The sequence below is a fragment of the Providencia sp. genome, from assembly GCF_040396775.1.
GTDB lineage: Bacteria > Pseudomonadota > Gammaproteobacteria > Enterobacterales > Enterobacteriaceae > Providencia.
Genome location: NZ_JBEBNT010000011.1, coordinates 52,961 through 110,631 on the forward strand (window position 1 = coordinate 52,961; position 57,671 = coordinate 110,631).

General features: G+C 40.5%; 65 protein-coding genes (1 of these 65 cut by a window edge). 27 read left to right on the forward strand and 38 right to left on the reverse strand.

The window, feature by feature from the left end; translation table 11 throughout:
- The first annotated feature begins 47 nt into the window (after positions 1–47).
- Positions 48–383, forward strand: coding sequence for a hypothetical protein (locus ABWP91_RS12800; RefSeq protein ID WP_349479850.1), 336 nt, complete (start codon positions 48–50; stop codon positions 381–383).
- A gap of 1,089 nt (positions 384–1,472) precedes the next feature.
- Here ABWP91_RS12800 and ABWP91_RS12805 read toward each other — a convergent pair.
- The 16 genes from ABWP91_RS12805 to ABWP91_RS12880 form a co-directional block, all read right to left on the reverse strand.
- On the reverse strand, positions 1,473–2,003 hold the full coding sequence (locus ABWP91_RS12805) for an antiterminator Q family protein (RefSeq protein WP_349479851.1): 531 nt from the start codon (positions 2,001–2,003) through the stop codon (positions 1,473–1,475).
- Entirely contained in the window at positions 1,991–2,305 is a 315-nt protein-coding gene (locus ABWP91_RS12810) for a Ref family recombination enhancement nuclease (RefSeq protein ID WP_196718783.1), read from the reverse strand. The genes ABWP91_RS12805 and ABWP91_RS12810 overlap by 13 nt, the downstream gene beginning before the upstream one ends.
- An 11-nt stretch (positions 2,306–2,316) precedes the next feature.
- Entirely contained in the window at positions 2,317–2,910 is a 594-nt protein-coding gene (locus ABWP91_RS12815; RefSeq protein ID WP_349479852.1) for a DUF1367 family protein, read from the reverse strand.
- Between the two features lie 70 nt (positions 2,911–2,980).
- Entirely contained in the window at positions 2,981–4,084 is a 1,104-nt protein-coding gene (locus tag ABWP91_RS12820; protein ID WP_349479853.1) for a helix-turn-helix domain-containing protein, read from the reverse strand.
- A complete protein-coding gene (locus ABWP91_RS12825) occupies positions 4,071–4,688 on the reverse strand; it encodes a hypothetical protein (RefSeq protein WP_353243584.1) in 618 nt (205 codons plus the stop codon). Before ABWP91_RS12825 ends, ABWP91_RS12820 begins: the two co-directional genes overlap by 14 nt.
- A 130-nt stretch (positions 4,689–4,818) precedes the next feature.
- On the reverse strand, positions 4,819–5,157 hold the full coding sequence (locus ABWP91_RS12830) for a hypothetical protein (RefSeq protein ID WP_349479855.1): 339 nt from the start codon (positions 5,155–5,157) through the stop codon (positions 4,819–4,821).
- A gap of 83 nt (positions 5,158–5,240) precedes the next feature.
- A complete protein-coding gene (locus tag ABWP91_RS12835; protein ID WP_349479856.1) occupies positions 5,241–6,122 on the reverse strand; it encodes a DNA cytosine methyltransferase in 882 nt (293 codons plus the stop codon).
- A 9-nt stretch (positions 6,123–6,131) separates the two neighbouring features.
- On the reverse strand, positions 6,132–6,587 hold the full coding sequence (locus ABWP91_RS12840; protein WP_349479857.1) for a hypothetical protein: 456 nt from the start codon (positions 6,585–6,587) through the stop codon (positions 6,132–6,134).
- Positions 6,580–6,876: a hypothetical protein gene (locus tag ABWP91_RS12845; protein WP_196718777.1), complete on the reverse strand. Its 297-nt coding sequence runs from the start codon at positions 6,874–6,876 to the stop codon at positions 6,580–6,582. The genes ABWP91_RS12840 and ABWP91_RS12845 overlap by 8 nt, the downstream gene beginning before the upstream one ends.
- Complete coding sequence (locus ABWP91_RS12850; protein ID WP_273803556.1) at positions 6,873–7,103, reverse strand: hypothetical protein; 231 nt, start codon at positions 7,101–7,103, stop codon at positions 6,873–6,875. The genes ABWP91_RS12845 and ABWP91_RS12850 overlap by 4 nt, the downstream gene beginning before the upstream one ends.
- 195 nt (positions 7,104–7,298) lie before the next feature.
- The gene (locus ABWP91_RS12855) at positions 7,299–8,669 is read right to left on the reverse strand and encodes a replicative DNA helicase (protein WP_349479858.1); all 1,371 of its coding nucleotides are present in this window, start codon (positions 8,667–8,669) and stop codon (positions 7,299–7,301) included.
- Entirely contained in the window at positions 8,666–9,256 is a 591-nt protein-coding gene (locus ABWP91_RS12860) for an ATP-binding protein (protein ID WP_349479859.1), read from the reverse strand. Before ABWP91_RS12860 ends, ABWP91_RS12855 begins: the two co-directional genes overlap by 4 nt.
- Positions 9,249–10,061, reverse strand: a complete 813-nt coding sequence (locus ABWP91_RS12865) for a helix-turn-helix domain-containing protein (protein WP_349479860.1) — start codon at positions 10,059–10,061, stop codon at positions 9,249–9,251. The genes ABWP91_RS12860 and ABWP91_RS12865 overlap by 8 nt, the downstream gene beginning before the upstream one ends.
- A 1-nt stretch (position 10,062) precedes the next feature.
- On the reverse strand, positions 10,063–10,287 hold the full coding sequence (locus tag ABWP91_RS12870) for a hypothetical protein (protein WP_163761996.1): 225 nt from the start codon (positions 10,285–10,287) through the stop codon (positions 10,063–10,065).
- 17 nt (positions 10,288–10,304) lie between these two features.
- On the reverse strand, positions 10,305–10,760 hold the full coding sequence (locus ABWP91_RS12875) for a toxin YdaT family protein (protein ID WP_070926244.1): 456 nt from the start codon (positions 10,758–10,760) through the stop codon (positions 10,305–10,307).
- Positions 10,761–10,827: 67 nt separating this feature from the next.
- On the reverse strand, positions 10,828–11,037 hold the full coding sequence (locus tag ABWP91_RS12880; protein ID WP_272683241.1) for a helix-turn-helix domain-containing protein: 210 nt from the start codon (positions 11,035–11,037) through the stop codon (positions 10,828–10,830).
- A 101-nt stretch (positions 11,038–11,138) separates the two neighbouring features.
- Here ABWP91_RS12880 and ABWP91_RS12885 point away from each other — a divergent pair, with 101 nt between their 5' ends.
- On the forward strand, positions 11,139–11,813 hold the full coding sequence (locus ABWP91_RS12885) for an XRE family transcriptional regulator (protein ID WP_349479861.1): 675 nt from the start codon (positions 11,139–11,141) through the stop codon (positions 11,811–11,813).
- 49 nt (positions 11,814–11,862) lie between these two features.
- Here ABWP91_RS12885 and ABWP91_RS12890 read toward each other — a convergent pair whose 3' ends face one another.
- Entirely contained in the window at positions 11,863–12,063 is a 201-nt protein-coding gene (locus tag ABWP91_RS12890; protein ID WP_349479862.1) for a hypothetical protein, read from the reverse strand.
- Between the two features lie 551 nt (positions 12,064–12,614).
- Between ABWP91_RS12890 and ABWP91_RS12895 the strand changes: the two genes are divergently transcribed.
- The 12 genes from ABWP91_RS12895 to ABWP91_RS12950 all read left to right on the forward strand — a co-directional run bounded on the left by ABWP91_RS12895 (position 12,615) and on the right by ABWP91_RS12950 (position 19,018).
- On the forward strand, positions 12,615–12,947 hold the full coding sequence (locus tag ABWP91_RS12895) for a hypothetical protein (protein ID WP_349479863.1): 333 nt from the start codon (positions 12,615–12,617) through the stop codon (positions 12,945–12,947).
- An 11-nt stretch (positions 12,948–12,958) separates the two neighbouring features.
- Entirely contained in the window at positions 12,959–13,207 is a 249-nt protein-coding gene (locus ABWP91_RS12900) for a hypothetical protein (protein WP_273803563.1), read from the forward strand.
- A 12-nt stretch (positions 13,208–13,219) separates the two neighbouring features.
- Positions 13,220–15,256 carry a phage-associated endonuclease gene (locus ABWP91_RS12905; protein ID WP_349479864.1) on the forward strand — a complete coding sequence of 679 codons (2,037 nt, stop codon included), beginning with the start codon at positions 13,220–13,222 and terminating at the stop codon, positions 15,254–15,256.
- Positions 15,256–15,756 carry a siphovirus Gp157 family protein gene (locus tag ABWP91_RS12910; RefSeq protein WP_349479865.1) on the forward strand — a complete coding sequence of 167 codons (501 nt, stop codon included), beginning with the start codon at positions 15,256–15,258 and terminating at the stop codon, positions 15,754–15,756. The genes ABWP91_RS12905 and ABWP91_RS12910 overlap by 1 nt, the downstream gene beginning before the upstream one ends.
- 45 nt (positions 15,757–15,801) lie before the next feature.
- Positions 15,802–15,981, forward strand: a complete 180-nt coding sequence (locus ABWP91_RS12915) for a hypothetical protein (protein WP_105881088.1) — start codon at positions 15,802–15,804, stop codon at positions 15,979–15,981.
- A gap of 25 nt (positions 15,982–16,006) precedes the next feature.
- Entirely contained in the window at positions 16,007–16,237 is a 231-nt protein-coding gene (locus ABWP91_RS12920) for a hypothetical protein (protein ID WP_195697287.1), read from the forward strand.
- Positions 16,234–16,827 (forward strand): HNH endonuclease signature motif containing protein, encoded by a 594-nt coding sequence (locus tag ABWP91_RS12925; RefSeq protein WP_349479866.1) that lies wholly within the window; start codon positions 16,234–16,236, stop codon positions 16,825–16,827. The genes ABWP91_RS12920 and ABWP91_RS12925 overlap by 4 nt, the downstream gene beginning before the upstream one ends.
- Positions 16,828–16,987: 160 nt before the next feature.
- Entirely contained in the window at positions 16,988–17,176 is a 189-nt protein-coding gene (locus ABWP91_RS12930) for a hypothetical protein (RefSeq protein ID WP_349479867.1), read from the forward strand.
- Positions 17,163–17,384, forward strand: a complete 222-nt coding sequence (locus tag ABWP91_RS12935) for a hypothetical protein (RefSeq protein ID WP_349479868.1) — start codon at positions 17,163–17,165, stop codon at positions 17,382–17,384. Before ABWP91_RS12930 ends, ABWP91_RS12935 begins: the two co-directional genes overlap by 14 nt.
- A 68-nt stretch (positions 17,385–17,452) precedes the next feature.
- Positions 17,453–17,659, forward strand: a complete 207-nt coding sequence (locus ABWP91_RS12940; RefSeq protein WP_349479869.1) for a hypothetical protein — start codon at positions 17,453–17,455, stop codon at positions 17,657–17,659.
- Positions 17,659–17,910, forward strand: a complete 252-nt coding sequence (locus ABWP91_RS12945) for an excisionase (protein ID WP_349479870.1) — start codon at positions 17,659–17,661, stop codon at positions 17,908–17,910. Before ABWP91_RS12940 ends, ABWP91_RS12945 begins: the two co-directional genes overlap by 1 nt.
- Entirely contained in the window at positions 17,885–19,018 is a 1,134-nt protein-coding gene (locus ABWP91_RS12950) for a phage integrase Arm DNA-binding domain-containing protein (protein ID WP_140178369.1), read from the forward strand. Before ABWP91_RS12945 ends, ABWP91_RS12950 begins: the two co-directional genes overlap by 26 nt.
- A 122-nt stretch (positions 19,019–19,140) precedes the next feature.
- On the opposite strand, the gene icd is transcribed toward ABWP91_RS12950, so the two are convergent.
- Positions 19,141–20,394, reverse strand: coding sequence for an NADP-dependent isocitrate dehydrogenase (gene icd, locus ABWP91_RS12955; RefSeq protein WP_225818816.1), 1,254 nt, complete (start codon positions 20,392–20,394; stop codon positions 19,141–19,143).
- Positions 20,395–20,916: 522 nt separating this feature from the next.
- Here icd and ABWP91_RS12960 point away from each other — a divergent pair.
- From ABWP91_RS12960 to ABWP91_RS13000, 9 genes are all read left to right on the forward strand, one after another.
- Positions 20,917–21,570 carry a hypothetical protein gene (locus tag ABWP91_RS12960; protein ID WP_353243585.1) on the forward strand — a complete coding sequence of 218 codons (654 nt, stop codon included), beginning with the start codon at positions 20,917–20,919 and terminating at the stop codon, positions 21,568–21,570.
- A gap of 131 nt (positions 21,571–21,701) precedes the next feature.
- Complete coding sequence (gene rluE, locus ABWP91_RS12965) at positions 21,702–22,358, forward strand: 23S rRNA pseudouridine(2457) synthase RluE (protein WP_353243586.1); 657 nt, start codon at positions 21,702–21,704, stop codon at positions 22,356–22,358.
- Entirely contained in the window at positions 22,351–22,800 is a 450-nt protein-coding gene (locus ABWP91_RS12970) for an NUDIX domain-containing protein (protein WP_353243587.1), read from the forward strand. Before rluE ends, ABWP91_RS12970 begins: the two co-directional genes overlap by 8 nt.
- A 136-nt stretch (positions 22,801–22,936) precedes the next feature.
- Positions 22,937–24,040, forward strand: coding sequence for a tRNA 2-thiouridine(34) synthase MnmA (mnmA, locus tag ABWP91_RS12975; protein ID WP_353243620.1), 1,104 nt, complete (start codon positions 22,937–22,939; stop codon positions 24,038–24,040).
- A 2-nt stretch (positions 24,041–24,042) separates the two neighbouring features.
- The gene (gene hflD / locus ABWP91_RS12980) at positions 24,043–24,669 is read left to right on the forward strand and encodes a high frequency lysogenization protein HflD (RefSeq protein ID WP_353243588.1); all 627 of its coding nucleotides are present in this window, start codon (positions 24,043–24,045) and stop codon (positions 24,667–24,669) included.
- Positions 24,670–24,686: 17 nt separating this feature from the next.
- Positions 24,687–26,057, forward strand: a complete 1,371-nt coding sequence (gene purB / locus ABWP91_RS12985) for an adenylosuccinate lyase (protein ID WP_353243589.1) — start codon at positions 24,687–24,689, stop codon at positions 26,055–26,057.
- Between the two features lie 238 nt (positions 26,058–26,295).
- Positions 26,296–26,970: a two-component system response regulator PhoP gene (gene phoP, locus ABWP91_RS12990; RefSeq protein WP_219247413.1), complete on the forward strand. Its 675-nt coding sequence runs from the start codon at positions 26,296–26,298 to the stop codon at positions 26,968–26,970.
- Position 26,971: 1 nt separating this feature from the next.
- Positions 26,972–28,429, forward strand: a complete 1,458-nt coding sequence (gene phoQ, locus ABWP91_RS12995) for a two-component system sensor histidine kinase PhoQ (RefSeq protein WP_353243590.1) — start codon at positions 26,972–26,974, stop codon at positions 28,427–28,429.
- 85 nt (positions 28,430–28,514) lie between these two features.
- Entirely contained in the window at positions 28,515–29,639 is a 1,125-nt protein-coding gene (locus ABWP91_RS13000; RefSeq protein WP_353243591.1) for a ribosomal protein uL16 3-hydroxylase, read from the forward strand.
- 125 nt (positions 29,640–29,764) lie between these two features.
- Here the strand turns inward: ABWP91_RS13000 and pepT are convergent, their stop codons facing one another.
- On the reverse strand, positions 29,765–30,997 hold the full coding sequence (gene pepT, locus ABWP91_RS13005; protein ID WP_353243592.1) for a peptidase T: 1,233 nt from the start codon (positions 30,995–30,997) through the stop codon (positions 29,765–29,767).
- A gap of 391 nt (positions 30,998–31,388) precedes the next feature.
- Here pepT and ABWP91_RS13010 point away from each other — a divergent pair, with 391 nt between their 5' ends.
- Positions 31,389–32,099, forward strand: a complete 711-nt coding sequence (locus tag ABWP91_RS13010) for an SDR family oxidoreductase (protein ID WP_353243593.1) — start codon at positions 31,389–31,391, stop codon at positions 32,097–32,099.
- Positions 32,100–32,153: 54 nt separating this feature from the next.
- Here ABWP91_RS13010 and cobB read toward each other — a convergent pair whose 3' ends face one another.
- Positions 32,154–32,987: a Sir2 family NAD+-dependent deacetylase gene (gene cobB, locus ABWP91_RS13015; protein ID WP_353243621.1), complete on the reverse strand. Its 834-nt coding sequence runs from the start codon at positions 32,985–32,987 to the stop codon at positions 32,154–32,156.
- A gap of 329 nt (positions 32,988–33,316) precedes the next feature.
- Here cobB and ABWP91_RS13020 point away from each other — a divergent pair, with 329 nt between their 5' ends.
- On the forward strand, positions 33,317–33,805 hold the full coding sequence (locus tag ABWP91_RS13020; RefSeq protein WP_353243594.1) for a TIGR00645 family protein: 489 nt from the start codon (positions 33,317–33,319) through the stop codon (positions 33,803–33,805).
- A 142-nt stretch (positions 33,806–33,947) separates the two neighbouring features.
- Positions 33,948–34,493 carry a class IV adenylate cyclase gene (locus ABWP91_RS13025; RefSeq protein ID WP_353243595.1) on the forward strand — a complete coding sequence of 182 codons (546 nt, stop codon included), beginning with the start codon at positions 33,948–33,950 and terminating at the stop codon, positions 34,491–34,493.
- A gap of 61 nt (positions 34,494–34,554) precedes the next feature.
- Here the strand turns inward: ABWP91_RS13025 and lolE are convergent, their stop codons facing one another.
- Genes lolE through lolC form a run of 3 tightly spaced genes read right to left on the reverse strand, consistent with a single transcriptional unit; the run spans position 34,555 to position 37,698 of the window.
- Positions 34,555–35,802 (reverse strand): lipoprotein-releasing ABC transporter permease subunit LolE, encoded by a 1,248-nt coding sequence (lolE, locus tag ABWP91_RS13030; protein WP_353243596.1) that lies wholly within the window; start codon positions 35,800–35,802, stop codon positions 34,555–34,557.
- Complete coding sequence (gene lolD / locus ABWP91_RS13035; protein ID WP_353243597.1) at positions 35,802–36,503, reverse strand: lipoprotein-releasing ABC transporter ATP-binding protein LolD; 702 nt, start codon at positions 36,501–36,503, stop codon at positions 35,802–35,804. The genes lolE and lolD overlap by 1 nt, the downstream gene beginning before the upstream one ends.
- Positions 36,496–37,698, reverse strand: a complete 1,203-nt coding sequence (lolC, locus tag ABWP91_RS13040) for a lipoprotein-releasing ABC transporter permease subunit LolC (protein ID WP_353243598.1) — start codon at positions 37,696–37,698, stop codon at positions 36,496–36,498. The genes lolD and lolC overlap by 8 nt, the downstream gene beginning before the upstream one ends.
- Positions 37,699–37,974: 276 nt before the next feature.
- Between lolC and mfd the strand changes: the two genes are divergently transcribed.
- On the forward strand, positions 37,975–41,418 hold the full coding sequence (mfd, locus tag ABWP91_RS13045; RefSeq protein WP_353243599.1) for a transcription-repair coupling factor: 3,444 nt from the start codon (positions 37,975–37,977) through the stop codon (positions 41,416–41,418).
- 71 nt (positions 41,419–41,489) lie between these two features.
- On the opposite strand, the gene umoD is transcribed toward mfd, so the two are convergent.
- The 15 genes from umoD to fabF all read right to left on the reverse strand — a co-directional run.
- Complete coding sequence (gene umoD / locus ABWP91_RS13050; protein WP_353243600.1) at positions 41,490–42,083, reverse strand: UmoD family flagellar biogenesis regulator; 594 nt, start codon at positions 42,081–42,083, stop codon at positions 41,490–41,492.
- Positions 42,084–42,625: 542 nt separating this feature from the next.
- Entirely contained in the window at positions 42,626–43,930 is a 1,305-nt protein-coding gene (locus tag ABWP91_RS13055) for an NAD(P)/FAD-dependent oxidoreductase (protein ID WP_353243601.1), read from the reverse strand.
- A 415-nt stretch (positions 43,931–44,345) separates the two neighbouring features.
- Positions 44,346–45,965: a bifunctional metallophosphatase/5'-nucleotidase gene (locus ABWP91_RS13060; RefSeq protein ID WP_353243602.1), complete on the reverse strand. Its 1,620-nt coding sequence runs from the start codon at positions 45,963–45,965 to the stop codon at positions 44,346–44,348.
- A gap of 39 nt (positions 45,966–46,004) precedes the next feature.
- Positions 46,005–47,357, reverse strand: coding sequence for an OprD family outer membrane porin (locus tag ABWP91_RS13065; protein WP_219247386.1), 1,353 nt, complete (start codon positions 47,355–47,357; stop codon positions 46,005–46,007).
- A 1,348-nt stretch (positions 47,358–48,705) separates the two neighbouring features.
- On the reverse strand, positions 48,706–49,728 hold the full coding sequence (gene nagZ / locus ABWP91_RS13070; RefSeq protein WP_353243603.1) for a beta-N-acetylhexosaminidase: 1,023 nt from the start codon (positions 49,726–49,728) through the stop codon (positions 48,706–48,708).
- Between the two features lie 52 nt (positions 49,729–49,780).
- Positions 49,781–50,644 carry a phosphotransferase gene (locus tag ABWP91_RS13075; RefSeq protein WP_353243622.1) on the reverse strand — a complete coding sequence of 288 codons (864 nt, stop codon included), beginning with the start codon at positions 50,642–50,644 and terminating at the stop codon, positions 49,781–49,783.
- A gap of 1 nt (position 50,645) precedes the next feature.
- On the reverse strand, positions 50,646–51,224 hold the full coding sequence (gene lpoB / locus ABWP91_RS13080; RefSeq protein WP_353243604.1) for a penicillin-binding protein activator LpoB: 579 nt from the start codon (positions 51,222–51,224) through the stop codon (positions 50,646–50,648).
- A gap of 2 nt (positions 51,225–51,226) precedes the next feature.
- Positions 51,227–51,640, reverse strand: a complete 414-nt coding sequence (locus ABWP91_RS13085) for a YcfL family putative periplasmic lipoprotein (RefSeq protein ID WP_353243605.1) — start codon at positions 51,638–51,640, stop codon at positions 51,227–51,229.
- Positions 51,640–51,990: a purine nucleoside phosphoramidase gene (gene hinT, locus ABWP91_RS13090; RefSeq protein WP_353243606.1), complete on the reverse strand. Its 351-nt coding sequence runs from the start codon at positions 51,988–51,990 to the stop codon at positions 51,640–51,642. The genes ABWP91_RS13085 and hinT overlap by 1 nt, the downstream gene beginning before the upstream one ends.
- Positions 51,991–52,037: 47 nt before the next feature.
- Positions 52,038–52,829: a metal-dependent hydrolase gene (locus ABWP91_RS13095; protein ID WP_353243607.1), complete on the reverse strand. Its 792-nt coding sequence runs from the start codon at positions 52,827–52,829 to the stop codon at positions 52,038–52,040.
- A 12-nt stretch (positions 52,830–52,841) separates the two neighbouring features.
- A complete protein-coding gene (holB, locus tag ABWP91_RS13100) occupies positions 52,842–53,834 on the reverse strand; it encodes a DNA polymerase III subunit delta' (protein WP_353243608.1) in 993 nt (330 codons plus the stop codon).
- 12 nt (positions 53,835–53,846) lie between these two features.
- Entirely contained in the window at positions 53,847–54,473 is a 627-nt protein-coding gene (gene tmk, locus ABWP91_RS13105; protein WP_353243609.1) for a dTMP kinase, read from the reverse strand.
- Between the two features lie 6 nt (positions 54,474–54,479).
- Positions 54,480–55,502 carry an endolytic transglycosylase MltG gene (gene mltG / locus ABWP91_RS13110; RefSeq protein WP_353243610.1) on the reverse strand — a complete coding sequence of 341 codons (1,023 nt, stop codon included), beginning with the start codon at positions 55,500–55,502 and terminating at the stop codon, positions 54,480–54,482.
- Positions 55,503–55,544: 42 nt separating this feature from the next.
- On the reverse strand, positions 55,545–56,375 hold the full coding sequence (gene pabC, locus ABWP91_RS13115; RefSeq protein WP_353243611.1) for an aminodeoxychorismate lyase: 831 nt from the start codon (positions 56,373–56,375) through the stop codon (positions 55,545–55,547).
- Positions 56,376–56,524: 149 nt separating this feature from the next.
- Positions 56,525–57,671: the 3' portion of a beta-ketoacyl-ACP synthase II gene (gene fabF, locus ABWP91_RS13120; RefSeq protein ID WP_353243612.1), read on the reverse strand. Its footprint extends 104 nt past the window's final position; the window shows 1,147 of its 1,251 coding nt (coding positions 105–1,251); its start codon lies off the right edge, out of view — the gene reads right to left on this strand; its stop codon occupies positions 56,525–56,527.

Below are 57,671 nucleotides of genomic sequence, written 5' to 3' on the forward strand. Positions count from 1 at the left end.
AGCAATCTAGCACCTACCTGTTAATTAGAAATATAAGGAGTCAGATTATGAAAGCGTTATTCCCTCTACTTCTATTAGTCCCTATCATTGCGATTGCACAACCAGGGTCATGGAAAAACTCAAATAATCCTCGCTGGCAAGATACGGCTAGTGAACGCCCATTTAATCAAAACAGAGCTAATATGCAGAATATGCGAAACATCAATCAAGGATCAGCAGCAAGAGGTCCTAGATTATTAGACTGTTCTAATACTACCAATGTAGCCTTGTGTGATAAACACAATGAAGCACTAAAAGTATGCGGCACAGAGAGAGGGCCAGCTCACGCAAAATGCATGCAAGATGAAATCTACGGTCAAGTAAATCAACAAACAACCAATTAAACATATGATAGATAATTATATTTAGTTTATTACAGCTGTTATATGTGCTGAATATTTTTCACCCATTTACCTTAAGTTAAATTGGTGATATAACAACTAACGTTGTAACAATATTTCCAGCATTGCTAACTCTATTTATTGGTTAATTTTCCCAGTGTATTTATGCCACCTTCTGCGGGTGGCTTTTTTTTCTTACTCTCATTTGATTATTAAATTACACTTTGAAGCAGTATGGACACTCTTTAATCTTTGGAAAAAAGTATATCTTCGCAACATAAGTCGCCGATAAACCACTATCAAACTTACCTAGAAATAGTATCTGTACCCCATCAGGTAGGTACTCACAATGGCTCCTGTGTACTCGATGATAACCATATTCATCTATTAAGGTATCTAGGTAATAGTCCATACCATCATTCCTTTTTGTTATATTTTCCCTTAGATAATACAATGGAATTCATTGACGTTTAAGTGGTCACGTTTCTTTTTATTCTTTTGATAAAAACCCGCCATTGCTGACGGGTTTGACTAGGGTTGATGGTCTTACAACTGATGTAGTTCGCAAATTAAATATAGTTCACCATTGAAATTGTGCAAGCTCAACTCTTCAGCTACTAATTACTTTACCCAATGTGGAATAGCGACAAATAGAAGAAATAATACCAGTGCAGCTACTGCTACCTGTAATGCATTAACGATCCCCATAAATACAATCCCTTTATAATCAGCAATTAATTAATCACTTACTATATAAAAGTAGTCGTATTTTTCGAATTGTAAAATATTACTCATTGAGAAAGAAAAAACCCGCCATTACTGACGGGTTCCGCTATAGAGACCTGTTAATCATCCCTGATATCCATAGCTCACATAGGGTATGCTACGGGTATCTAACTTGCAATTAATAATTGTAACGCTTTATTAGCTTTCGCGAGAGAACTTGATGATATCTGAGTATAACTACACATGTAACTCTGAACAAAGGTGACAGCAAGCTTTACTTGGTTTAGAAAGCAAAAAACCCAGCACATTGGCTGGGTTAGTTGGTGAAGTTACTAAAATGGCAACTTACCTTAAAATAGTGGCTCATTAGTTCAAAGAAGTCAACACGTTTTTGCTATTTCGCTTTAATATTGCCTCTTTTTCTCTATTTTTAAATGCATCCACCAACGGTTGGTACAATAAATATTCAGATGCCTTTAATATTTCCTCTACCTCTCGTCGACAAGTAGACATTGAAGGCTTTCTTTCTCTTGGTAACCCGTTTCGACGAGCCATAACTCTAAGCTCATAGTTATCATGCCTACACTTAGCTATAGCCCGATCTGATACACAGTAAACATAACGACTAATCAGCATTTTGAAAGCGTCTATATCAAGATGGTAAATGATGCTAAAAACGCTATTTATCAATAACCCGTCGTCATCACTACACATCGGCCTATCTGGATAACTTCTACGCTCTACTGTAGCCATAAACTGAGCAATCATACTCCCTTGTCTCTTTTTAAGTCGTCCGCTATAAACCCAAGCGCCAAATAGAGATAGCCAATTTTGGAGCCATATCTCACGATCTTTGTCTAATACCAATCCATCAGAAATGTTTTTTATACTCGACATGCGCGCAGCTCCATTACTTCTCTTTTGGTTTGCTCGAGTAGTTCAATCTCGGTACCATGAATTTCTTGCCATGTTTTTGGCGCTGCATGAAATCCAGTATCGTAACTAGGCCGGTGATGAGGTGGACATAGAGGCAAAACATCTTTATGGCTAGCTCGCTGCGCCATTCCCTGCCCCGTTCTTACATGATGGATTTCTGCAGGGCTTGCTCCATACCCCATATTTCGGCAGCAAATACAGCCAAGTTCTGCTACATCTGATAGCCACTGTTTATCTTCTTTGGTCTTTGATTTTTTGGTCATTGGTCTTGCCTCTAGGTAAAATCTAATAACTGGCCAGCTGCATTTTCAGCGGCTTGTTGCGTGGTAAAATTGCGGAATAGAATGAAATTCCAAAGCACATCAAGGGTTGATTTATAGAGTTCGCCAAAGGCTAGGTCATCCATTTTGGCAAAGCTGATTGATTTAGCGACACGGCGTAGACTACCGTCTGGCATTTCAAAGGTTTCATAATGGCCAGATTGCTCAACGACCCAGTAACGGAAAGCATCAAAGGATTTGGTCGCTGAAATATTGTGAGCGCGTTTCTGTGCTATCTCATTGAGGTAAACATCTGCAGCAGATTGGAGGGCATCGTCGTTATCGGTGTAGTAAGCGAGGAATTTAACGTAACCACGAACCAATTCTTTTTCTTCAGGCGAAATAGTACCGCCGGTTGGTTCCCAGTATTCATACCCTAGATTGAGTAAAGCGAAGTATTTACGGTGGAAACGTGGGTTGCGAGCTTTCTTGAAATCAGCCGAAAGCACATCACCACACTTGATTTTTGAATGTAAAAAATCTCTCGCAGCGGGGTTAGCCGGTACAAGAGTGTCGTTAGACATTTTGATAAAGCTATGCTGTGCCATACGTTTCTCTCAGTAGACACAGCAAGTGTTAAGATTGGGTGTTCAGACCAATGATAGGATTATATATGAATTAACCAACAGAATAAATGAAAGAAGCTTTATCGCTGATTGGTTTATTGACACCAAATAATTCGCGTACTAATTCTCTTGTAATTCCTGTCTTAACTAGAATGTTATTCCATGATAAATCATCTAACATTTCAATACTTCTAGTCAGTAAAGTTGGCTCTTCTACTGGAATTAAATTATCTCCGGGCTCAACAGCAGTGTAACCTTTTGTATTAAGATACATATACCCTTGTCTAGCCTGATCTTTCGTAATTAAACCTAACGCTGAAGCTCTGTAAATTATCATTCTCAAACTTACTCTCCAGCGTAATTTAAAATCACCTAAAGCACTCCAATCCAAGTAGCGCCCCCTCATTCGAGGGAATTCTTTCATGAAAGATACTCTAGGAACCATAAAGGCGCTAGAAAACTGATTAGCCTGACTTTCAGTTAAATTATCCCCAGTAATAATCCCTTCATGCAAAACTATATGACCTAATTCATGCCCTATATCAGATCTAAATCTACATACTGAACTTTTAGCATCATTACGAATTATTATGGGTCTTTTACTATTTACAGTAAAAGCATCAACTCTATCATCAACATCAGTCACATGGGTAATGATAATACCTAAGTTTTCAACGAATTTTACCATCGATGTTATTGGCCCTAGCCCTATCCCCCAATAACGGCGGCAATTCTCAGCTATTCTTTCAATGTCATCCAAGGTATTCATTGGACGATCTGAAATATCAGGGATATTTAATTCAGGATACTCAATTTCATCTTCTAGAGAAGAAATCAAAGAACTTAAAATTTCAGCCCTTGCTAATATGCTGTTAGTTAAAGTTTTAGTTCTAGATTTTTTACTTCTAAAATGGCACTGTTCATCCTCTATTGGATAACTTCGTTCAGTAAATAGAAAATCAGGTTGTATATTCAAATACCGAGCAATTTCATCGGCAAGTTCTTCTGATGGCTTAAAGCCTTTTTCTAGTTTACTAATATATTGTTTACTTTTACCTAAAGCCGTCGCTAATTCTTCACACGACAACCCCCTCGCCATCCTGGCAAGTCTCAATTTATCCCCTCTATAGCCTGATTTAAAATCAAACAGTTCCATCTTTCTTCACAGTTTCATCTGGTGCGTTACGGCGTTTCAACGGAGCATCATCAATATCAGCAGCATCAGGTCTCGCATCAGAACTATCCATCAACGGAACAGAAACAGCTTCATGATATCTAATTTCACTTACGCTAGAACCATATTGGTTAATGCCGACTAAAGCCACATCCCATTGAGGAAACTCATCAGTCTCCTCAATAAAATATGGCTCAGCAAGTATTCGCCATATTAAATCATGCTCCGCTTCTAAATCATTGCCGCCAAATAACGTTAATTGTTTTGATTCAGCTTTGTTTCTCACTAATCGACGTTTCTTCTTTGGTGCAAGAATACAGTCTTTAGAGAACTGGATAGGAACCATATTAATCGAAAAAACAAAATCAAGTCTTTCAGACACCATTTTCAATTCAGGTATGGTGCCTTCTTTCGCTGTTATTTTAATATGCTTTCTTACCCAGCCATACTCACGTACCCCAGTAGTCCAGCGGCAATCTAATACATGCTCATGTTTAGGAACTTCCATAAGTACGCCAGCAATAGATTTTAGTAAGTCCATAACTGGTTTTTGTTCTAAATACGGTTGGATATCCCAACACGGCATTAGATTTCTATCTTCCATTCTTTAGCCCTTTATTGTGAAATGCAATGCTATATTTTCGCATATTTCAATTTTTGTCAACCAAAAAACTTCGGATATATTGAAATTCGTCAACTAAGTGTTTTTAGTGTACTTAAAGTGTTAGCTTCAGTTCATGCCAACCTTGCGTATTCCAACATTCAGAACCACCATTGAGGCAACACTCAGCCACCGGTAGTTGTTCATTGCACTTTTTACAGCACCTTTTATTTAGTTCTGTAATTAACGATATAACTGAACGGTCATCAATTCTAATCAACATTGAGATATATTCAGCGATATCATAAGGCTCTCTTCCTGGTCTACGTAATGCGCAATTTCTTTGAAGCATTTCTAACTCTTGCTCATCAAGAAATAACTCTATTTTAGTAACACCAGATTCCTTTTGTCTCTTACTTTGCTCAGCTTTGCGTTCCGTTGGTGATTTAGCCATTGAATGAAACTCCTATTACAGTAACAACGACACACCAGATCAAGATGAAAATTACATATGTTTTTAGCATTGGTCTTGCCTCTCTAAATTAACTTGCTCATATACCGCTTTATTTCATAGCCGATCCATATCCCAACAGGAACGGAAACACCGTTACCAATTTGTCTATATGCATCTGTTTGGCTAACTGGAAACTCAAACCAATCAGGAACGCCTTGGAGCCTTGCGTATTCACGTACAGTGTATGGACGAACTCCCATTGGAAAATTTTTATCTGCTACTAGTCGGGTACTTTTATCTTTCGCATAATGAGCGACACAAGTTGGGGCCAGATCCCCATTGTCGGGATTACTAACTATTGGTAAGTCCCTATATTTACCGTTCATTCTTGAATAAACTGATTTAGGGATACTTGTATCTGGCTCAATTTCTAAAATATCCACTAATTTAATTGGCTTATGATTGACAGGCTGTTGAGGTGAAAAATGTTTTTTGGTACCAATAATAATTAATCTATTACGCTTTTGTGGTAACCAAGTTTCAGATTTGATCGGGCAAAATACATTAACGTAGTAATCAGGCATTTTCTGCATAGCTTCCATTACAACAGGAAAAGCACGCATCCCCGGAACGTTCTCAACCACATAGAATTCAGGCCTTGCAATTGCCAAATGTCGTAATGCATGTAGAAATAACTCATCACCGGTACGAACCCCATGAATATCACCAATGGTGCTGTACCTAGTGCATGGGTATGTGAATATCATTCCATCACATGAATCTTGTTCCAAAACCAACTCTTGTGCTATATCACATTCTTTAACATGCCCACCTAAATTATGGCGGTATGTTTTACATGCAGATTTATCCAGTTCAAAAGCTTGCCCTATATTCAGTCCTGCTTGCAAAAGGCCTATATCCATTAGGCCAGCGCCACTAAAGTAAGAATTTACTGTAATGCTCATCCCAGCCTCCTAATCAATGATGATAATTTCACGCTGATTGTTGCTACATAAATCATCACGCCCTTCGACCAAACCAAACCAGCGCAAAAACGCGCGCCCATCTTGAACTATTGCTTTCCACATCTTCCCAGCATAAACACCGGATGGTATTGAATTTGAATACTCGGCAAGTGAATTAAAATCTTTTCTACTCATTATTACGTGAGTATCATCAATTAAAATGTTTTCATGATTAGGTTGTGCCCAATGTTTACCTAAAGGGTTAGTCATTGGTGGAATTCTATTTTTCATGCTTACCTCGTTAGTTTCTACAGGGTGGCATTCAATCATGACCACTTGTTGAGCATCGCCATCAATAACAGCGATAAGGCTATCGGATGATTCGCAATGCTCATTCAGTCCATGGAGTGAACAATTCATATTTTTAAAATCAAAGCTTTCATGAGTAATGCTGGCGTTATTCATCGATGCTTCCCCCTGTGTTGGCCATAGGAACTTTTGATAAGGTTGTGCGCTGTAAAAAGCACAATGACTCTGCAGTCTGCTTTGATATATAAACTTGTTTACCTTCACTATTTTCTAAAAAATAACGATTTTTCTTTTGTATTGAACTACGTTTTTTCCCTGTTAGTGTGTGAACCTTGCATATTGTGGCCTCTTCCTGCTCACGAACTACCCGCCAGCCTTCTTCGCACATTTTTACGCATTTATCATATTTAAAATGTTGTAATAATTTGGTTGGTTTACTATTCATATTTTCATCACCTCACGCCAATGATTTAACCTATCTCTAAAAAATTCCCGATGTACCTCATGTGCTTTCTCAATTTCCACCAGCACTCGCTCTCTGTTTATTTTTCGATTTTTCAGTTGCCGAATTAGCCTGCTAGCGAATAAATCAAGTTGCTCCAGCTCGCGATATTCCTCTGGCCATAAAGCACGGTTATGAGGAAGCCCATCAGGTAAATATTTACCTGACATAACTACCTCTTTTGGGGTTTCGGCTCTGGTTGATATGGTGCTTTTGTTCTTGCCCTTGCTGCAGAATTAAAGCGTTCAATGTGGCACGGAGAATGGTCTAAACCATCATCAGGCAATATGGGGTGATTGCTCCGGACGAGTGACTCGCCGGTGATTGGGTCTTTAATTGTCATTTGGTCTGCCTCTTTTGGTCTTTTAAAATGCGTTTTCCGCATAGCGCTTTGATTTAGTGCTTTGCGATTGTTGTTGCATTCTGGACACTTCAGCCGCTGTAATTTGGTCGGTTGGCATGTAGTGGCCTTTCTTAAATTCTTGGTAAATAGTACCTGTTTCACCGTGACGGTTTTTATCTACAATAACTTCTGCATAATTTTTAGCAGGGCTATTGGGGTTATAAACAACATCACGATAAGTAAATAAAATATAATCTGCGTCTTGTTCTAGACTTCCTGAGTCTCGTAAATCAGCTGCTACTGGTCGACGTTGATTTAATGGTCGTTTATCAACATCACGTGAGAGCTGGCTTAATGCGATTGTTGGTGTGTGTAGTCGTTTAGCTAACCCTTTTAGCCCCGCTGAAATTGCTGCTATAGCGAGGTCGTTACGCTCTGCTTTTGGCTTTTTAATTAAACCTAAGTAATCAACAAAAACCCCTTTCAAATTTGGGTATTGCCGTTTATGGTTTTCGCTAATTGCGCATATTTGCTCAACCGTTAAATTGTTCGCATCAATGATGTGAATATCCCGATCCATTAAATGTGCTAGACCAGAACTTAACCGCGCCCAATCTTCATCATGTAATTGCGCTTTTCTCAACGTTGATACTGATAATTGAGATGAGCCAGCGATCATACGCTCAGCAATTTGCTGATTAGCCATTTCCATGGAAAACAACAATGCCCCGCCGCCATCACGAGTCATTCCCTCTATCATGGTTAGCGCTAATTCAGTTTTACCCATCCCTGGTCTACCGCCGATAAATACCAAATCAGTTGGGTTAAAACCCCCGATTTTATCATCTAAGGCCTCTATGCCTGTTTTGATCATACCGCTGATATCTTCACCTAAATTTCTGCGCTCGAGGACTTCGACATATCCCTCAATGAGCGTATTTAGATGAACGGGTAACAGGTTTTGGCTACCTGCGGTAAGTTGCCCCACTTGATTTGCAAACTGGCTTATAAGCTCCTCTGCTTGCTCATGATTACCCGCCCCCGTAATAGCGGATTGATACTTACTCATGAGCTGTAACACTTGACGCACACGAAAGTAACTATGAACTTTCTCTGCATACCCTTTTAAATTTGCTTTCCAAATAGGTGAGTTGGCCAGCTCTAGCAGGTTGGCTAAATCGCCTTTGTCACCTAATGCATCAGCAATAAAAAAAGGATCTATCAGCGAACTACTTAACGCTTGTTTTTTAATCTCTTTGTAAACACGTTGGTAATAACCTGAACTAAATGCCTCTTCAGGTAATGTGGCCAATACCTCATAAGCATCTTGAGAAGCGCCGCCAGCAAGAAAACCACTGATTACCGCGCCTTCTAAATCACGTTCATCCATCATGAATGATTACCTCTGCGGTAGGTTGACCAGTTGAACGTTAACACCGTGCCACCCTGTAATAATCGGTCTACGACACGCTCACCTAGCATTTCCTCCAGTTCATTCAACGGTAAATTACTAACTAAAATAGTGGGTAATAAATACTCGTAACGATCATTAATCACTTCAAATAAAATATTGCGCTCCGAGTCAGTGCCGTACTGCACACCAATTTCATCGATAATCAACAAATCAGGATCACAATATTTCGCTAGTACATCTAGTTCACTAAATTCTGAATTTCCTGACCACGTTCTACGAAATGCCCGGATGATGCGTGCTGCGGTTGTGATAAATACTGATTCTTGTAAATCTTCAGCGATCTCACGAGCGATTGACACTGCAAGGTGTGTTTTCCCTGTTCCCGGTATTCCACAAAATATAAGCCCCTCACCCGCATTCTTTCGGTCTTCCCACGTATTCACATACTGCTGACAGACTGTGAGATTATGTTTAGCCGGCTGCGTAGTCGCTTTGAATGTTTCAAAGGTTTCATTAGCAAAACGCGGGGGGATATTCACGCTAGTTAATAAATTTTTTTCAGGCATTTTTACCCCCTGTTAGCCAGTGAGGTGTATCTTGAGTGCCGTATTGTTTATCCGCAAATCCAACATGCGAATTGGATTTTTTTTGTAATGTTCCAATACGTTCAGGAAATATCCCCTGCCAACCGTTAGCGATTGAATTACACAACACTGCATCAGCATCGCTACAGCCCGCCAGTTTTTTAGCCAGTTGTTTACAGGTGGTTTCTGTCAGCGGTTTCCTGATTTCTTTTCGGAAATTAATCCAGTCTTGCCAAACTTCCTCGCTCACATTTTCTGGTTTAGCTGGCAATGGATCGAATTTTACTTTTTTCTCTCCCTTCTCCACTTTTGGGGTAAGGGGGGATTTACTAGGTTCAATGATAGGTTCATTGACTGGTTCAAAAGAGTGACTGGTTCTGGTGTCATCTGACGGCATAGGGGGTCTGCCATCTGGCGGCATAGCTATGCTTTTTGACGGCACAGGGCTATCACCATTTGATATAGCTATGCTTTTTGGTGGCATAGGGGCTATGCTTTTTGGCGACATAGGGTTAGATAAATCTAAATAGTAAATATTAGAGGTATTTCCTTTCCCATTGTTAATACCTAATCTATTTTCTTTTACCAATAGCCCCATATCGATTAATGCTTCAATGTGTGTACGAACCGCACTTTTACTACACTCGCAGTGTTCAGCGATATGTTGATAAGAAGGCCAGCACTCCCCCTTATCATTTGAATTGTCTGCCAGTTTTATTAACACCAGCTTACGTAGGGGATTGCCCACTTTAATTGACATGGCTTTAGCCATTAATGTCATACTCATTTCACACCCCCAACGCTTTAGCAATATCACGGCAAGCGTTCTGGTATTGCTCAGGTGTCAGCTTTTTCGACAGCAGCTTTTTTTTCTGTTGTTCGTACTGTTCCCAAACGCTTAGCGCAGCTGCTCTTCTACCTTCGAAAACGTCTTCGACTTTCTCTCTGTCAGCAGGTTTTCCGTTCAACAAAAAACCATTGCGATAGGTGATTTTCTCAATTGTTCTTAGCATTGGTCTTGCCTCTTGAATTAATGCACGCTGGTCTGGCGTGGTATCGCATTTAACGCAATGACTGCATTATTAATATGGTGTGACATGTCACGCCCCTCTAATAAAATCTCGCTAATTGCCTCGGCAAATCGCTGTATTGCAATTGAAGCTAAGTAATTTTTCGTATCACCTCGAACCCGTGCGAGTCGTGAAGCCGGTAATGCAATTTCTATTGCTGGCATTAACTCAACTATTTTTCTGATAGATGCGGGGGAATCACCACGCAACCAACGAAATATCTGTTGCCGGTTATTATTAATCGCTTTCCAATCAGCCCTACCCGATTCGTCTTCAATTACATGCAAACGCCCTTGTGACCTGTTTTTTACAATACGTAAATAAGCACGGCTAACTTCAATAGCTACATGCTCTTGACCTTGCTCCGCCGCCCAGTCCTCAATTTCGGATCGGACAATATCGATATCAAAATTCATCTACTCGCGTCTCCTGTCGCAAAATTGATTATTAAGAATCAGTTTTTAAAATCGTTATTTGGTAATGTCATTTCATGTACCGTTTAGGATATAGAATTTGCATTTCTGTGATTTTTTCGCCGTAAAATTTTACAAGTTTTTCCGCCAATTCTAATGAAGCAGCTTGGGTACCTCGTTCTAATCGACTTAAATTTCCAACGTCGCAATTAATTGCATTTGCAACCTCAGAAATAGTCAGCTGCTTTTCAATGCGAATTCTTCTTAATGGTGTTTGCATAACTGCCCCTTAATTTTTAATGCGTATTGCGCATATTATCACACAATCAAATATGCGCAATACGCTTTGTGTGATACGCATAAATAAAGTTGAATAACAGAATGAAAATTGGAACAAAGATCAGAGAAATTCGCAAAAGCAAAGGGATGACAATCCTTGATTTAGCCACTGCAGTTAATAGCGATGTGGGCAATATCTCTCGGCTTGAAAGAAATGTTCAAGGATATAGCGAAAGCACCTTAATAAAAATTGCAACAGCATTAGGCGTTACTGTTTCAGACCTTTTTTCTGAAACTCCAATTCAGTCAGATGATATTGAATATGTTGGTAAATTTCCGTCAGGGATGGTTCAAGTTATAGGTGAGGCGTTTCTTGGTGTTGATGGCGCTGTAGATATGATTGAGTCCCATAATGGATGGTTGAAGATATACAGCGATGATAAAGAAGCTTATGGGCTGAAAGTCAAAGGCGATAGCATGTGGCCAAGAATACAATCTGGTGAATATGTCGTTGTTGAGCCGAATACAAATGTCAGAGCTGGTGATGAAGTATTTGTTCGAACCACCGAAGGTCATAACATGATCAAAATTTTCAATAAAACAAGAGACGGTGACTACCAATTCACTAGCATTAATAATGCACATAAACCAATAACACTAGACCCTAGTTTGATAGATAAAATGCACTATGTTTCAGCCATCGTTAAGCCTACAAAATACATAGACAAATGTGATAGAGAACAACCGTTAAGTCTTGTTCCACCTCTAGTGAAGTAATATGTTTCCGCCCTCCGTGCATATAGTACCGAGGGCTTTATTTTATCCATTATGGTTTGATACTCCTAATTACCTGAGCCGCATCACGCAAAGCGCCTTTATGCAAGGTGTTTGTCACCTCTTTTCTATATCGCTCTAGCTCATCAATTAACATTTCTTTAGTTATAGTCTCACTATTCATTAATAGCCTAATAGTTGCCTGACCTATTTCAGATACTACATGCCTTATTTTCTCTTCATCCAAGTTCATACACTTCTCCGATTACATTTTTCGTTGGTTATTTAAGATTAGTTTTTGTTCAATTAATAGTAAAAATACAATATTAGCTGTTTAAAAGGAAAATATTTTTATATGAAAATCATATCGATACTAATAAATCTCTCATTTATTATGCTCTATACGCAAATATGCGCTTGACGCATATGTGCTTAATGCATATCATTGCATGCATAGAAACAAATACAGCAAGTGTTTTGATAGGTGTTCAAACCAAATTTAGTTTTGCTGTTATGTCGTAGGAGAACCGTCACACTCATAGCGACTGACCATGATTACCACGATGTAACAGCGAATTTTTGCAGTACCAGGGAATTTAATTACCGACCAAAGCTACAAGGCAAGACCTGACAGCTCGGAAAGACGGGCAACAAATTATAGACGTAAAAAAACCCACCGAAGTGGGTTCCTTTACCTCGGGTCGCCGACCAAAGCTAACCGAGAGTTCTACTAGCGCGACCAAACGCTAGAAGAGGCAAGACCAATGATAAATCACTGATCACCACTATTTTAAAGGAGCTGCTATGAAAGCACAACCTAAAACCCTAAGCGTTACTCTGTATATCCACGCACAAAAGCAATTTGACGGTTCTTATCAATATAATACATACGCTTTTAAGTCTAATGTGAAGTCAGGTTTTGGCTTTGTTATTGCTGAACACGTTATAGAAATTCCTTTTACAGAACCAACCAATGCAGAACTTGTTCAGTTAGAAATTGACGCGCTCAAAGCTGAGCAAAACAAAATTCTTGCTGATGCACAAGTTCAATCAAGTTTACTTGAAGACCAGATCCAAATGCTTCTCTGTTTAGAGGGCAGGCCTATTTCTAAAATTGATGAAGAAATCCCTTATTAACGGTGAATGTGATGGATGCTATTAACCTAGCTATTGATGCTGTATTGGATGCGGAACTATCAGTCATTGAACATAAAAATAACTGTGATTTTAGTTCTGGTACTCAACATATTTCTATTATCGGTGGCAAACGACAAGTTGAATATTACCCATCAACTGGCACTGCTTATTCAAACCCAGTAAAGGGAAAGTATAAACAAACCACCATTAAACAAGCTGGAATTAAACGAGCTATCAAGCTCGCCAAGTCTGGAAAATAAGAGGCAAGACCAATGACAACTTTTATCTGTGTATTTGAGCCTACGACCGAGGCTCGCACTAACAACGGCGCGGTGTCGTTAACAATCGCACTAAATGCCGCTAATGCTAAAATTGCTGCAGCGACTGCAATGATTAAACTATCTGAGGTTTTTCCTGATTCGATGGATAACTTCAACGTTGATGAACCTATCATTTGTGAAGACGCCGTAGGCTCCCCACGCCCTGCACTCGATCAGTTCGATGAAAAATTTGCTGTTGAAAATGAATTTGACGGTGAAAAATGGCAACCCATTAAATATAAAGAATTTAAAAAGCTTGCAACTAAACCTCGCGTAGCTGCTTTACTGATGTTAGGTAAAACTCAAATTACTGATAAAGAATACACGTCGACATTGAAATATCTCAATGAAAGTGAAGAAGCGCCAAAAATTCGACACATCGCTACGGGCCTTGCTGAAATCACCAAAGTTTCATTAATGGATGCCGATGAAACAATGGAAATTGCGCAGGCAGTTTATGAGTATGCTGATGATAATGTCACCATCGAAGAAGCTACCGCACTTGGTGAAAGTTGGTTGAAGGATGAGCCAAAAGTCGAAACTGTTGAAATAGAAACGACACCAGAAGAACCAATACTAAAGCGTGATTACGCAATGATTGATACCGAAATCGCCCTTGCGTTAATTGGTGGTGTAGATTTTGATGCAATCCGTAGTGCTGATATCCGCAAAGCTAAAGAGCTAATTAGCAATGATGATAAAGCATGGAAACGCTTATCAATGGATTTGCGCACCTTCCCTAGCGTTCTTGATATCCCTCGTGAAAATATATTTGCACTAGTGACCGAAGCAAGAGAGAAACCAGAGCTATTTGATGATGCTAATGCCCGTAAAGCATTTATTGATTCGAAACTTGGTAATAACCCTAAAGTAACCTCACTCGGTAGTGGTCGTTTTGCTGTTGATAATTTAGATGCTAAGCCGGCTAATGATGAAACAACAAAAGAAGAAGCTGAACCCGTTAAACCAGAAAAACAAAAACGCTCGAGTAAGAAAAAAGATTCGCCGGCTAAAACAGGAAAAGAACCAGTGAAGGAAGTTGTTGTAGAAACCGAACAAGCTCAAGCGCCTGTTGTCAACCATCCAGTTGAGCCGGTAGTTGAGATTGCCAATATTCAACAAGATGATTTCCAACACCGTGCCTCTGTATTAGATGAAGTTCTTAATAAAGGCGATAGCGATAATCTCAGCATCTGGAAGCGTGTACAGCGTACCGATGCACGTTTTACCAAGCCTTTAGAAGGTATGGGCTTCGTTGGTACTAGCATAAACAGTAATTACATGTTCATGCGTGCCACCGAGATATTTGGCCCTATTGGCGAAGGTTGGGGATATGAAGTTATTGAAGAAAAACTGATTGATGGAAAGCCACTTGTAGAACCTGTTCTTGATGAGCGAAACAAACAAGTCGCGACTAGATTCTTACGTGATGGTGACGGCTCTTTATTCTGCGAACAAAACCATTCAATCAAAATCCGCTTTTGGTACATCATTGAATGTGAAACCCGTGGCGAATTTGAAAGTTATGGTGCCACCCCTTACCGGTACCAAACTCAATACGGCATGAAAGTTGATGGTGAAGCTATTAAGAAATCTCTCACTGATGCAATCAAAAAAGCCTTATCTATGCTTGGCTTTAGTTCTGATGTGTTCATGGGTATGCATGATAACCCTGAATATGTTGCCAGCAATAAACTTGAGTATGAAATTAAAGCAGCTAGTGACAGCGCTGAGGATGTCACTCGCATTCGCAAAGAGCTAGATGAGAAATTCACTAAGCATACTGAAACCATGCGCAGCGCAGTCACGCAGAATGAATTGCGCGGCGTTGCATCAACCCTTACCCGTGAAATTTCAACGCATGCCAAGTTAGCAAAACAACGTGGCGACAGTGAATATGAAAAATATTTAAACGGCCGTCTACGCCGACTAAATGAAATTGAAAAAGAGTGTTTAGACCAACTGAAACAAAAAGAAGAGGCAATCTAATGACCAAAACAACTGCTATTGCAATGGCTGCTGACTACAGCAAATTACAATCACTCGTCGAAAATGGCGAGTTTACCGCCGAAGATATCGCCGACACGCTTCAAGGTATTGAAGGTGAGTTAGGCGATAAACTAGATGCAATCATGCTCTATGCTCGTAATTTAGAAGGGCAAGCAAAAACATTAGATGAAGAATCTAAGCGTTTAGCTGACCGTAAAAAATCATTCGAAAACCAAGTTAAAAGCCTGAAAAAATACGCGTTAGATTGCTTGTTAACCACAGGCATGGATAAGCTAAAAACCACCAAAAACACCTTCACCGCTCGCGCAGGTGTCGTTCGGGTCATTATTGATAATGAAGATGCTCTCCCTAACGAATTAGTTGATGTTCAAACTATTACTGCACCTGATAAAAAACGCATCAAAGAAGCAATTGAAAACGGCGTTGAAGTTCCTGGTGCTCACTTAGAAATTGGTGACCGTTCATTAATGGTTCGTTGATCAATATAGCGCCCAGCGATGGGCGCATTATCAGGAGATATTTTTATGGCCATGAAATTAGAAGTCATCATTACTCACGATGAAACTAACAATAAATGCAGCGTTGAGTGGTCTGTTGATACAACCGAACACACCACCAGCCAAGAAGAAAAAACGTTATCTATGGTTAAAAAAGCAGTTTTATTGCAGCTGGGTTATCCTCCTTCTGTAGCAATTATTCACTAATGTGACATGTCACGGGCGATTAATTATGAAAAATAATTTAGAGGACTTACATAACCATCTGTTTATGCAATTAGAAAGGCTTTCAGATGAAAGCATTAAAGGTGATGAGCTAAAAGAAGAGATTGGACGAGCAAAAGCAATGTCAGCTGTTGCCTCTCAAATTGTCAATAATGGAAAATTAGCTATTGGTGTCAAACGCATGGTTCGAGAAGGACACATTGTTGATGCACCAAAACATTTGGATTTAAAAGAATGAAACGCTTTGAACATACAAATCAAATGTGCGATTGGATGCGTGAAAACTATTTATTACCACTAGACCAACTCACAATTAGTTTCAATAAAAAGTTTGGCACATCACGATCAAAGGATGCAATAAACGGGCTACGCAAACGACTGAAATTAAAAACAGGCCGTTCCGGAGCATTCACTAAAGGCCACACTCCTGCAAATAAAGGGAAAAAAGGGTTAAAGGGTGCTAATACAGGGTCATTCAAAAAGAACAATATACCTCACAATTACCAACCTATTGGTACTGAGGTTATTACTACGGATGGATACATAAAAGTAAAAATAGGGCACCCTAGAAAATGGAGACATAAACATATTCTAGTATGGGAGGAGCATAACGGCCCTGTTCCAAAAGGACATATTATTAAATTCATCGATTGCAATCCACTGAATTGCAGCATTGATAATTTAATGGTTATTACAAGATCAGAACATGGGGTTATTAATCGTTTTTTCTCAGGTGCTCCCCCTGAATACAAAGATGCAGTCTTACAATTGGCCAGAATAAAGATTGCAATTAGAGGTATAGAAACTAAGAGGCAAGACCAATGCTAAGACACGAACATCAAAAAGACCAGGAAGTAAAAATCACCCTACCCGATGGATCGTACGGTTTTATTTCAACTGATAGACGTTGCAAAGTCTCTTATGACTTACCCTCATCAATCAAAATTGAAATCCAACCTACCACTGTACAGCAACAAAGGAGTAAACAATGATTTATGGTTTATTTTTGCTAATTTGTAGTGGTACGGACTGTTTATATAAGCCTTACGGATATACATATCCCGATGAAAAAAATTGCCTGATTGATAAAGATACCCTGACTCAACAAGGTATTTTGTCTGAATGTTATCTAATTGATGAAATTATCTCTACCGAGGTTAATTATGGGAAAAAATAATATTACACCCGAATGTAACATTAAACATACAGAATTAGAGATAACAGACCGAGATTACTTTGCTGCTAAACTAATGCCAGCAATAATCATTACGTTAAATGGCCCAGTTGTATTTGAAGAGTGCAAAGGTGATTTTGACTTATACGCTAAGCAAGCCTATAAAATGGCAGATGCAATGATTCGAGCCAGAGAAATAATTTTTGATTAAGCATAATCAGTTTTATTTTATATTTATTATTAGCATGGTGGTTTATTCAAAACCAATGAGTAACCACCATGAAAGAACCACAATTAATCCCTTGGGCACCCGAGGAAAAATTATTAACTGATTTCGATATTAAGCTAGGCAAGTTAGCTGCCAGTGTAAAAAACAGACCATGCACTGAAGCTGAAATAAAACATGCTTGTGATACTGCAGATAAAATTATTTTATCTATGATGAGGCAAGACCAGAATGAGAAAAAATATCACAGGAGGCTATGATGTCTCGAATGATTAAGCTAGAGGCATGGGCGCAATTAGAATTTGGTGAAAGTGCCCCAACCCAGCAAGTCTTGATTAAATACGCCAAAGCCAACATGATGATCCCCCCTGCTTTAAAGGTTGGTAAACGTTGGATGATTGATCGTGATTCAAGGTACGTAGGTTTAGTTTCTAAACCTCAATTACCAACACAGGCAAATGAAAAATTACTGAGGATTTTATCAGATGGCAGCAAGACCACGTTCTCATAAAATCACCATTCCAAATCTATACCGTAAATTAGATAAACGAAATGGAAAAACATACTGGCAGTACAAACACCCCTTAACTGGCGTATTTCACAGCCTCGGTACAGATGCCGATGAAGCAGCTCTTGTTGCATCACAGGCAAACACAATTATTGCAGAACAACAAACAAAACAAATTTTAAGCATTAATGATCGCCTATCAAATATTAAAAATAAAAAGGTAGGGATCAGTGTTTCTAATTGGGTAGATAAATACTTAGAAATACAACAAGAGCGCGTTGACCTCGGCGAATTAAAGCTTAATTCATACAAGCAAAAAATTAAGCCTGTTAATTTGTTTAAACAACACTGTGGATTATTTTCACTTAAAGACATCACAGCGTTGGAAATAGCAAAAATAACTGATTCAGTTAAAGCATTAGGCCATGATCGAATGGCTCAAGTAGTACGTATGGTTTTAATCGACGTATTTAAGGAAGCGCAACATGCAGGCCACGTTCCTCCTGGTTATAACCCTGCACTTGCAACAAAACAGCCACGTAATAGAGTTAAACGTGAACGCCTAACGTTCGAAGAATGGAAAGTTATTTATGAACAAGCCGAAAATCACCCACCTTACTTACAGTGCGGTATGTTGCTGGCTATTGTCACTGGGCAGCGTATCGGTGATATAGCCAAAATGAAATTTTCAGATATTTGGGATGATATGTTGCATATAGAGCAAGAAAAGACTGGTTCTAAATTAGCCATTCCTCTGTCGATTAAGTGTGACGCCATTGATATGACACTTAAACAAGTCATTTCAAAATGTCGCGATGCCGTTCTTAGCCAATATCTCGTGCACTATCGCCATACGACCTCTCAAGCACAGCGTGGTGAACAAGTTACAGCAAACACATTAACCACAACCTTTAAAAAAGCGAGGGATAAATGCGGGTTAACATGGCCAGAAAGATCGGCTCCTTCATTTCATGAACAACGTTCTTTATCAGAAAGACTCTATCGAGAACAAGGTATCAATACTCAGAAACTCCTTGGCCATAAGTCACAGAAAATGACTGATAAATATAATGATGACCGAGGCAAAGAATGGCAAATTATCGCGATCTAAATAGCCTGTTTTTTGAGCCATTTTGGGGAGGAATTTTGGGGGAGTTTTGGGGAAGATTTTAATTGAACAAAAAATAAACGGGAGTTTTTAGGCTCCCGTTATTAATTACATCACGTAATAAATTACATGTGTGCGATCATTGCATCGCCGAACTCGCTACATTTCAGTAATTTAGCGCCTTCTAACTGACGTTCGAAATCGTAAGTTACAGTTTTAGCCGCGATTGCGCCTTCCATACCTTTAACGATTAAGTCAGCTGCTTCAGTCCAACCCATATGGCGTAACATCATTTCAGCAGAAAGGATGATAGAACCTGGGTTTACTTTGTCCTGACCTGCATATTTAGGTGCAGTACCGTGAGTTGCTTCAAACAATGCACACTCAGAACCGATGTTAGCGCCTGGAGCAATACCGATACCGCCAACTTGTGCTGCTAATGCGTCAGAGATATAGTCACCGTTTAGGTTCATACATGCGATAACATCATATTCAGCTGGGCGCAGCAGGATTTGTTGTAAAAATGCATCTGCAATCACATCTTTAACGATAATATCTTTGCCCGTTTTAGGATTTTTAATTTTAACCCATGGACCGCCGTCTAATAATTCGCCACCGAATTCTTCTTGTGCTAATTGGTAGCCCCAATCTTTAAATGCACCTTCAGTGAATTTCATAATGTTGCCTTTATGAACTAAAGTCACTGAATCACGGCCGTTATCAATTGCATATTCAATTGCAGCACGAACTAAACGTTTTGTTCCTTCTTCTGAACATGGTTTGATACCGATACCACAATCTTGTGGGAAACGGATTTTTGTCACGCCCATTTCATCTTTCAGGAATTTAATCACTTTGTCAGCTTCTGCACTACCCGCTTTCCACTCAATACCTGCATAAATATCTTCTGAGTTTTCACGGAAGATAACCATATCAGTCAGTTCAGGTTGTTTAACTGGGCTTGGTGTACCTTTGTAGTAACGTACTGGACGTAAGCAGATGTACAGGTCAAGTTGTTGACGCAGTGCAACGTTCAAAGAACGAATACCACCACCAACTGGAGTTGTTAACGGACCTTTAATTGAAACGCGGTAATCGCGGATTAAATCGAGAGTTTCTTCAGGTAACCAAACATCTTTACCATAAATTTGTGTAGATTTTTCGCCAGTGTAAATTTCCATCCAAGAAATTTTGCGCTCACCGTTGTAAGCTTTCTTAACTGCTGCATCAACCACTTTTAACATTGCTGGAGTGACATCAACACCAATGCCGTCACCTTCGATATAAGGGATAATTGGGTTGTTCGGAACGTTTAGTTTGCCTTTTGCATCAATGGTAATTTTAGCGCCTTCTGCCGGAACTACTACTTTGCTTTCCATTAACCTCTCCTTTCACTTGCGTATTTTGCTTGTTAATTTTTTGTAAGAGACGTGTCAATACTACTGCAATCTGCGTCGAACGCCAATGATTACTCACCTAAGCTTTAGTATGGATCGCATTAAACGCACTAACACGAGAACAAAAACAGAATAATTCCTTATAAAATCATATCATTACTGAAAAAGATAACTCACTCACACCCTAAAAATCATCGAAACTCAATAACACTGCCTTGATGACTTTGAAACTCAATTCACATTAATTTTATCTGGAATAACGTTAATAAACATTCGAACTGCTCACATAAATTGAGTTACTTGCTATTTTTTATCCTTAATAAACAATAACTTTAATTAACAAATCCTCAATTTATTACTTTTATGTTTTTAATGTTTTTAATCTCTGGTGAAAGTAAACAATAAGTACATCAAGAAATAACGCACACTAATAACTATTGCAACATAGCCAATAATAAAATGAATATAAAATTATTAATGACCAATTCATAAAAAGGTGATTATATGAAAAAACTATCTATTCTTATTGAAAAAAAGAAAAGTGAATACGCTCAACACCCTTTTTTCTTAAAACCCATCGCCCCTCAGCGCCCTACCTCTGAATCTCTAGATTTTCTGCCTAAGATAGCCTTTTTTATTATGAGCTTTGGTGATTTAAATAAATTTATTTTGCCTTTTACTTCTCCACAAAATGCGTTAGAGGTAGCTGTTAATACACACGCACATGAAGATGAAAATCATTGGCCATGGTATCTCAGTGATTTATGCACATTGAAAATGAATAAGTCACAACCTATAACAGATACACTAGCGTGGCTATGGTCACCACAAATGGAAGCGAATCGTAAACTCACTTATCAACTCATTGAAATGCTATCAAACCAGCCTGCAAAAATTCGATTAGTCATAATTGAATCAATTGAAGCTACAGGTCGTGTACTTTTTACTTATTTAAATGAAATTGCACAATATTCCCCCGATACGTTAGTTTATTGTGGTGATCTTCATTTCAGTCGTGAAAGCGGTCATACCATGGGTAGTGAGGTTGAGCTTATTGATACTATTCCTTTTAATCATCAAGAATATACAATTTGCTTAGGTCTCATTGAGCGCACATTCGAAATATTTCGTGAGTTTATTGATGAGATAAACGAATAATTAATTAAAATATGGGTCATAACGCTTTGTGGCTCATATTTCCCTACCTCCTAAGAATATTTTTTTTCGTTGATTTCGATTATACTCTAACGCTTACTTTTCTACTGGCATCGCTATCTGATTAACCGTAAATGAATATAACACCTAAGAAACGGGCTAAATTTGGCTCATCCCCTATAAAACAAAAACATGCCAAATCCACCAAGCATTTAGCAACTTCAGCTAGTCACCAGCCCGCGAAAGTGCGCAAAGTTATTCTATTCAACAAACCCTTTGATGTACTGCCACAATTTACCGATGAACAAGGCCGCGACACCTTAAAAAACTATATTCCCATTACAGGTATTTATGCTGCTGGTCGCCTTGATAGGGACAGTGAAGGTTTATTAATTCTGACCAATGATGGAAAATTACAAGCCCGTTTGACGCAACCCCAGAAAAAAACAGGGAAAGTATACTATGCTCAAGTAGAGGGCATTCCTGATGAAAGCGCACTAGAACAATTTCGCCAAGGGCTAACGTTAAATGATGGCCCTACGCTTCCCGCAGGAATAGAACTCGTTGAGGAACCTGAATGGCTATGGCCTCGTAATCCGCCGATTAGAGAACGTAAAAACATTCCAACAAGCTGGCTTAAAATTACCTTATATGAAGGTCGTAATCGGCAAGTACGCCGCATGACGGCAAATATCGGGTTCCCAACACTGCGCTTAATTCGCTATCAAATGGGTGAATTTAATTTAGGAAATTTATCAGTAGGTGAATGGATGGAGGTCAACGTTGTTTAAACCTAATGTTACTGTCGCAACAATTGTGCATGCTGAAGGCAAATTTCTAGTTGTAGAAGAGTGGATCAATAATAAGCCGACTTGGAACCAGCCCGCAGGTCACTTAGAGGCTAACGAAACCCTCTTACAAGCTGCTGAACGAGAATTACTTGAAGAAACGGGTATACAGGCTACGCCAACCCAGTTAATTCAAATCCACCAATGGGTAGCGCCAGATAGTACGCAATTTATTCGTTTTTTATTTGCCGTCGAACTTGATGCTATTTGTGAAACCTACCCGCAAGATAGCGATATTACTAGTTGTCACTGGGTCGACGCGCAAGATATTTTGGAAAGTGACCACCTGCGTTCCCCTCTCGTTGCTGAAAGTTTGCGTTGCTTTCGAACTGGCAATCATTACCCACTAGATATCCTTTCTGCTTATGGTCCCCACTATCAATAATCCCCCTTTGCTTGGTGAAATTGTCACCAAGCAATAATATTCTCTCTAACTCTGGTGCAACAAGGGGTCAACATGCTAAAGTATGGGGCTTGATTTTTCCGCATTGAGACTATTTTCCATGTCAAATAACAGTACCATGTCAGATAACAGCCAAAAAAAAGTCATCGTCGGTATGTCCGGTGGTGTTGACTCATCCGTATCCGCTTATTTGCTCCAGCAGCAAGGGTATCAGGTTGCTGGTCTGTTTATGAAGAACTGGGAAGAGGATGACGATACGGAATATTGCTCCGCAGCAACTGATCTTGCGGATGCACAAGCTGTGTGTGACAAACTCGGTATCGAGTTACATACCATCAACTTTGCCGCAGAATATTGGGACAATGTATTCGAACATTTTTTAACTGAATACAAAGCTGGCCGCACGCCAAACCCTGATATCCTGTGTAACAAAGAAATCAAATTTAAAGCCTTCTTAGAATTTGCCGCTGAAGATTTAGGGGCAGACTATATTGCTACAGGTCACTATGTACGCCGCCGTGATGTCGACGGAAAAAGCCAGCTACTCCGTGGTTTAGATGGCAATAAAGACCAAAGCTATTTCCTGTATACACTCAGCCATGAACAAGTAGCAAAAAGCCTGTTCCCTGTCGGTGAGCTGGAAAAACCTGAAGTCCGCCGTATTGCGGAAGAAATTGGCTTAATTACAGCAAAGAAAAAAGACTCAACGGGCATTTGCTTTATTGGCGAACGTAAGTTCCGCGACTTTCTCGGCCGCTACCTCCCTGCACAACCAGGCCCGATTGTTACGGTTGATGGTGAAACCATTGGTCAGCACGAAGGCCTGATGTATCACACATTAGGGCAACGTAAAGGCTTAGGTATTGGTGGAACAAAAGAAGGTTCTGAAGATCCGTGGTATGTTGTTGATAAAGATGTTGAAAACAATATTTTAATTGTTGCACAAGGCCATGAACATCCGCGTTTGATGTCTATCGGCTTGATTGCGCAGCAATTAGACTGGGTGGATAGAAAAACACTAACCCAACCATTACGTTGTGTGGTCAAAACGCGTTACCGCCAAGCAGATATCCCTTGTACAATTACGCCTATTGATGCAGAGCGAATCGAAGTCACATTTGATTACCCTGTTGCCGCAGTTACTCCGGGGCAATCTGCCGTATTTTATATTGACGAAGTCTGCCTTGGTGGCGGCATTATTGAAGCCCGTATTCAGGAGTAGTTGTGGCGAAAAATTATTACGACATTACGCTTGCCTTGGCGGGGATCTGCCAAGCGGGTGCTATGGTTCAAAAATTGGCCCACGAAGGCACTTGCCTTGATAGCGATGCCGAAACGATGGTCAATAGCCTGACCAATATGAACCCAAACTCCACGTTAGATGTGTATGGTAATAACCCTGCAAATCTCAAAACGGGTTTAGGTGCAATGTTAGGCATGCTAACGGGTGGTAATAGTGGTTTATCCGCCGAAATGACACGTTATATGCTAAGTATGATGGCCCTTGAACGTCGTCTAAATAAAGACGATGAAGCGATGAATAAACTTGGTCAGCGTATTGAGCAATTTGAGCGCCAAGCTAGCTATTTTGAGCCACTGTCTGAAGGTGTATTCAATGCATTAGCAGGTATTTATGTTGATGTCGTCAGCCCTGCGGGCCCACGTATTCAAGTAACGGGCTCCCCTGACATTCTGAAAAACACCTTAGTTCAGGCTAAAGTTCGCGCAATTCTGCTTGCAGGTATTCGCTCCGCAGTACTTTGGCAACAAGTGGGTGGAGGTCGCATCCAACTTATGTTTTCTCGCAATCGTCTGGCAAATCAGGCGAAAGAAATTTTGTCTCACCTTTAAATCTGGAGTTGCTACCAATGGAATTATCCTCACTGACCGCTGTATCCCCGATTGACGGCCGTTACGGTGATAAAGTCAGCGCTTTACGCACTATTTTTAGTGAGTTTGGCTTACTGAAATTTCGCGTACAAGTTGAAGTTCGCTGGCTGCAAAAACTGGCTGCAACCGCTCAAATCAAAGAAGTTCCGTCATTTGATGCTGACGCAATCGCTTACTTAGATAAAATTGTCGCGAACTTCTGCGAAAAAGACGCGATGCGGATTAAAGAAATTGAACGCACAACCAACCATGATGTTAAGGCTGTTGAGTATTTTCTTAAAGAAAAAGTAGAACATATTCCTGCTCTGCATGCAGTTTCTGAATTCATTCACTTTGCATGTACATCAGAAGATATCAATAACTTATCCCACGCCTTAATGCTCAAAACAGCACGTGAAGAGGTATTATTACCTCAATGGCGTCAAATTATTGATAAAATTAAAGCAATGGCACATGAATACCGTAATCTGCCGCTGCTCTCTCGGACTCATGGCCAACCAGCAACACCATCAACGATTGGTAAAGAGTTTGCCAACGTTGCTTACCGTTTAGAGCGTCAATTCCGTCAGCTACAACAGGTTGAAATTTTGGGTAAAATCAACGGTGCGGTTGGTAACTACAATGCACATATGGTTGCATACCCAGAAGTGAACTGGCACGAATTCAGTGAAACTTTTGTGACCTCATTAGGTATTCAATGGAACCCATTCACAACGCAAATCGAACCGCATGATTACATTGCTGAACTGTTTGATTGCGTCGCACGTTTTAACACCATTGTGTTAGATTTTGACCGTGATATTTGGGGCTATGTCGCATTAAACCACTTTAAACAAAAAACGATTGCTGGCGAAATCGGCTCTTCCACCATGCCACACAAAGTTAACCCTATCGATTTCGAAAACTCCGAAGGTAACTTAGGCTTAGCTAACGCAGTTTTAGGCCATTTGGCAAGCAAACTGCCAGTTTCCCGTTGGCAGCGTGACTTAACCGACTCTACCGTACTGCGTAACTTAGGTGTTGGTTTAGGCTATGCCTTAATTGCCTATCAATCTACCATGAAAGGCTTAAACAAACTGGAAGTTAACGAACAGCACTTACTGGACGAATTAGACCAAAACTGGGAAGTATTAGCTGAGCCTATTCAAACCGTTATGCGCCGTTATGGCATCGAAAAGCCATATGAAAAACTCAAAGAGTTAACGCGTGGTAAGCGCGTTACTGCAGAAGGTATGAAACAGTTTATTGATGGTTTAGAGTTGCCAGAACATGAAAAAGTGCGTTTAAAAGCAATGACGCCAGCTAACTATATTGGTTACGCTGTCACTTTTATTGATGAACTAAAATAACCTTAGTTTATTTAATCAGGCGGCCAATGTGTCGCCTTTTTTTATTATCTCTGCTTCTATATTAGCCATAAATACCCCAAAACCGCCTTATTGCTCGAAAAAAACCGCTTTTTTTTTGCTTTGTTTGACTTATATTTACTTAATCCCTTGTCGCGGCTGAGATCTCTTTTTACCATTGCAGTTCTAGTGCTACTATCATCTTGGCAGACACTATCTCTTTTTACTATGAGGGTTTCAGATGCGTATTCTTATCGTCGAAGACAATGCATTACTTCGTCATCACTTAACAGTCCAACTTAAAGAACTGGGTCATCAGGTTGATTCAGCTGAAGACGCAAAAGAAGCAGATTACTTTTTGCATGAAAGCTGCCCAGACATCGCCGTTGTCGATTTAGGCTTACCCGATGAAGATGGCTTGTCGATGATCAAACGTTGGCGCAGTAATCATGTGAATATTCCCCTCTTAGTTCTGACGGCTCGTGAAAGTTGGCAAGAAAAAGTCCAAGCATTGAATAGCGGCGCAGATGACTACGTCACCAAACCTTTTCAACTGGAAGAGCTTGTGGCCCGTATGCAGGCATTAATGCGTAGAAACAGCGGGTTAGCCTCACAAGTCTTAGAGTTAGGTAATTTTGTTATTGACCTATCCCGTAAAGAATTCACCGTAAACGGCGAAGCCGTTAAACTCACAGCTTTTGAATACACCATTATTGAAACCTTATTACGCAACAATGGCAAAGTTGTCAGCAAAGATTCATTAATGCGTCAACTTTATCCAGATGCAGAGCTCAGAGAGAGCCATACCATTGATGTTTTAATGGGAAGATTACGCAAGAAAATTCAACAATTTCATGATGATGAAGTTATCGTAACGGTTCGTGGCCAAGGCTACCGTTTTGATGTGAATGGCTAATATGTGGCTAAGCAAATTTAAAGTTAAACCACTTTCGTTGCGTGCTCGCTTTTTGTGCGCAACTTCCGCGGTTATTCTTGCCTTAACGCTGTCCTATGGCATCGTGGCCATACTTGGCTATTTAATTAGTTTTGATAAAACAACTTACACCTTGCTACGAAGCCAAAGTAATCTAATTTATAGTCTGGCACAGTGGCAAAACAATAAAATTGATATCCGGGTACCGCCAAATTTTACGTTAAATAACCCCACATTGATCGTCATTTATGATGAACAAGGACAAGTTTTATGGCGTCAACGTGATGTGCCCAGTGTTGAGCGGTTGATCCGCAATGATTGGTTAAAAAAAGAAGGCTTATACGAGATTGACACCGATATCCGTGAAACTCGCCAACTTCTTGATGACAATCCAGAATACAACAACAAACTGGATAAAATGGAAAATGATGATGAGCCACTTACTCACTCCGTTTCTGTTAACCAATATGCCGCAGGTGAGAACCTTCCGCCTTTAACTATTGTCGTCGTCGATACCTTACCACAGGACTTACAAAATACAGGTCTAGTGTGGGAATGGTTTGGTTATGTACTGCTCGCGAACCTAATTTTGGTTATTCCCTTGCTATGGCTTGCTGCTTATTGGAGTTTACGCCCAATCAAGTCGTTAGTTTCCCAACTCAGCAGTCTTGAAAAAGGTGAGCGAGATACCCTTGATGAAAACCCACCTTCTGAGCTCAGAGGGTTAGTACGTAATCTGAATATTTTATTAACTAACGAGCGAAAGCGTTACAGTAAATACCGCACGACGTTATCGGATTTAACCCATAGTCTGAAAACCCCACTCGCCGTTTTACAATCCACACTAAGGTTGCTACGTTCAGGTAAACAAATGAATATTGACCAAGCTGAACCCATCATGTTGGAGCAAATTGGCCGAATTTCACAGCAAGTTGGTTATTATTTGCATCGTGCATCGACACAAGGTGATGAAAACCTAATGCTTAGAGAAATTTCATCTGTTCCATCAATCTTAGATAGCTTAGCAAGCGCACTACATAAAGTTTATCAAAACAAAGGCGTTTCTATTACCGTCGATATTTCTCCAGAGGTAACGTGGCTAGGTCAACCAAATGATTTTATGGAAGTCATGGGCAATATTATGGAAAATGCCTGCAAGTATTGTTTGGAATTTGTGGAAGTGACTGCCATCGTTGAGCAAGACAGCCTCACGTTACTTGTGGACGACGATGGTCCTGGTGTTCCTGAAAGCAAACGAAGCCTAATTTTCGTTCGGGGGCAACGTGCGGATACACTCCGTCCAGGTCAAGGGCTTGGGTTATCCATCGCAGTAGATATCATTGACCAATATGATGGGGAAATCACTATTAGCGATAGCCCACTTGGTGGGGCGCGTTTAGCCGTCACATTTCGTCAGCAATCCATGATTGAAGATAGCTAATCTGTGATGTGAGTCCGTTTCTCCCCTACTTTGCAAATCATTTCAGGTATACTATTTAAGAAGTTTTTTTACTAGGGACAATAAGATGGACTATACACTCAATCTTGACTGGCAGACCTTTCTCGACAGTCATTGGCAGAAGCGCCCACTGCTTATCAAAAAAGGGTTCGCACGTTTTATTGATCCTATCTCACCAGACGAACTTGCTGGTTTGGCGATGGAAGATGAGGTTGATAGCCGTTTGGTCAGCCATAAAGAGGGGATTTGGCAAGTAGGTCACGGCCCATTTAAAAGCTATGATCACCTCGGCGAAGAAAATTGGTCTATTTTAGTACAAGCTGTGGATCATTGGCATCACCCAAGTGCAGCATTAATGAAGCCATTTCGTGTCTTGTCAGATTGGCGTATGGATGACTTGATGATTTCTTATTCCGTACCAGGTGGCGGCGTTGGCCCTCATCTTGACCAATACGACGTATTTATCATTCAAGGGGAAGGCCGTCGCCGTTGGCGTGTTGGGGAAAAAATCCCAATGAAACAGCATTGCCCTCACCCTGACCTTCTGCAAGTACAACCTTTTGATGCCATCATTGATGAAGAGATGGAGCCCGGTGATATCCTATATATTCCACCAGGATTTCCACACGAAGGCTATGCTATCGAACCCTCGTTAAACTATTCTGTTGGTTTCCGTGCACCTAATACACGTGAACTTATGAGCAGCTTTGCTGACCATTTAATTTCAAATGATTTAGGCAGCTATCGTTACAGCGATCCTGATTTATCGTTCCGTGATAATCCCGCTGAAATTTTACAAGGTGAGCAAATCAAACTGCGTGAAATGATGGAGTCACTGATTAACGACCCTGATTTATTCCGCAAATGGTTAGGTGAGTTTATTTCTCAATCACGCCATGAATTAGATATTGCACCACCAGAGCCACCTTATGAGCACGATGAAATATATGATTTGCTGAAAACACAGGAAGAGACCCTATATAAACTCAACGGTCTTAGAGCATTACGTGTTGGCGACCAGTTTTTCGTAAATGGTGAATGCTTAGAAACCACCTGCTATGAAGCCGCAGACAGCTTATGCCGTTATGACTCCGTAAATAGCCAAACTCTGGGTGACGCTATTGATGATGTCAATTTCATTGCGCTGATGACTGCTTTAGTGAATAACGGTTACTGGTACTTTGACGATTAAATCGCAAGTTTAACGTTATTTATTGCTTAAAAGCTCATCAATTGATGGGCTTTTTTAATCTTAAGGCATAAAAAATGCCCAGAACATAGTGAACTGGGCGTTTTATATATTTAATTTAACTATTATTACTGTTTTGCATGAATAGCAGTCAATTCTGCAATACGCATAATAACATCTACTGCCTGTTCCATGCCTTCTTGGGTAATAAACTCATGTTTACTATGAAAATTATACCCACCAGTGAAAATATTTGGGCACGGCAAACCGCGATGTGACAACTGAGCGCCATCAGTTCCGCCACGAATGGGTTGAATAATAGGCTCAATACCACAATCAATCATGGCTTGTTTAGCCAATTCAACAACATGAGGATACTTCATCACTTCTCTATGCATGTTGTAGTAAGTATCGTCTAATGTCAGCTCGATATAGCAACTTGGGTGCAGGTTTTCTCCTACCTTTTCAGCAATGCGAATAATATTTTTCTTTCTTGCTTCAAAACTGGCGAGATCAAAATCACGAATAATATAGTTTATTTCTGCTTTCTCAACCGTCCCTTTAATAGATGTTAAGTGATAAAAGCCTTCATACCCTTCTGTATTCTCAGGGACTTCGTCAGCAGGTAACATAGAGTGTATACGGTTGGCTAAATTAAGCGCATTCACCATGACTCCTTTTGCATTGCCGGGATGGGTATTATTGCCAACAATTTTTATCCCTACGTTTGCCGCATTGAAATTTTCATACTCTAATTCCCCGACTCCACCACCATCAACGGTGTAAGCCCATAGCGCATCAAACTGTTTAAAATCAATATGACGAGCCCCGCGGCCAATTTCTTCATCAGGGGTAAACGCTATACACACTTTGCCATGAGGGACATTATTGCCTTTTAAACGCACTAGAGCCGTGATTATTTCAGCGACCCCCGCCTTATCATCCGCACCTAATAACGTTTTACCATCAGTCATGATCAGTGTTTTGCCAATCATTTCATGCAATACAGGGAACATGACTGGCGATAACACTTCATCACCAATACCCAGTGCAATATCACCGCCACGGTAGTTTTCCAAAACTTGAGGGCTAACATTTTTACCCGAAAAATCAGGCGCTGTGTCTAAATGAGAAATAAAACCAATAGCAGGCACATCCCAATCAACATTTGATGGCAAAGAGGCCATCAAGCAACCTTGGTCGGTTAACGTTACTTGGTCAAAGCCTAATTCATTCAGTTCTTTAGCAAGTGCGCGGGCAAACTTTAGCTGGCCAGTGCTACTAGGTACTGTTTTTGCATTCGGTTTTGATTGTGTATCAAAAGTAGTATATTCAAAAAACCGCTCCAAGAGTTTGTCCATACCCATCCCCCTAAAATATCAATAGCTATATTATGGGAAAGATCACAGATTCAATTATTGTTTCAAATCAGCTTTGCGGTTATTGCTGACGCTTTTTTATGATAATTCGTAAATTATATTTAATTCACACATTTTATTTTTTACAACGGTTGGCATTTTATTCACAAAAGTACCCATAAATAATAAGGATAATACCCTATGAGTATTATTTAGTCGAAAATGACTTATTTGTTTCTTACCTAAAGTGTCAAATTAAGTTAACTATTAATCAACAACTGCATTATTAACCAATTATTTTTTTAAATAACTGTGCTATACAAGGTAAATAATTATTTGCTTACCATTTAGCAAATAAACAACATCAATTTATTTCTGAGCAACTAAGGATATTATGTCAAATACTTGTTTAATTTATGGTGTTAGCAAAGGGCTAGGTAAGGCACTCGTTGAGGGCGTACCTCGTCCTAATGATGTTATTTATGGAGTTTCTCGCTCCAAACCACCATTTGAGCAGGCCAACTTTCATTGGATCCCAGCGGATTTAAGTGATAACCAGTCTGCTAACATAATTAAAGATACTATTAAGCAGCAGCCCATTAATACCTTAATTTATAATGTTGGTATCTGGGAAAAACTGGCATTTAGTGATGAATATCAGTTTGAAACAAGCGATGACATTGAAATACTGAATATGGTTCAAACTAATATTAGTGCTTGCTTGCTCAATCTGAAAGCACTAATACCCAACTTACGTTTAGCCCAAAATAGCAAAATTATTTTAATTGGCTCAACATGGGGGTTGGATAACCATAAAGGTAAAGAAGTCACCTTTTCAGCCACTAAATATGCGCTAAGAGGCATTGTTCAGTCATTAAGGGAAACGTTAAGGGAAGATAAAATTGCTATATCAATACTCAATCTAGGTTATTTGGCAACGGAATACCCGCTCTCTTTACCTGTGGATGATGTGATTGAACAAAGCGAAGGGCAGCTAATTCCACTGCAAGATGTAGTTAATGCAGTACGTTTTATACTCAGCACCAGCAATGCAACTTGTGTGAAGGAAATCACCATGCCTGCCATGATGGATGAAAATGTTTAGCTCAGTGTTATAGCAAAGTTGATTGAAAAGGGAAACTCTCGTTTCCCTTAGTACTTATTGCGCGGTGTCTTTAATCTGTAATTCCATTATCAACTGATTGATGTATTCCACCACTACCTGACTTGCCAACCCATAATGTTTTTCATCAAACTCACTTTCAACTTGGCTTGGCTCTAGGTTCAGCTCAACCGTATGCGCACCATGTAATTTTGCCTCATGGACAAAACCTGCTGCTGGGTAGACATGCCCAGATGTACCGATAGAAATAAAAATTGTAGCACTTTCAAGGGATTGATAAATATAATCCATACCAATTGGCATTTCACCAAACCACACAATATGTGGCCGCAACGGCTGAGGAAATTGGCAGCAATGGCAGCGGTCTTCCGTAGCTAAATCCCCTTTCCATTCCAAAACCTGGTTTGACCAATTACAACGCACTTTTAATAACTCACCGTGCATATGAATTATGCGCTTGCTTCCGGCTCTTTCATGCAAGTTATCAATATTTTGTGTGATCAGTAAAAAACGGTCCCCCAGCAACTCTTCCAGTTGTGCTAGCGCAAAATGTGCTGCATTGGGTTTGATGTTTTCTTGCTGAAGCTGCCTGCGCCTTTCATTATAAAAACGCTGTACAAGTTGAGGATTTCGCTCAAAGCCTTCAGGCGTCGCAACATCCTCAACACGGTGCTCCTCCCACAACCCATCCGCAGAGCGAAATGTTTGAATGCCTGACTCAGCCGAAATACCTGCGCCAGTTAACACGACAATGTTCACTTTTTTCATATCATTTAGTCTGTTATCTATATAAAAAGACCGGTTGCGAAGTCGCTGGCGGCGTACACTTTTATTTTTACGAGCTTTTTTTAATCTATGACGATATCGCAACATCGAAAACTTCCCTTCATCCATGCAACCAATGTATAACAACTTAGACCGTTAAATAAGTTATCCATTGCTGTTAATACACGACTTTTCTATATTATTTAAATATTAATATACTAGAGCGCATCACACAGATGAATGCAAATAAAAATATCGAGGGTATCGATTTTGTCACCTTTTTATCATAAATATTTCATCATTTCTTCATGGATAAGCCACAAAAACCACACAACTGTAAAACAATAAAAAAACCTTTCTTGATAGCACCGCATACAGTTAAAATACTCACCGCTGATTTACTGCAATAATTATTCACCATTTAAAGGGGTTTCATGGAAAAGTTTTTCGAAAGAGCAATGTACGCTTCTCGTTGGGTTTTAGCGCCTATCTATTTTGGGCTTTCACTGACGCTATTAGCTTTAACGATTAAGTTCTTCCAAGAACTCTACCACATCCTACCTAATATTTTGTCCATTCCTGAGGCAGACTTAATCCTCACGCTGCTTTCATTAATTGATATGGCGTTAGTTGGTGGCTTATTAGTAATGGTGATGTTTTCAGGCTATGAAAACTTTGTTTCTCAAATGGATATTCCTGATAGCAGCGAGAAATTGGGCTGGTTAGGCAAGATGGATGCCTCTTCCCTAAAAAACAAAGTGGCCGCTTCAATTGTGGCGATTTCATCTATTCATTTGCTGAAAATTTTTATGGATTTAAAAAGTGTCGAAAATGACAAACTCATGTGGTACGTCATTATTCATTTGACCTTTGTACTCTCTGCCTTTGTCATGGGCTACTTAGATAAAATGACAAAAAAATAATTCACACTTTTGTTATTGTGCCTATTATTCATGTGAATAGTAGGTACTCTCTCATTTTTATCACGCCTTTAACGCGATGCCATTCTTCCCGTTGTGCTACGATTACCCCTAAATAATTTGACCTTATAATAGGGACATTGATATGAGCAAGCATTTTGTCGGCAAATATGAAGCAGAAATTAAGTTTCGTTTAGCCGATCACGCTGTATTCCTACAAAAAATCAAAGCTGACCACGCAGAACCTTTCACCGAAAACAATTCAGAAACAGATTATTTCTATGAAAATACTCACCATCCCCTTGCAAGTAATAACATCAGTATGTGTGTCCGTGAGATGGTACCATCGGGGATCAAATTGTGGATAGTCAAAGGCCCTTCATCTTCAGAATGCAAAGCTATTAATATCGATGACTGCCAACACGTACAAAATATGTTAGTCACTTTGGGTTATCATTGTCATTTAACGACGACAAAAGTTCGCAGCATTTATTTCCTCGGGGATATCCACATCACAGTAGACCACCTTGATGGAATCGGTTGGTTTGCTGAGTTTGCCATCATGACAGATGATGAAAGCTTACTTGAGCATTACTATCAAAAATTAATGTCTGTCGCAAAAGGGTATGGTTTTACGAAAGATATGGTTGAGAAGCGCAGCTATAAGCAAATGTTTTTAGAAAGGAACTAAGGCAAAATACCAACGTACCTTTCACCTGAGTGAAAGCGATACGCTGGCATTGATACTCAAACTACTGGCCGCTTAAAATTCGGGCGGGATCTAACTTACTAGCTCGACGAGCTGGGTACCAGCTCGCCAGTAAGCTCAAAATAATGGTGGTGATTAATACATAAACCACATCCATAATGTGTAATTCAGATGGCAAGAAGTCGATAAAATACACATCCCCTGAAAGAATAGGATGGCCTAAGATAACCTCTAACCCTTTAATAAGCGTGGTTAAATTAACGGATACCAATACGCCAAGCACCACACCAATCAATGAGCCAACGAAACCACCAAGTAGCCCATACCATAAGAAAATGGCACGAATTTGCCCGTCCTTCGCCCCCAATGTCCGTAATACAGCAATATCGCTGCTTTTATCTTTAACTGCCATCACTAGCGTTGATACAATATTAAAACACGCAACGCCGATAACTAAAATCATCGCTAAGTACATGATGCTACGTACCATTTGAATATCATTGTACATATAGCCGTAATCACCAATCCAGCTTTTTACAATAACATGATGCATGGTTTTTAGACCTGCATCGTAGACGACCTTATCCGCTTCAAAAGGGTCTTTCGCTTTGATTTCAAAGCCGCTAATCCCATCACCGTAATCCAGATATTGCTGTGCATCGGCTAATGGCACTAATGCTAATTGATGGTCAAGTAAACCACTAAGTTTAAAAATACCCTCAACTTGTACACGAATACGTTTTGGTTGTTGAATTTTCAGGCTTTCGTCGGTATTGGGGATCATAATCGTCACCCAATCCCCTTGTTTTACATTCAATGCATTGGCAACACCTTGACCTAAAATAATCGATTGATTACCTGCGGCAAAATGCGTCCAAGCGTCATTCAACACAAATTGCGGCAATGCACTGACCTGTGACTGTGTTTCTGGGGAAACACCCATCACTTGAATCGCCTTTAAATTTGCACCGCGCTCAAGCAGCCCTGTGAAATTCACATACGGACTAACACCCTCAACTCCCGGTGTATTGCGTATAACCTGCTCAGCAAAATCCCAATTTTTATAAGGCGGTTTAACTGCATAAATTTGCCCATGAGGTACCACGGATAGCACGCGATTGTTTAATTCGCGCTCAAAGCCATTCATCGCGCTCAAACCAATAATTAACACCGCAACACCAAGCACAATCCCTAATGTTGAGACAATCGACACCAAAGACACCATCCCTGTGCGCCGACGCCCACGACTAAAGCGTATCGCAGCAAGAAGTGTAAGAGGCAATTTAGACATCACCGAGCCTCCAACGTGATTTCCTGCTGTAAATGACCATCACGCATTTCCAACTGGCGAGATAGCCGACGAGCTAATGTCATATCATGAGTGACGACTAAAAATGCCGTACGCTGCGTACGATTTAATTCACCCAATAGCTCAAAAATTGCATCTGCATTGCGTAAATCGAGGTTCCCTGTCGGTTCATCCGCCAGCACAAGCGCGGGCTCATTGACCAGCGCCCTTGCTATCGCAACACGTTGGCGCTCCCCGCCTGATAACTCAGAAGGACGGTGATCCGCACGGTGCCCTAGCCCTACAGCTTCCAACATTTCTTTCGCCTTAGTAAACGCCGTTTCTTTTACTGTGGCACCAATTAATAGTGGCATCGCGACATTTTCAAGCGCGGTAAAATCAGGTAAAAGGTGGTGAAACTGATAAATAAAGCCTAAATCTTTATTACGGATAGCAGCACGTTCATCAGAAGACAATTGATTAATATGTTGTCCACGGAAAATTACATTGCCTTCTGAAGGCGTATCTAACCCACCCAATAAATGCAATAGCGTACTTTTCCCTGAACCTGAGCTGCCCACAATTGCCATCATTTCCCCTTGCCCTATGGAGAAACTGACATTTTTCAACACTTGCGTCGACAATGAACCTTCTTGATAGGTTTTGCTTAAATGTTCGCAGACAAGAAGTGGTTGTTTATTCATAACGTAAAGCCTCAGCAGGTTGAACTGCGGCTGCGCGCCAAGAAGGATAAAGCGTCGCAAGCAGTGAAATAAGCATCGCAGAAACTGCAATAATTAAAATACCAGAATAATCAAGTACAATGGGCAACGAAACCCCTTTGGGCAACAACCCAATTAACGGCATGATCACATTAAGCTGGCTCGATAAAAGCGTGCCTAAAACTGTACCAATCAGTGTACCAATAATCCCTGCCCCTGCACCTTGGATCATAAATATGGCTAAAATACGCCAGCGTTTTAAGCCTAGCGTTTTTAAAATCGCCACCTCACCTTGTTTTTCCATCACCAGCAAAGAAAGTGAAGTAATAATATTAAAGGCAGCAACTGCAATAATTAGACTTAATAGTAAGCCCATCATATTTTTTTCCATGCGAACGGCTTGGAAAAACTCCCCTTTGCGCTCACGCCAGTCGGTCCACACAAGCCCATCAGGCAACGCCTGCTTACTGAGCATATCCACTTGTAATGGCTCATTTAAATATAATCGCCACCCAGTGATATTCCCTGCAGGATAACGCAACATTCTTGCGCCATCTTGTGCAGAAACAATTAGCTCACTCGTATCGGCTTCACCGTTTGTTTGGAAAATACCGGCAACTGTAAATAAACGCTGGCTTGGAATACGCCCCATTGGCGTCAGCTGGCTAACACCAGGAATAATTAAGCGCACATCATCGCCACGTTTCACGCCCAATGTATCCGCTAATTTATTTCCCAGAAAAACATTATAACTCCCTTCTTTGAGGTCATTACGATCACCACTGATGAGTTTATCCAATAGCAATGAGTCTGCATCAGGCTCTATACCTGCCATCACCCCCACGCCTACATTAGTACGGCTTTGTAATACCACATCCGACTGAACAATAGGCGCAATTCGGTTCACGCCTTGCAAATGCTGCAAGTCTGCAATTGGGTGTTTTGTAGGATCGATGTTTCCAGCTGGCGACGTTAAAATAGCCTGCGGCATATAGGCAAGTATGCTATCTTGTAGCGATCGCTCGAAACCGTTCATCACGGATGTCACCGTAATTAAAGCCGTGACACCAAGAGTGATACCAATAGCCGATAAACTGGAAACAAAGCGCCCAAATTTATCCGCTGCGCGCCCACGCAAATAGCGCAGACCTATAAATAATGAGACAGATTGGTGCATGAAATCTTTAATGCCCCTGTTGCCAAAGCGAAGTGTTCAGCGATAATAAAGGCTACGATTGATGAATGGAACCACTCTACGGTTTTTTTTCTGCTTTCGCTTCTTTTTTGTCTGAAATTCAGACAAATTACAGGCAAAAATGAGTTGTTTTGCTGTTAATTTTATAGTTTAACTATCGGTTAATTTATTTAAGTGTTAATCATCTAAAGACTGTCTATTATTGTTCTGACGCTCGTTTAACTGCTAACTAATTGCTGTGAGATACCAAAGATTTCTATGTCCTCAAATTTTCGTTATGAACTCCCTAGTCGTAGTGGCGATGTTCGCCATTTAGGTTGCCTTATTGGGGCGGCTGGTGCACTTGAATGTGGAGAAATGATAGAACGTCATCAAGGGCCTGTTGTCATTGTGACGCGTGATATGCAAAATGCATTACGTTTACGTGATGAAATTCAACAATTTACACATCACCCTATTGAGACGCTTTCTGATTGGGAAACATTACCCTACGATAATTTTTCTCCGCATCAAGAAATCATTTCTCATCGTTTATCAACACTTTACCGTTTACCCTCTTTGCAAAAAGGCGCGTTGATTCTCCCTGTTAATACCTTGATGCAAAAAGTGTGTCCGCCTGATTTTTTAACGGGCCATGCTCTCGTTATGGCGAAAGGTGACAAGCTCTCGCGCGATAATTTACGCGAAGAGTTAGATAAAGCGGGTTACCGCCATGTGGAACAAGTATTAGAACACGGTGAATATGCCATCAGGGGCGCTTTGCTTGATTTGTTCCCAATGGGAAGCTCACTGCCCTTTCGCATTGATTTTTTTGATGATGAAATCGACAGCTTGCGCACATTCGATGTCGATACCCAAAGAACGTTAGAAGAGGTCGCCAGCATTAATTTACTGCCGGCACACGAGTTTCCAACGGATAAAGACGCAATTGAACGTTTTCGTAGTCAGTGGCGTGAACGCTTTGAAGTGCGACGTGATCCTGAACATATTTATCAACAAGTCAGCAAAAACACATTACCTACCGGTATTGAGTATTGGCAGCCATTATTTTTTGCCCAGCCATTACCGTCATTATTCGACTATTTACCGCCTTCAAGCCTGATTGTTTCTCAAAATCTACAAGAAGCCGCGGAGCGTTTCCAAATTGACACTCAACAGCGTTATGAAAGCCGTGGTGTTGACCCCATGCGCCCCCTGCTTCCTCCTGCGGATTTATGGCTTACCGTTGAACAACTCAACCAAAATTTAAAACAATGGCCACGCATTCAACTTTCGCCTGAAATACTGCCTAAAAAAGCAGCAAATACTAATTTGGATTATTTGCCACTCCCTGATATCAGCACGCAAGGACAAAGTAAAACACCATTAGAAAAGCTTCGCCAATTTAGTGAGCAATTTGATGGCACACTCATTTTTTCTGTAGAAAGTGAAGGTCGTCGTGAAACGGTAACCGAGTTATTAGCACGGTTAAAAATACGCCCTGAAATTATTAAAAGCTATACAAGTCCTGTTACCTCACGCTTTGCGATTACCATTGGCGCAGCTGAACGCGGTTTTATCCAATCAGATGCTAATAAGGCATTAATTTGTGAAAGTGATTTATTAGGCGAGCGTGTAGTTCGCCGTCGTACAGATAACCGCCGCACAATTAATACCGACACCTTAATTCGCAACCTCGCAGAACTGCGCCCTGGGCAGCCTGTTGTGCATATTGAACACGGTGTGGGTCGCTACCAAGGTTTGATTACACTTGAAGCGGGTGGAATTAAAGCAGAGTATTTAATTCTTACCTATGCGGGAGAAGACAAACTATACGTTCCTGTATCTTCACTGCATTTAATTAGCCGTTATGCAGGTGGTGCCGATGAAAATGCACCGCTACATAAGCTGGGCAGTGATAGTTGGGGTCGAGCACGCCAAAAAGCTGCCGAAAAAGTGCGTGATGTTGCTGCAGAACTGCTTGATATTTATGCACAACGTGCAGCCAAAGCCGGTTTTGCTTTCAAGCATGATAAACAGCAATACCAAGAATTCTGCCAAGGCTTTCCTTTTGAAACAACCCCAGATCAAGAAATGGCGATTAATGCAGTATTAAGCGACATGTGCCAGCCATTAGCGATGGATAGACTTGTTTGTGGTGATGTCGGTTTCGGTAAAACCGAAGTGGCGATGCGAGCGGCATTCCTTGCTATCAATAATAATAAGCAAGTCGCTGTATTAGTTCCGACCACCCTGCTTGCTCAGCAACACTATGATAATTTCAGAGATAGGTTTGCAAACTGGCCCGTGCGTATCGAAATGCTGTCTCGCTTTAAAACGGCGAAAGAGCAACAACAAATTATCGCTGACGCGGCAGACGGCAAAGTCGATATCTTAATTGGTACACACAAATTATTGCAAAGCGATATTGTGTGGAAAGATTTAGGCCTGTTAGTTGTCGATGAAGAGCACCGCTTTGGCGTTCGCCATAAAGAACGAATTAAAGCAATGCGAGCTGATGTGGATATTTTAACGCTTACTGCTACACCAATACCTCGTACACTGAATATGGCAATGAGCGGAATGCGGGATTTATCAATCATTGCAACACCACCCGCACGCCGCTTAGCCGTAAAAACCTTTGTACGTCAGTATGATGAGTTAGTGGTTCGTGAAGCGATATTGCGTGAAACCTTACGGGGTGGGCAAGTTTATTACTTGTATAATGATGTGGAAAATATCGAAAAAGCCAAAGCGCGGCTCGAAACGTTAGTCCCTGAAGCGCGGTTTGTTGTCGGCCATGGCCAAATGCGTGAACGTGAACTAGAGCGAGTCATGACCGACTTCCACCATCAACGGTTCAACGTTTTAATTTGCACCACTATTATTGAAACGGGCATTGATATTCCGACAGCTAACACGATTATTATCGAACGCGCAGATCACTTTGGTTTAGCGCAATTGCACCAATTACGTGGCCGTGTCGGTCGTTCTCATCACCAAGCCTATGCCTATTTGCTGACGCCACATCCTAAGGCAATGACCACCGATGCCCAAAAACGCCTTGAAGCTATTTCATCTTTAGAGGACTTAGGCGCTGGCTTCGCGCTCGCAACTCATGACCTCGAAATTCGTGGTGCGGGTGAGTTATTAGGCGAAGACCAAAGTGGTCAAATGACTACCATCGGCTTCACGCTGTATATGGAATTGCTTGAAAGTGCCGTTGATGCATTAAAAGAAGGCCGAGAGCCGTCATTAGAAGACTTAACGAATCAACAAACCGAAGTTGAATTACGAATGCCAGTCTTATTGCCTGATGATTACATTCATGATGTGAATATGCGCCTTTCATTTTATAAACGAATTGCCAGTGCGAAAGACAGTCAAGAATTGGACGAGCTACGTACAGAGCTGATCGATCGCTTTGGTAGCCTACCCGATGCAGGTAAATTCTTATTAACGTCGGCAGCCATCCGCCTACAAGCTCAATATTTAGGCGTGAAACGTATTGAAGCACATGAAAAAGGGGGTTTTATCGAGTTTGGCGAGAAAAACAAAGTTGATCCAAGCTTCTTGATCAACTTGTTACAACACCAACCAAAAACCTATCGTTTAGATGGCCCTACCCGTTTGAAGTTCTTCCATGACTTAACTGACAGGGTGACACGACTTGAGTTTATTAAGCAGCTATTGGCTGATTTTGAAGAACACTTACTCGCTTAATAGATTTTAGGCTAAAACGAATAAAGGCTATCTACGGATAGCCTTTATTTTAAGTAATTATAGAATCGAATTTACTCAAAAAAGCCTAATGTGTTTTTATTGTGCTGTAATTTCAATACATCAGAAGTGCCTGAAAGCGGTAATTCATTTTGATGTAAACAGTAAAATGGCAAAAGTTCTTTAACATCGCTACGTACCGTTTCACAAATGGAATTCGATGACGGTAAATCTAAACGCCCATTCTCATTTAAGGGAATAAAAATCGAGGGAGCATAAGATGTTCTAACCTTGCCAATAGTTTTGCCTATCTGATAAACCACATCGTAACCAACAACCACTAACTCCATTCTTTGTGTTTGTACACATGTTTTGTTTTGATTATCAAATAGAGACGGAAAACCCTTACCTTGGAGGGCTTCAATCATAAAAATCATTTTGCACTCATTTTGAGCAGGGTAAAAACGTAATAAGGATTGCTGATTAAATGAGCCAAGCACCCCCGTTAGCGTGCAGTTTTCATATTCAACCAAACGATTCGCCTTTATTGGTTCAACCGATAAGACAGTGGCAAGTTTGGCCTCAGGTTCTTGAATAAACAGATAGACAACTGACGAAACAAGGCAAATCGCTACTAGCGCTAATAACAACTTAAATTTTAGCTTCATCAATTTGCCCTTATAAAATGCCCGTACATCTATTGTAACTATTAAGTGAGAGAATTCGATCTTTGCGCAAATAATTCACATATTTTTAGAATTATCTTAACCTAATGCAAATAAGCCATAATGATTTTATAATTTTATTATTTATGTGCGATGCATTACTTACTAGATAAATTAACTGTACTATGTTAAATGGTCGTATATTAATAATTTCATCGTTATATAACGTAAAAATAATGGTAACTATATTAATAAATTATTTTTGTTAATATTCATTTCTCCAAATAACTATTAACATTAATTATATTGTTTATTTAAACATCACCGATGATGTTTTCTGTAATACTAAACTACCTGCTCTCACTGAAGATTGATCTAAATAGCTTTAAGTGTAAATACACCCTAACCTTATGAAAATAAAACTAAGTGAATCTTTATATTACCTTTGAGACGCCTCATTAAAACCGCAAAAGTGAATGCACCTGATTACATTCGCAATCAAGTGCATCTATTATCACTTATATTTCTTTTTCTACCAGTAGAAATTAGTGTAATTTGAGTTTTGGCCGAATAATTCGGTTAATGCTGCCAACCAGCATCATCAGCCCAGTCTTAATATACCCATGCAGTGCAATTTGATGCATACGATATAATGAAATATACACAAAGCGAGCAATACGACCTTCCACCATCATATCACCACGCATTAGATTGCCCATTAAGCTACCAACAGTACTAAAGCGCGAAAGTGACACTAAAGAGCCATGATCTTTATAGATATAGTCTTTAAGCGGTTTATCTTTCATCATGGCAAGGATATTGTCGTAACACAAACTAGCCATTTGGTGCGCAGACTGAGCCCGTGGTGGGACAAAGCCCCCTTCGGGTTTGGCACAAGATGCGCAATCGCCGATGGCAAAAATTAGGTCATCCAATGTCGTTTGTAGTGTAGGTTTAACAACTAATTGATTGATTCTATTCGTTTCTAACCCTGCAATATCTTTCATAAAATCAGGCGCTTTAATCCCAGCAGCCCATACCATGAGGTCTGCATGTATTTTGCCATCTTCTTTGGTATTTAGCCCATCTACATCAGCACTCGTCACCATGGTTTTTGTCAATACATTGACACCAAGCTTATTTAGCTCTTGATGTGCAGCCCCTGAAATTCGCGCGGGTAAGGCAGGTAAAATACGTTCACCTGCCTCAACCAACGTCACATTTAAGGCATCTGTATCTAACCCTTTAAACCCATAACTGGTGAGTTGTTCCACGGCATTGTACAGTTCAGCCGATAATTCAACCCCTGTAGCACCACCACCAACAATGGCAATATTCACTTTTTCCTCTGCGTTATCACGCACAGAATAACGTAGGAACAAATTTAGCATTTCATCATGAAAACGATGGGCTTGATGTGGGTTATCTAAGAAAATGCAGTGTTCTTTAACCCCTGGCGTACCAAAATCATTCGATGTACTTCCCAGCGCCATCACTAAAATATCGTATTCAAGTTCACGTAAAGGAACCAGTAACTCACCGTGTTTGTCGTGTAATTCACCTAGTACGATTTTTTTATTTTCACGATCTATATTTGTTAATGAGCCTAATTGGAAATTAAATGCATTATGTCTTGCATGGGCTAAATAACTAATCGCATCAACACCATCATCCAATGAGCCAGTGGCCACTTCGTGCAGCAATGGCTTCCAAAGGTGGCTTGGGTTACGGTCAACCAGCGTAATATGCGCCCGTTTTTTTCTACCTAATTTTCGGCCCAAACGTGTTGCTAGCTCTAAGCCACCCGCGCCACCACCAACAACGATGATTTTTGGTTGAGATAAGGTCATAAATTCCTCGAACAAATATATTAAAATTATTTAAGATTTCTAGCGAAAAAAATCTTAGATAACAATAATTAACACTCTCATTATCCTGAAAGAAATCTCAGAATATCACGCTTGGTCTATTGGTAATACCAAATATTGATTTACATCAATTTAATTGATTATTAAGGCATCGGCAACCCTCTTCAAATCATTTTTTGTCAGGCGTGAATCGAGTCAGCTTGAAACTGTTTAATATCAATCAGATGATTAAAACCATATATTAATTAATGATAATGAGAATCATTATTGTATCATTTTTATTTTAAGACAGACAATTGATTATCTTTGTATGGTGGGATAGTGGAATGAATAAAAACAACAAAAAACCCGAAACGCTAAGCGCCTCGGGTTTCAATTATTCAAAAATCAATTTTCGTTATTTGATTTTTTTGATACGCACATCAGTTGGGACTGCAATTGGTGAGTTATCTTTAAAATATTGCATTAGTGCTTCGTTATCTGGCACGCTGTAAACACGCTCTTTACCTTCATTGAAGGCAGAGAAACGGCTACCACCCGTTGCTAAGAACTCATTTGCAGCAACACGGTAGGTTTTTTTCATGTCTAATGGTTTACCATTTAACTTGATTGAGTTTTGGATAACTTTATCACCCACAGCGCGACTGTCATCCCACTCATAGTAGAAACCTTTAGAAACAGGCATCACTTGTGGGCGTGCGCGATCCCATTGTTGCTCAAGTGCTTGTTTAATTTGCGCACCAGTCAGGGACTGTGTTACCACAACGTTAGAGAATGGTTGAACGGTAAAGATATCACCGTAAGTCTGTTGACCCGCTTTCATGTCAGCACGAATACCACCACTGTTCATGAAGGCGATTTGTGCCCCCCCCGCATCTTTTGCGGAAGCAACGTACAATTGGCCATCTGCAATGATTTTACCTAGCGTTGAATCTCCACCAGACAATAGTTTTTTGTCTGAATCCGCACTCAGAGAACCCATCACTTCTTGCGAAATTGGTAACGCAATTTTTTCGTATTTTTGTACGAAAGTGGTTAACTCAGGATTTTTCTCATAACGTTTTGTTTCAACTGGAATATTTTTTGCTTTAATGCTAACAATATCTTTTGTTTTTCTATCAATTTCAATGTTTAGCTGAGACAACAACGTACCGTTAGACTGTGCAGAAATAACAGTTTTACCATTAATTTCACAGTTATACGCCTGATGAGTGTGCCCACTAACAACAAAGTCAACAGCACCATCTAATTGATTAACGATATCAACGATTGGTCCTTTGATATTATCACAACGGTTAATATCTTTGACTTTAGTATCAACTTGCTGAGTTGCACCTTCATGGATCAAAACACCGATGCTGTTGATGCCTTTCGCTTTTAACAATTTAACTTGATTGTTAATAGTTTCGACTTCATTTTTGAATTCCAAACCTGCGGTACCACTTGGTGTCACGATAGCGGGAGTACCTTCTAACGTTAGTCCAATAAACGCCATAGGAATACCATCAAACTCTTTAATAAAGTAAGACGGGAACAGAGTTTCACCTGTTTCTTTCACAATGACGTTTGCCGCTAAATAGTTAAAGTCAGCACCAGCAAAAGAGTCTTTACCTACACAACCTGCGGTTGGATGACAGCCACCATTTTGCTTTCTCAGCAGCTCTTCCTTGCCTTTATCAAACTCATGGTTACCTACAGCACTGGTTTCCATACCAATCGCACTTAATGCTTCGATGGTTGGCTCATCATAGAACATAGAAGACAATAATGGGCTTGCACCAACTAAGTCACCCGCACCAACAACAATTGTTTTGTCGTTTTGCGCACGTAATTGGTTAACTAGCGTTGCGATAGATTCTATTCCACCTAATTTGCCATCGCCTGGAGCTTGTAATGCACCGTGGAAGTCATTGATACCAATGACTTGTACTTTTACTGTGTCCGCCGTTTTGGTTGCACAACCTGCAAGTAGCGCTCCCGAAATCAAAACGGCCAGTAATCCAATTTTATGTTTCATTTTTCAACCCTTTTATGATAAACAGCACTCAACTACCGACTACATTTTGAAGCGATAAGTCGTGGTCATAGAACCAGACAACGAATGTGCGCGACGTGAGTGACCGTCATACAGTTTTGGTGTGGTATAATCGTTTTCTTGCTGGTGGTGCCAACCCAGACCGCCGCTTAACGAAACAGATAAATTTTCTGTTGGTTTCCAGTAGCTAAACAGTCCAAATTGACCTTGTTTTAATCTTTCGCCTTCATATTTGAATTCTGAATAGTTGGTACGCGCACCGACAGACAGTTCTTTGCTCACGCGGTATTCAGCAGCTAACGCGATCATCGCTTCACCATCACGCACATAGTCGATATCTGAATATGCTGGTGAATTAAAACGACCACGGGTGTTGCCAATTGGGTTACGAGCAAATTGACCAACGCCGTTCGCTTTTTTCGCTTGGGTATAAGTTAAGCCAGTACTGAGTGTCCATGGTGTTTCTGGTACGCGCCATTCAGCGGTTCCTGCGTAGTGCCATGCACGTTTGTCAAAGTTACGTTTGCCTTTTGCATCGTTAGTTTCAGTACGTTTACCGTCACTACCATATTCATGATTATAAATTTGTGTGCCGAGTGTTAAGTCAGAGGTCAGCTTATATTTTGCTTCAAGGCCTTGTTGACGGAATAAATCGTCAGCTTGACCGTAAAAATAATGCACTTTCAGTGGTTTTGTATTGTAGTTAATACCACCAGTGATCACATGGTTAACGTTGTGTCTTACACCATTACCGTCCGTAAAATACATTGCATCGATATTTGGGCTATCACGACGCATCACTTTTTTGTCGAGATATAATAAATCCAAGCTCCAATCATCAATGGCTGTATTGGTGTAATAACCACTGTAGCTGTTTAAAGAAAGGCGTTGTGAGTTAGTGAAAATACCTGTGTTTTTCAGTGTAAACCAACCTGCTTTCGCATTAAACTTCACAGGTTCTAAATCTAATTTTACTTTGGCATAACGCTGACCAATTTTGTTATAACCTTTCGCATGGCCATCATCGTTATATAAAATTGCACGAGAGGCGAAGTCTTTACTTGCGCCTAATTTAATACCGCCGTAATAGGATGCATCAAACCCAATCACATCAGCAAAATAACCTGAGGTAAAATCAGCTTGGAAGTTTTGACCCCAAGCATTAGCAACTTGCTTTCTATAACGACCTTCGTCTTTATCGAAACGGTTCTCAGTTTTCAGGTATTTCCACATATTACGAGTAGACAGCTCTAGCTCTGAATCCGCAATAAATGAGTTTTCTTTGATTGAATTTTCCCAGTTGCTCGCATTTGCCATGGTAACTGCTAAGTAGCAAGGAGAAAGCATTAATAGCGCAAGATTTTTAACTTTCATTGGAATTAACCTAGTTAATGATTATTTGAATTAATTTTATGTTGTGCCATGTTCCCATGGACAACAAATCACCATTTTTTATTTTTAGCTTAATAAAACAATTTAACTTAACGATAAACAAATACGTCCATTTCAAACACTAAAGTCATTTTTTAAATAAAAAAATTCATACAGCAACCTAGCTGCATACGTGTTTACTTTTTGAGTTAATAAGGTGTTATCCTTACTGTTAAAACTTAATTAATTTTAATTATCCCGAGGCATCCTCACTCATTTATCGTGTTTTATTTCGGTTAAGTAACAATAAGATTGCCAATATTTAAACAACATAGAAAGTATAATTAGTGCTCAAAAAACTTTTTGGCTATTTCTATTTTTTTGGGCATAGTTATCCCACGAGAAATAAACTTCTCTGTATTTACCCGCTCTATTTTGCTTAATATCTTGTTGTTTGCGAATGGCTTTCTTTTTCAATGCACTGTACTTATCTGCGCATTGTCATAAAACTATCATAATAGGAATGCTAACGTAATTTTACGTCAATTAAAACGATCACTGTCACAACACGTTACATAAGTTGCATTCAATATCTATATGAATGTGATATTCGTCACATATAAAAACCATTTACCTTTTATATGCGTTCAACAGGATATAAAAAGAAAATCACATTTGCCTTAAGACGATTAGAAAAAACCTTTAAAATCTGAGCTTAACTACAACATTATGTACTCATCTACTCATTTATAGATCTTGATGACCCCATTCGTTTTATCAATACCCCATTGATTTTTGGAATATGAGTGAATCTATCTCTTTAGCTTTGCTTAAGAGTTTGGATAATATGTTTAGTTTTTATGCAAATCGTTTGCGTCAACAAATATGCTAAAATAACAGAGAGTTAATGTTCAGTTATTTAGTTCACTAATTAATTTAATTATAAGCTCAATTTATGAACTAAAATAAAACACACTATATAAATAATTGAAAATCACTTTTAATTATTTCAACCTTAAATTAAATTACTGGGTTTATATCCTAAATTTTTGTGTTGATTAAAATAGTACATTTATAGTTCTATTTTCTTTTGGGGATAGCTTTTTATCTGCATTGCCTATCTGAATAATTAATTTTCATTAAAAAATAAGTTTTTTTTATTTTTGTTTTTTCTATTTTAAAAATAAATTAAACCATATTAAATTTATTTAATAGCGTTACGGGTAACGTTGTTAAAAATACCGCCAACAAATGCCCTTATTTAAAATGTTCTACATTTAAACGCTTTTAATATGCCAAAAAAGCCAGTGAGATATCGCTTCTCACTGGCTTAATCTGTACGCAGACTCAATTACTGTTTAGATTCTTGCCATCTATTATGTAATTCAACTAATTTTTGATTGCTTTCCTGCCAACGTGCCACACTTTGTAACTCTTTGAGGCTGTATTGTCGGCCACTGTGATATAGCTTCGATGCTTGGCTATCATGTTGTTTTGGCAGATTATCTAACACGCTCACTGCACCTTCACGATTATTACAGACCAAAATCATGTCACAACCAGCATTCAGGGATGCCTTTGCTCTTTCAGGGTAGCTGCCCATAATCGCAGCGCCTTCCATCGATAAATCATCAGAAAAAATAACACCATTAAAGCCAAGTTGCTCACGTAAAACCGATTTTAACCAGAAAGGCGAACCGCTTGCTGGCCTGTCATCAGCCTGTGTATAAATAACATGGGCGGGCATGATGGCATCCAATAATTCCCGTTGAATAAAATCTTTGAAAATCGACATGTCTTTGCCACGGATCACATCAAGGGCACGACCATCACGAGGCGTTTCTTTATGGGAGTCAGCTTTCACTGCGCCATGACCAGGAAAATGCTTTCCTGTCGTTTTCATTCCAGCACTATGCATACCTTTAATGAAACGCTCAGCCATCACCATCGCTATCTCAGGGTTTTCATGGAATGAACGCTCACCAATCGCAATGCTTTGATGGCCTAGATCAAGCACAGGCGCAAAACTAATGTCGATATCCATCGCTATCATTTCTGCGGCCATTAACCAGCCTGCTTCCTCAGCCAGTTTTGCACCATCATGTTCATTATTCAGTGCGGCAAATGCTTGTGCTGATGGCAGTGCGGTAAAACCATCGCGAAAACGTTGTACACGCCCACCTTCTTGGTCGACTGCTATCAAGAGTCGGTTTCGTGATGCATCGCGAATTTGACGAACCAGTTCACGCAGTTGTGCTGCATCATGAAAGTTACGGGTAAATAAAATTAAGCCGCCCACCAGTGGATGAGCTAATATTTCACGTTCTTCATTGTCCAGTTCGTACCCCTGAACATCTAACATTATCGGGCCCATAACCTGCCTCACTTATTTCATTCATTAACTGTATAGAGATTGTGCTAAGCATTTAGCCTAGCAAACTGAAATATTGTCGTAATGGTTGAGAGTGTAGTAAAAAGTCAGTCTGTCGACTTTCATTCCACTGCACTTCATACCACATTAATGTCATGTATTTTACCCAAGGTGACCATAAATTACAGTGATGCATTAACTGAAACCTATCATGGTAAGCACCTTGAATATCACAATATTGCGTCAAAAATTGCTGGCGCTGACGCACTGTAAGGTTATTGAATTGAAAATAGGTTTCCAGAGAAAACGCAATATCGGTATTTGCGGTATATTCCCAATCCAATAACATCAATTTGTCATCTTCTTGAATAATGATATTTTTAGGATGAATATCCATATGGGCAGCTGCCAATTTCAACGTCTTTGGCATCTTTTTTTGTAAAAAGTCTCGATGAAGCCGCTTCCAGCGTGGAGAAAGCCGTTGTTGATCGACGCGTTCCCCATAATGGGCTATTTCGGCTCTCAATGGTAATGTGTAAGTCAATAACGATGAACAATGCAAAGTAGCAACGATGCTGGCAAGTTTCTGCTGAAATTCTTGCGAGTAAAACAGATCCTCGCTGGGATGTTGCCCTTCACTCCACGCTAAAACTAACCACTCAGCGTTATGTGCAACCACCGCCTGTGCAAAGGGTAAATGCTGGATTTGCCGTAAGATACGGGCTTCTTTACGCCGAGAGACATACAACGCATTTTGCCGATACGTATCCGCTCGAGCCACCAGTTTTAGTGGGTAATTGGGTTGACGGCTTTGCACTAAAAAGCTGCCGCCGGATAACCCGACTAAGGGGGAAATTTCCCAGCACTTGTTTGAAATTGCTGGGAAATGTGCCGAGAGTAAAGCAAGCAATGACTGCATGTTACTCAATATTGTTTTTTCCAGACCAAATAATTTCGCCTGTTTGCACTTCCATTAATTGCATCTCAAGGCGCCTTTCTTTATTTGACCCTGACATCACGCTGTAAATGACATAATTTGCCTGTACATAACGACCTAGGCCAATCGCTTTACTGCGAGTCACAAGGCTATCTTCTTGGGATAACCCCAGAGTTTTGCGTGCAGAGCTAACCACATCTTGCGGAACGACACTAAAACGGTGCGTGTTTTCCACCGCAGACATCATATTTGATGTAATCAACTGCACAGGAAGAGAACCATTGGTATTGTTTTTAACTGAATCGACTAACAAAACTTTACCTGATTCCACACCATCTGCCGACGCCATTTGTGCGACTAAAGGCACTATTGCAGCGGACCAATCCGTTGTTTGCTGCTTAGGCGGAGTTGGCACCTTATCCGGTGGCGGCGGTGGTATCACCTCTGGCGGTTGCGGTTCAACAGGCACTATCGGCGGCGGCTCAACCGGTTGTTGTGGCGGGTATGACGGGCAACCCGCTAAAATTAACGTTGCCGCAGCAACCATTAAGATCCGTTTCATTATTATTCTCCGGTCTTAGGGGATAAAAAAACATGAATACGCAGATTATCTGCGTGAGGTGAAGAGGTTATCGCACGAATTTGCGCTGTGGAATTGGGTAATAGTGACTGTTCCGCGGCGGCCGATGTATCCACTTTCAACCCTTGCTTATCATACCAATATACGCGGTAAGCAATATTTACCGCGTTTGATTGCACATTGCTCATATTGATAGTAGCAATGTGTTGATGATTTTCCATACTCACAATTGGGTTTTCAACAATAATACCTTGTGCCAATACAGACGGTTCCATGATCACACGCTGTTGTTCATTAAAAACCAACCCTTGTGGCTTTTTATAGAGGCAACCACTCAAAAGTACGACGAGCGTAGCTAGCAATACCGCGCGGTTCATTGCTGTTCCCAATATTTTCATTATTTTGCCAATAATGGGCCTAGTGGGCGACCACCCACTAAGTGCATATGAATGTGGAAAACTTCTTGGCCTGAGTGCTCATTGCAATTCATAATTAAACGGTATCCGCTTTGTGCAATACCTTCTTCTTTTGCAATTTTTGCCGCAACCGTAAATAAACGACCAAGCGCCAGTTCATCGTCCGCAGTCACATCATTCACGGTTGGGATCAGTTTATTAGGAATGATTAAAATGTGGGATGGCGCTTGGGGTGAAATATCACGAAAAGCCGTGACAAGCTCATCTTGGTAAACCACATCCGCAGGGATTTCACGACGGATGATCTTACTGAAAATAGTTTCTTCTGCCATGTTAACTTCCTTAAAAATTCAAGAATGATTTAATTATCGTGTGCTGATTATGCGTTATTCACGCCGACATTTAAATGAAACAAACGATTGAAATTCTGTGTCGTGATCTCAGCCATCTCCTCAACACTCACGCCCTTGAGTACGGCCATGTATTCAGCTACATCACGCACATAAGCAGGCTGGTTTTCTTTCCCACGGTGCGGAACTGGCGCTAAGTAAGGGGAATCTGTTTCAACAAGAATTCTATCCAGCGGAACAATTCGTGCCGCCTCGCGAATTTGCTCTGCATTACGGAATGTCACAATGCCTGAAAATGAAATGTACATGCCTAAATCGAGCAGCTCGATAGCCGTCTCTTTATCTTCAGTAAAACAATGCAATACGCCGCCACAATCCATCACATTTTCTTCGCGTAAGATTGCCAGCGTATCTTCCCGTGCTGAGCGGGTATGCACGATAACAGGTTTATTCACCTCACGACCAATGCGGATATGTTGGCGAAATGACTCCTGCTGTAACGCAGCGTTTTCCTGCTGGTAATAATAATCTAAGCCAGTTTCCCCTAATGCGACGACTTCCTTCCCCGCAGCTAACTGCGCTAAACGCTCGAAATCGTGCCCTTCATCTAAGTTGAGGGGGTGCATACCACAAGAAAATGCAATATTGTCGCGCTCGCCAATCAGCGTTTTCATCTTTTCAAAACCTGACAGCGTAGTGGCTACCGCTAACATGAAACCGACATCACGGGCAAACGCTTTTGCTATCACATCATCGACATTCGTATGTAATTTTTCATAATCTAAGCAGTCGAGATGGCAATGTGAATCAACAACAAACATATTTAACTCTTTTTAAAATGAGGGGCTCGCCAGTAAGGCTTCCCATTGTAATAATTGATTAGCCAACAGTAACTCCTGATTTAACGCAGGAACAGTCAGTAATTGATGACGACAATGTAACCATTGCTCATACACATCATGAAGTTGTGTACGGTTCATCATGGATGCCAATTGCATCACTTGCGCGCTATAGTCTTGGTTAATGCAAAACTGCGCAGCACCTTGCTGTATCTTAATCGCATCGGCAAATAAGCTTAACAGCCAATTCAGAGACATCACCGCATCATCTATGTTTAGTGAGGGCAACAAACTTAGCATATCGCGGCTTTGTAATGATGACGCCATGTTATGGCATAATGCGGTACGCTTTTGCCATAAATTATCATCAAGTAACGCTAAGGCCGCGACAGGTGCACCTTGGCAAAGCTTTAAGGCAGTCACGGCGTTAGCCATAACTAAATCAGGCTTTTGTTTTTGCAGCCAATATAATGCAATTTGCGAGTCTGGCGCTGGTAAAAAGTGACTCAGGCAACGGCTGCGGATCGTAGCTAACAAGTTTTCTTGCTTTTCACTGCCTAATAAAAAATAGGTATCTTTAGCCGGTTCCTCAAGAGTTTTTAACAATGCGTTCGCCGCGGCATCAGTAAGTGCATCCGTACTAGGGATATACACTACCTTACTGCCGCCTTGTTGTGCATGGCTACTTAAGGTTTCAATCAATTTTCTGACCGTATCAACACTGACCGTCGATTTCCCTTTTTCTACCTCAACCACATGGTAATCAGGGTGTGTTCCCGCTAACATCAGACGGCAACTATGGCACTCCCCACAGCTTTTCATCCCATCACGATTTTGGCAAATTAACCAACGGCTAACCCCATAACATAATGCATCAGCACCATTGCCTGGAATAGAACTAAGCAACAAGGCATGGTGACCTCGGCCACTTTGGTAAGCCGCAATGATTTGCCGATAAGGCTCATTTAACCAAGGATACCAATTCATGCCATCAATACCTTATTTCGCTAACCATGCTAGTAACGCAGCACGAATATCGTTTTGAACTTGCTCTATATTTTGGCTTGCATCAATCGTCACAATGGAATTATCACCCGCGGCAAGTTCCAAATATCTTTCTCGGGTCCTTTCAAAAAAGGCGAGTGACTCTTTTTCAATTCTATCTAACTCACCCCGTGAACGAGCGCGTTGTAGGCCCAATTCAGGTGATAAATCAAGGTATAACGTCAGGTCAGGTTTAAAATCACCTAAGACTAAATCACGCAATGACTGCATTAAATGGCGGTCAATCTGACGCCCACCACCTTGATAAGCTTGCGATGACATATCATGGCGATCACCGACAACCCACTTTCCAGCAGCAAGTGCAGGTTTAATCACGGTATCCACTAATTGCACGCGGGCTGCATACAGCATTAAAAGCTCGGCTTTGTCCGTGACTTTATCCCCTTCAATACCTTGTTTGATGAGCTCTCGCAGCTTTTCTGCCAACGGTGTGCCACCAGGTTCGCGGGAAAAAACGATATCATTGATACCGGCGTGGTTTAGAGTGTCAACCACCGTGTTGATTGCGGTGGTTTTCCCTGCGCCTTCTAATCCTTCAATAACAATAAATTGGTTTTTCATGTTTTATCAATTTTGCTGTTCAATTTGGCGGTAAACTTTGACGGCACGGTTGTGGTCATTCAAGTTACGACTAAAGGTATGTCCCCCTTTACCGTCCGCGACAAAATATAAATAATCTGTTTTCGCTGGATGTGCAGCGGCTTTAACAGATGCAAGGCTTGGCATTGCTATCGGTGTTGGCGGCAATCCGTCAATTTTGTAGGTGTTATATTCTGTGTAATTATCTAAATCACTGCGGTAAATTTTACCACGATATTTATCACCCAAGCCGTAAATCACCGTTGGGTCGGTTTGTAAGCGCATTTTTTGCTTTAAGCGGTTAACAAATACCGAGGCGACTTGCGAACGTTCGCTATCAACACCCGTTTCTTTTTCAATGATTGACGCCATAATCAACATTTCATAGGCATTTTTATACGGCAGATCCCTATCGCGTCCTTTCCATTCATCGTCAAGGTTGGTTTGCATACGTTTATGAGCACGTTTCAAAATTTCGATATCAGGCGTTCCCGCTGTATAGAGATAGGTGTCAGGGTAGAGCCAACCTTCCAAGGTTCCCTCACCTTTAAAACCTATTTCGGTGTAAAGCTCGGTCGGTGTCATTTCCGTGGATTTGTGCGCTAAATATGGCGCATCACGTAAAATATTGCTCCAATCGGCTAAACGATTCCCTTCAATAAAACGAATCGAAAACTGTGCTTCCTTACCACTGACGATCAATTTTAATAACTGTTCGACATCCATATCAGGTTGTAAACGGTATGTACCCGCTTTGAGCTGTGCCAACTCAGGACGCAGCTTTAATAACCACTGGAATTCATTTCCCTGCTCAATCAATTTTTCATTGATTAGCAGTGTTTCAAATGCCACACGCCCTGTCCCCGCAGGCACAGTGAAAATTTTTTCTTGTGTGAGGTTAATCGGTGTTTTCGCGTAATTCAATACTTGGCGATATTGCAGATAAAGTGCAATCGCCACAACGGTAATCAGAACAACAGCAATCAAAATGATTTTTTTAGCTAATTTCATTTATTGACCATACCAATGCGTATTAGACTTTAATTATGCAAATTAGATTTTGCAGCGTAAAAATAAGTATTCGAACAGTTCCCGCGAATCATACTGCAATGGGCTTTCTTGTGAGCCTATTTGGATACTTTGAACGGGGAGAACAGGCATCAAGGCATTGCACATAATGACTTCATCACAGTGAGTTAATATGGAAGCGAACCGTTCAATTTCTTCAAAATGGTACTGGCTCCCTGCTAATAACGCTATGATCTTTTGTCTCATTAATCCATTCACCCCACTGTGCGATAACACTGGGGTATAAACTGTTTGCCCGATGCGCCAAAACACATTTGCACTACAACATTCGACAATAGTACCGTCAGTATCGAGCACAATCGCTTCATCGGCTTGAGCCTCATCGATTTCTTGACGGATCAACACTTGTTCAAGACGGTTTAGGTGTTTCATCCCCGCCAATAATGGATTTCGAGAAATAGGTATTTGACTCAATATCAGCTTAGCACCTTTGCATTGTAGTTGAGTATAATGCGATGGAAAGGGTGAAATACTGACAATAATAGTCGGTTTTGTGAGACCAGTAGCACTGTAACCTCGCCCGCCTACACCACGACTGATAATGACTTTTAATACAAATTCGTCATCCGCTTGCTTCGCGCAAATTTCAGCTAAGTGCCGCGCTAGCCCATCCCAATCGGATACGGTAATTTTTAACCGTTGGCAGTCACGTGCTAAACGCGCAATATGCTCTTTTAGCATCTGCGCTTGCTGATTCACTCCGTGAATAGTCGTAAAACAACCATCCCCGAACGCAACGGCGCGATCAGAGACACTAATTTGCTGGCAAAGTTGACCATTAACCCAATATGACATTGATAATACTTATAATAAAAGCTGATAAATCAGACAGTAATCAGGTGGAACTATCATAAACTAAAGCATAGAGCTGTGCAAAGAGACAGGTAAAATAAAGCCCCAGTTGCAGACACAACTGAGGCTGAATTAATGACGGAACGAATTAACTATTCTGCGTGATAACGACGGAAAATCAATGAACCGTTTGTGCCGCCAAAGCCGAAGGAGTTACATAGAGCGTACTCCATGTTCTCAACTTTACGTGCTTTATTTGCAACGAAATCCAGTGTGCAACCCTCATCAGGGTTATCTAGGTTAATCGTTGGTGGGACAATTTGATCACACAGAGACAAAATTGTGAAGATAGATTCAACTGCACCTGCGGCACCTAATAGGTGACCAGTCATGGATTTTGTTGAACTAACTAGCACTTTTGAATCTTCACCAAATACAGACTTAACCGCTTGCGCTTCTGCTAAGTCACCTGCATTTGTTGATGTACCGTGTGCGTTGATGTAACCCACTTCACTCGCCTGAATGCCAGCATCTTTTAGCGCATTTTCCATCGCTAATGCAGCACCTTCACCATTTTCTGGCGGAGATGTCATATGGTAAGCATCACTGCTCATACCAAAGCCAGCCACTTCAGCGTAAATTTTGGCCCCACGCGCTTTCGCATGTTCATATTCTTCAAGAACAATGATACCTGCACCATCACCGAGAACAAAACCATCACGGTCTTTATCCCAAGGGCGGCTCGCCGCTTGTGGGTCATCATTACGAGTTGATAGTGCACGTGCAGCACCAAAGCCTGCCACACCTAATGGTGTCGTGGCTTTTTCAGTACCGCCTGCCAACATAACGTCTGCATCGCCATAGGCAATCATACGTGCTGCGTGTCCAATATTGTGAACACCCGATGTACAAGCAGTGGCAATCGCAATACTTGGACCGCGTAAGCCATACATAATGCTTAAATGGCCTGCTGCCAAGTTAATAATTGTCGATGGTACGAAGAATGGGCTAACTTTACGAGGGCCGCCGGCCATCATAGATTCACAGTTATCCTGAATTAACCCTAACCCGCCAATACCAGAACCAATCGCTAAACCGATACGAGTAGCATTGGCTTCTGTTACTTCCAATTCAGCATCTTTAAAGGCTTGGAAGCCCGCGGCAATACCATATTGAATAAATGGGTCCATCTTCTTCGCATCTTTGCGAGAGATGTCAAAATCTTCGTAGTTGAAATCTTTTACTAAGCCAGCAAATTTCGTTGCGTGGTTAGTAGTATCGAAATGATCAATGAGGCTG

Bases quoted from the DNA above. Each gene is read 5' to 3' on its own strand.
- lolC (WP_353243598.1), bottom strand. From the start codon at position 37,698: ATGCACCAATCTGTCTCATTATTTATAGGTCTGCGCTATTTGCGTGGG.
- ABWP91_RS12910 (WP_349479865.1), top strand. From the start codon at position 15,256: ATGACCAAAACAACTGCTATTGCAATGGCTGCTGACTACAGCAAATTA.
- ABWP91_RS12895 (WP_349479863.1), top strand. From the start codon at position 12,615: ATGAAAGCACAACCTAAAACCCTAAGCGTTACTCTGTATATCCACGCA.
- ABWP91_RS13025 (WP_353243595.1), top strand. From the start codon at position 33,948: ATGAGCAAGCATTTTGTCGGCAAATATGAAGCAGAAATTAAGTTTCGT.
- ABWP91_RS13055 (WP_353243601.1), bottom strand. From the start codon at position 43,930: ATGACCTTATCTCAACCAAAAATCATCGTTGTTGGTGGTGGCGCGGGT.
- ABWP91_RS12880 (WP_272683241.1), bottom strand. From the start codon at position 11,037: ATGCAAACACCATTAAGAAGAATTCGCATTGAAAAGCAGCTGACTATT.
- ABWP91_RS13060 (WP_353243602.1), bottom strand. From the start codon at position 45,965: ATGAAACATAAAATTGGATTACTGGCCGTTTTGATTTCGGGAGCGCTA.
- ABWP91_RS13085 (WP_353243605.1), bottom strand. From the start codon at position 51,640: ATGAAAATATTGGGAACAGCAATGAACCGCGCGGTATTGCTAGCTACG.
- ABWP91_RS12845 (WP_196718777.1), bottom strand. From the start codon at position 6,876: ATGAATAGTAAACCAACCAAATTATTACAACATTTTAAATATGATAAA.
- tmk (WP_353243609.1), bottom strand. From the start codon at position 54,473: ATGAAAAACCAATTTATTGTTATTGAAGGATTAGAAGGCGCAGGGAAA.
- mltG (WP_353243610.1), bottom strand. From the start codon at position 55,502: ATGAAATTAGCTAAAAAAATCATTTTGATTGCTGTTGTTCTGATTACC.
- ABWP91_RS12950 (WP_140178369.1), top strand. From the start codon at position 17,885: ATGGCAGCAAGACCACGTTCTCATAAAATCACCATTCCAAATCTATAC.
- ABWP91_RS12835 (WP_349479856.1), bottom strand. From the start codon at position 6,122: ATGAGCATTACAGTAAATTCTTACTTTAGTGGCGCTGGCCTAATGGAT.
- lpoB (WP_353243604.1), bottom strand. From the start codon at position 51,224: ATGAAACGGATCTTAATGGTTGCTGCGGCAACGTTAATTTTAGCGGGT.
- ABWP91_RS13075 (WP_353243622.1), bottom strand. From the start codon at position 50,644: ATGCAGTCATTGCTTGCTTTACTCTCGGCACATTTCCCAGCAATTTCA.
- ABWP91_RS12865 (WP_349479860.1), bottom strand. From the start codon at position 10,061: ATGAGTATGACATTAATGGCTAAAGCCATGTCAATTAAAGTGGGCAAT.
- ABWP91_RS12945 (WP_349479870.1), top strand. From the start codon at position 17,659: ATGTCTCGAATGATTAAGCTAGAGGCATGGGCGCAATTAGAATTTGGT.
- umoD (WP_353243600.1), bottom strand. From the start codon at position 42,083: ATGAAGCTAAAATTTAAGTTGTTATTAGCGCTAGTAGCGATTTGCCTT.
- ABWP91_RS12840 (WP_349479857.1), bottom strand. From the start codon at position 6,587: ATGAATAACGCCAGCATTACTCATGAAAGCTTTGATTTTAAAAATATG.
- hinT (WP_353243606.1), bottom strand. From the start codon at position 51,990: ATGGCAGAAGAAACTATTTTCAGTAAGATCATCCGTCGTGAAATCCCT.
- ABWP91_RS12925 (WP_349479866.1), top strand. From the start codon at position 16,234: ATGAAACGCTTTGAACATACAAATCAAATGTGCGATTGGATGCGTGAA.
- ABWP91_RS12890 (WP_349479862.1), bottom strand. From the start codon at position 12,063: ATGAACTTGGATGAAGAGAAAATAAGGCATGTAGTATCTGAAATAGGT.
- mfd (WP_353243599.1), top strand. From the start codon at position 37,975: ATGTCCTCAAATTTTCGTTATGAACTCCCTAGTCGTAGTGGCGATGTT.
- ABWP91_RS12850 (WP_273803556.1), bottom strand. From the start codon at position 7,103: ATGTCAGGTAAATATTTACCTGATGGGCTTCCTCATAACCGTGCTTTA.
- ABWP91_RS12905 (WP_349479864.1), top strand. From the start codon at position 13,220: ATGACAACTTTTATCTGTGTATTTGAGCCTACGACCGAGGCTCGCACT.
- ABWP91_RS13065 (WP_219247386.1), bottom strand. From the start codon at position 47,357: ATGAAAGTTAAAAATCTTGCGCTATTAATGCTTTCTCCTTGCTACTTA.
- ABWP91_RS12810 (WP_196718783.1), bottom strand. From the start codon at position 2,305: ATGACCAAAAAATCAAAGACCAAAGAAGATAAACAGTGGCTATCAGAT.
- holB (WP_353243608.1), bottom strand. From the start codon at position 53,834: ATGAATTGGTATCCTTGGTTAAATGAGCCTTATCGGCAAATCATTGCG.
- ABWP91_RS12930 (WP_349479867.1), top strand. From the start codon at position 16,988: ATGATTTATGGTTTATTTTTGCTAATTTGTAGTGGTACGGACTGTTTA.
- ABWP91_RS12800 (WP_349479850.1), top strand. From the start codon at position 48: ATGAAAGCGTTATTCCCTCTACTTCTATTAGTCCCTATCATTGCGATT.
- phoQ (WP_353243590.1), top strand. From the start codon at position 26,972: ATGTGGCTAAGCAAATTTAAAGTTAAACCACTTTCGTTGCGTGCTCGC.
- ABWP91_RS12960 (WP_353243585.1), top strand. From the start codon at position 20,917: ATGAAAAAACTATCTATTCTTATTGAAAAAAAGAAAAGTGAATACGCT.
- ABWP91_RS12830 (WP_349479855.1), bottom strand. From the start codon at position 5,157: ATGGCTAAATCACCAACGGAACGCAAAGCTGAGCAAAGTAAGAGACAA.
- ABWP91_RS12915 (WP_105881088.1), top strand. From the start codon at position 15,802: ATGGCCATGAAATTAGAAGTCATCATTACTCACGATGAAACTAACAAT.
- rluE (WP_353243586.1), top strand. From the start codon at position 21,702: ATGAATATAACACCTAAGAAACGGGCTAAATTTGGCTCATCCCCTATA.
- ABWP91_RS12875 (WP_070926244.1), bottom strand. From the start codon at position 10,760: ATGAATTTTGATATCGATATTGTCCGATCCGAAATTGAGGACTGGGCG.
- ABWP91_RS13095 (WP_353243607.1), bottom strand. From the start codon at position 52,829: ATGTTTGTTGTTGATTCACATTGCCATCTCGACTGCTTAGATTATGAA.
- ABWP91_RS13010 (WP_353243593.1), top strand. From the start codon at position 31,389: ATGTCAAATACTTGTTTAATTTATGGTGTTAGCAAAGGGCTAGGTAAG.
- ABWP91_RS12815 (WP_349479852.1), bottom strand. From the start codon at position 2,910: ATGGCACAGCATAGCTTTATCAAAATGTCTAACGACACTCTTGTACCG.
- ABWP91_RS12900 (WP_273803563.1), top strand. From the start codon at position 12,959: ATGGATGCTATTAACCTAGCTATTGATGCTGTATTGGATGCGGAACTA.
- ABWP91_RS12855 (WP_349479858.1), bottom strand. From the start codon at position 8,669: ATGATGGATGAACGTGATTTAGAAGGCGCGGTAATCAGTGGTTTTCTT.
- lolD (WP_353243597.1), bottom strand. From the start codon at position 36,503: ATGAATAAACAACCACTTCTTGTCTGCGAACATTTAAGCAAAACCTAT.
- lolE (WP_353243596.1), bottom strand. From the start codon at position 35,802: ATGTCTAAATTGCCTCTTACACTTCTTGCTGCGATACGCTTTAGTCGT.
- ABWP91_RS12920 (WP_195697287.1), top strand. From the start codon at position 16,007: ATGAAAAATAATTTAGAGGACTTACATAACCATCTGTTTATGCAATTA.
- mnmA (WP_353243620.1), top strand. From the start codon at position 22,937: ATGTCAGATAACAGCCAAAAAAAAGTCATCGTCGGTATGTCCGGTGGT.
- purB (WP_353243589.1), top strand. From the start codon at position 24,687: ATGGAATTATCCTCACTGACCGCTGTATCCCCGATTGACGGCCGTTAC.
- ABWP91_RS12805 (WP_349479851.1), bottom strand. From the start codon at position 2,003: ATGTCGAGTATAAAAAACATTTCTGATGGATTGGTATTAGACAAAGAT.
- ABWP91_RS12820 (WP_349479853.1), bottom strand. From the start codon at position 4,084: ATGGAACTGTTTGATTTTAAATCAGGCTATAGAGGGGATAAATTGAGA.
- icd (WP_225818816.1), bottom strand. From the start codon at position 20,394: ATGGAAAGCAAAGTAGTAGTTCCGGCAGAAGGCGCTAAAATTACCATT.
- ABWP91_RS12825 (WP_353243584.1), bottom strand. From the start codon at position 4,688: ATGCCGTGTTGGGATATCCAACCGTATTTAGAACAAAAACCAGTTATG.
- pabC (WP_353243611.1), bottom strand. From the start codon at position 56,375: ATGTCATATTGGGTTAATGGTCAACTTTGCCAGCAAATTAGTGTCTCT.
- ABWP91_RS12935 (WP_349479868.1), top strand. From the start codon at position 17,163: ATGGGAAAAAATAATATTACACCCGAATGTAACATTAAACATACAGAA.
- ABWP91_RS13020 (WP_353243594.1), top strand. From the start codon at position 33,317: ATGGAAAAGTTTTTCGAAAGAGCAATGTACGCTTCTCGTTGGGTTTTA.
- nagZ (WP_353243603.1), bottom strand. From the start codon at position 49,728: ATGGGCCCGATAATGTTAGATGTTCAGGGGTACGAACTGGACAATGAA.
- phoP (WP_219247413.1), top strand. From the start codon at position 26,296: ATGCGTATTCTTATCGTCGAAGACAATGCATTACTTCGTCATCACTTA.
- ABWP91_RS12885 (WP_349479861.1), top strand. From the start codon at position 11,139: ATGAAAATTGGAACAAAGATCAGAGAAATTCGCAAAAGCAAAGGGATG.
- pepT (WP_353243592.1), bottom strand. From the start codon at position 30,997: ATGGACAAACTCTTGGAGCGGTTTTTTGAATATACTACTTTTGATACA.
- ABWP91_RS12940 (WP_349479869.1), top strand. From the start codon at position 17,453: ATGAAAGAACCACAATTAATCCCTTGGGCACCCGAGGAAAAATTATTA.
- ABWP91_RS12860 (WP_349479859.1), bottom strand. From the start codon at position 9,256: ATGCCTGAAAAAAATTTATTAACTAGCGTGAATATCCCCCCGCGTTTT.
- ABWP91_RS12870 (WP_163761996.1), bottom strand. From the start codon at position 10,287: ATGCTAAGAACAATTGAGAAAATCACCTATCGCAATGGTTTTTTGTTG.
- ABWP91_RS13000 (WP_353243591.1), top strand. From the start codon at position 28,515: ATGGACTATACACTCAATCTTGACTGGCAGACCTTTCTCGACAGTCAT.